Annotated in this window: 53 protein-coding genes; 25 read left to right on the top strand and 28 right to left on the bottom strand. The window is 70.7% G+C overall.

The window, feature by feature from the left end; all coding sequences use genetic code 11:
• Positions 1–101: 101 nt before the first annotated feature.
• Entirely contained in the window at positions 102–950 is an 849-nt protein-coding gene (locus AB0K00_RS01505) for a menaquinone biosynthesis protein (protein WP_363513510.1), read from the bottom strand.
• Between the two features lie 75 nt (positions 951–1025).
• Between AB0K00_RS01505 and AB0K00_RS01510 the strand changes: the two genes are divergently transcribed.
• On the top strand, positions 1026–1886 hold the full coding sequence (locus AB0K00_RS01510; RefSeq protein ID WP_363513513.1) for a hypothetical protein: 861 nt from the start codon (positions 1026–1028) through the stop codon (positions 1884–1886).
• Here AB0K00_RS01510 and AB0K00_RS01515 read toward each other — a convergent pair.
• Together AB0K00_RS01515 and AB0K00_RS01520 are read right to left on the bottom strand one after the other, a co-directional pair.
• Positions 1792–3039: an MFS transporter gene (locus tag AB0K00_RS01515; RefSeq protein WP_363513516.1), complete on the bottom strand. Its 1248-nt coding sequence runs from the start codon at positions 3037–3039 to the stop codon at positions 1792–1794. The two genes, AB0K00_RS01510 and AB0K00_RS01515, sit on opposite strands and share 95 nt — an antisense overlap.
• Before the next feature lie 45 nt (positions 3040–3084).
• Positions 3085–3675 (bottom strand): metalloregulator ArsR/SmtB family transcription factor, encoded by a 591-nt coding sequence (locus AB0K00_RS01520; RefSeq protein ID WP_363513519.1) that lies wholly within the window; start codon positions 3673–3675, stop codon positions 3085–3087.
• Positions 3676–3800: 125 nt separating this feature from the next.
• On the opposite strand from AB0K00_RS01520, the gene AB0K00_RS01525 reads away from it, so the two are divergent.
• Positions 3801–4574: a VOC family protein gene (locus AB0K00_RS01525; RefSeq protein WP_363513522.1), complete on the top strand. Its 774-nt coding sequence runs from the start codon at positions 3801–3803 to the stop codon at positions 4572–4574.
• A 10-nt stretch (positions 4575–4584) separates the two neighbouring features.
• On the opposite strand, the gene AB0K00_RS01530 is transcribed toward AB0K00_RS01525, so the two are convergent.
• Positions 4585–5073, bottom strand: coding sequence for a MarR family transcriptional regulator (locus AB0K00_RS01530; protein ID WP_363513525.1), 489 nt, complete (start codon positions 5071–5073; stop codon positions 4585–4587).
• 80 nt (positions 5074–5153) lie between these two features.
• Here AB0K00_RS01530 and AB0K00_RS01535 point away from each other — a divergent pair, with 80 nt between their 5' ends.
• The 6 genes from AB0K00_RS01535 (at position 5154) to AB0K00_RS01560 (ending at position 9033) form a co-directional block, all read left to right on the top strand.
• Positions 5154–6197 (top strand): LLM class flavin-dependent oxidoreductase, encoded by a 1044-nt coding sequence (locus tag AB0K00_RS01535; RefSeq protein WP_363513528.1) that lies wholly within the window; start codon positions 5154–5156, stop codon positions 6195–6197.
• Entirely contained in the window at positions 6190–7218 is a 1029-nt protein-coding gene (locus AB0K00_RS01540) for an LLM class flavin-dependent oxidoreductase (protein ID WP_363513531.1), read from the top strand. The genes AB0K00_RS01535 and AB0K00_RS01540 overlap by 8 nt, the downstream gene beginning before the upstream one ends.
• Complete coding sequence (locus AB0K00_RS01545) at positions 7215–7868, top strand: NADPH-dependent F420 reductase (RefSeq protein WP_363513534.1); 654 nt, start codon at positions 7215–7217, stop codon at positions 7866–7868. The genes AB0K00_RS01540 and AB0K00_RS01545 overlap by 4 nt, the downstream gene beginning before the upstream one ends.
• A gap of 117 nt (positions 7869–7985) precedes the next feature.
• A complete protein-coding gene (locus AB0K00_RS01550) occupies positions 7986–8345 on the top strand; it encodes a hypothetical protein (RefSeq protein WP_363513537.1) in 360 nt (119 codons plus the stop codon).
• 134 nt (positions 8346–8479) lie between these two features.
• Positions 8480–8767, top strand: a complete 288-nt coding sequence (locus AB0K00_RS01555; protein ID WP_363513540.1) for a GlsB/YeaQ/YmgE family stress response membrane protein — start codon at positions 8480–8482, stop codon at positions 8765–8767.
• Between the two features lie 83 nt (positions 8768–8850).
• Entirely contained in the window at positions 8851–9033 is a 183-nt protein-coding gene (locus AB0K00_RS01560) for an antitoxin (RefSeq protein ID WP_363513543.1), read from the top strand.
• Between the two features lie 85 nt (positions 9034–9118).
• Here the strand turns inward: AB0K00_RS01560 and AB0K00_RS01565 are convergent, their stop codons facing one another.
• Positions 9119–10228, bottom strand: a complete 1110-nt coding sequence (locus AB0K00_RS01565) for a hypothetical protein (protein WP_363513546.1) — start codon at positions 10226–10228, stop codon at positions 9119–9121.
• A gap of 431 nt (positions 10229–10659) precedes the next feature.
• Between AB0K00_RS01565 and AB0K00_RS01570 the strand changes: the two genes are divergently transcribed.
• From AB0K00_RS01570 to AB0K00_RS01595, 6 genes are all read left to right on the top strand, one after another.
• Positions 10660–11931: a glycosyltransferase family 2 protein gene (locus AB0K00_RS01570; protein WP_363513549.1), complete on the top strand. Its 1272-nt coding sequence runs from the start codon at positions 10660–10662 to the stop codon at positions 11929–11931.
• A gap of 333 nt (positions 11932–12264) precedes the next feature.
• Positions 12265–13272: a ricin-type beta-trefoil lectin domain protein gene (locus tag AB0K00_RS01575; protein ID WP_363513552.1), complete on the top strand. Its 1008-nt coding sequence runs from the start codon at positions 12265–12267 to the stop codon at positions 13270–13272.
• A 176-nt stretch (positions 13273–13448) separates the two neighbouring features.
• Entirely contained in the window at positions 13449–14375 is a 927-nt protein-coding gene (locus AB0K00_RS01580; RefSeq protein ID WP_363513555.1) for a hypothetical protein, read from the top strand.
• 43 nt (positions 14376–14418) lie between these two features.
• Positions 14419–14553, top strand: coding sequence for a hypothetical protein (locus AB0K00_RS01585; RefSeq protein ID WP_363513558.1), 135 nt, complete (start codon positions 14419–14421; stop codon positions 14551–14553).
• A gap of 238 nt (positions 14554–14791) precedes the next feature.
• On the top strand, positions 14792–16744 hold the full coding sequence (locus AB0K00_RS01590; protein WP_363514984.1) for an AAA family ATPase: 1953 nt from the start codon (positions 14792–14794) through the stop codon (positions 16742–16744).
• A 140-nt stretch (positions 16745–16884) separates the two neighbouring features.
• Positions 16885–17634, top strand: a complete 750-nt coding sequence (locus AB0K00_RS01595) for a VOC family protein (protein WP_363513561.1) — start codon at positions 16885–16887, stop codon at positions 17632–17634.
• On the opposite strand, the gene AB0K00_RS01600 is transcribed toward AB0K00_RS01595, so the two are convergent.
• The 3 genes from AB0K00_RS01600 to mqnE form a co-directional block, all read right to left on the bottom strand.
• Entirely contained in the window at positions 17631–19430 is a 1800-nt protein-coding gene (locus tag AB0K00_RS01600; RefSeq protein ID WP_363513564.1) for a M14 family zinc carboxypeptidase, read from the bottom strand. The two genes, AB0K00_RS01595 and AB0K00_RS01600, sit on opposite strands and share 4 nt — an antisense overlap.
• Positions 19431–19474: 44 nt before the next feature.
• Complete coding sequence (locus tag AB0K00_RS01605; protein WP_363513567.1) at positions 19475–19756, bottom strand: DUF4229 domain-containing protein; 282 nt, start codon at positions 19754–19756, stop codon at positions 19475–19477.
• A 79-nt stretch (positions 19757–19835) separates the two neighbouring features.
• Positions 19836–21005, bottom strand: coding sequence for an aminofutalosine synthase MqnE (mqnE, locus tag AB0K00_RS01610; RefSeq protein ID WP_363513570.1), 1170 nt, complete (start codon positions 21003–21005; stop codon positions 19836–19838).
• Between the two features lie 304 nt (positions 21006–21309).
• On the opposite strand from mqnE, the gene AB0K00_RS01615 reads away from it, so the two are divergent.
• Complete coding sequence (locus AB0K00_RS01615) at positions 21310–22815, top strand: C40 family peptidase (protein WP_363513573.1); 1506 nt, start codon at positions 21310–21312, stop codon at positions 22813–22815.
• A gap of 1150 nt (positions 22816–23965) precedes the next feature.
• On the opposite strand, the gene AB0K00_RS01620 is transcribed toward AB0K00_RS01615, so the two are convergent.
• Both AB0K00_RS01620 and AB0K00_RS01625 read right to left on the bottom strand, forming a co-directional pair.
• Positions 23966–24910 carry a hypothetical protein gene (locus AB0K00_RS01620; RefSeq protein ID WP_363513576.1) on the bottom strand — a complete coding sequence of 315 codons (945 nt, stop codon included), beginning with the start codon at positions 24908–24910 and terminating at the stop codon, positions 23966–23968.
• Between the two features lie 924 nt (positions 24911–25834).
• Positions 25835–26191: a hypothetical protein gene (locus AB0K00_RS01625; RefSeq protein ID WP_363513579.1), complete on the bottom strand. Its 357-nt coding sequence runs from the start codon at positions 26189–26191 to the stop codon at positions 25835–25837.
• 400 nt (positions 26192–26591) lie between these two features.
• Here AB0K00_RS01625 and AB0K00_RS01630 point away from each other — a divergent pair, with 400 nt between their 5' ends.
• The 3 genes from AB0K00_RS01630 (at position 26592) to AB0K00_RS01640 (ending at position 29339) form a co-directional block, all read left to right on the top strand.
• Entirely contained in the window at positions 26592–27203 is a 612-nt protein-coding gene (locus AB0K00_RS01630) for a hypothetical protein (protein WP_363513582.1), read from the top strand.
• A gap of 113 nt (positions 27204–27316) precedes the next feature.
• Complete coding sequence (locus AB0K00_RS01635) at positions 27317–28648, top strand: DEAD/DEAH box helicase (protein WP_363514987.1); 1332 nt, start codon at positions 27317–27319, stop codon at positions 28646–28648.
• A gap of 85 nt (positions 28649–28733) precedes the next feature.
• The gene (locus AB0K00_RS01640; RefSeq protein ID WP_363513585.1) at positions 28734–29339 is read left to right on the top strand and encodes a putative glycolipid-binding domain-containing protein; all 606 of its coding nucleotides are present in this window, start codon (positions 28734–28736) and stop codon (positions 29337–29339) included.
• Here the strand turns inward: AB0K00_RS01640 and AB0K00_RS01645 are convergent.
• Positions 29336–29782: an Lrp/AsnC family transcriptional regulator gene (locus AB0K00_RS01645; protein WP_363513588.1), complete on the bottom strand. Its 447-nt coding sequence runs from the start codon at positions 29780–29782 to the stop codon at positions 29336–29338. The genes AB0K00_RS01640 and AB0K00_RS01645 overlap by 4 nt on opposite strands.
• Before the next feature lie 187 nt (positions 29783–29969).
• On the opposite strand from AB0K00_RS01645, the gene AB0K00_RS01650 reads away from it, so the two are divergent.
• A complete protein-coding gene (locus tag AB0K00_RS01650; RefSeq protein WP_033363294.1) occupies positions 29970–30197 on the top strand; it encodes a BldC family transcriptional regulator in 228 nt (75 codons plus the stop codon).
• On the opposite strand, the gene AB0K00_RS01655 is transcribed toward AB0K00_RS01650, so the two are convergent.
• On the bottom strand, positions 30160–30789 hold the full coding sequence (locus AB0K00_RS01655; protein WP_363513592.1) for a UbiX family flavin prenyltransferase: 630 nt from the start codon (positions 30787–30789) through the stop codon (positions 30160–30162). The genes AB0K00_RS01650 and AB0K00_RS01655 overlap by 38 nt on opposite strands.
• Positions 30790–30858: 69 nt before the next feature.
• Here AB0K00_RS01655 and AB0K00_RS01660 point away from each other — a divergent pair, with 69 nt between their 5' ends.
• Positions 30859–32319 (top strand): menaquinone biosynthesis decarboxylase, encoded by a 1461-nt coding sequence (locus AB0K00_RS01660; protein ID WP_363513595.1) that lies wholly within the window; start codon positions 30859–30861, stop codon positions 32317–32319.
• A complete protein-coding gene (mqnP, locus tag AB0K00_RS01665) occupies positions 32295–33218 on the top strand; it encodes a menaquinone biosynthesis prenyltransferase MqnP (RefSeq protein ID WP_363514989.1) in 924 nt (307 codons plus the stop codon). Before AB0K00_RS01660 ends, mqnP begins: the two co-directional genes overlap by 25 nt.
• Positions 33219–34920: 1702 nt before the next feature.
• Here the strand turns inward: mqnP and ccsB are convergent.
• From ccsB to hemL, 6 genes are read right to left on the bottom strand one after another with little or no spacing between them, the layout of a single operon-like run.
• Positions 34921–35946, bottom strand: a complete 1026-nt coding sequence (ccsB, locus tag AB0K00_RS01670) for a c-type cytochrome biogenesis protein CcsB (protein WP_363513598.1) — start codon at positions 35944–35946, stop codon at positions 34921–34923.
• Complete coding sequence (locus AB0K00_RS01675) at positions 35946–37493, bottom strand: cytochrome c biogenesis protein ResB (RefSeq protein WP_363513601.1); 1548 nt, start codon at positions 37491–37493, stop codon at positions 35946–35948. Before AB0K00_RS01675 ends, ccsB begins: the two co-directional genes overlap by 1 nt.
• On the bottom strand, positions 37493–38245 hold the full coding sequence (locus tag AB0K00_RS01680) for a cytochrome c biogenesis protein CcdA (protein WP_363513604.1): 753 nt from the start codon (positions 38243–38245) through the stop codon (positions 37493–37495). The genes AB0K00_RS01675 and AB0K00_RS01680 overlap by 1 nt, the downstream gene beginning before the upstream one ends.
• Positions 38245–38781, bottom strand: a complete 537-nt coding sequence (locus AB0K00_RS01685) for a TlpA disulfide reductase family protein (RefSeq protein WP_363513607.1) — start codon at positions 38779–38781, stop codon at positions 38245–38247. The genes AB0K00_RS01680 and AB0K00_RS01685 overlap by 1 nt, the downstream gene beginning before the upstream one ends.
• Positions 38781–39431: a histidine phosphatase family protein gene (locus AB0K00_RS01690; RefSeq protein WP_363513610.1), complete on the bottom strand. Its 651-nt coding sequence runs from the start codon at positions 39429–39431 to the stop codon at positions 38781–38783. The genes AB0K00_RS01685 and AB0K00_RS01690 overlap by 1 nt, the downstream gene beginning before the upstream one ends.
• The gene (gene hemL, locus AB0K00_RS01695; RefSeq protein ID WP_363513613.1) at positions 39428–40768 is read right to left on the bottom strand and encodes a glutamate-1-semialdehyde 2,1-aminomutase; all 1341 of its coding nucleotides are present in this window, start codon (positions 40766–40768) and stop codon (positions 39428–39430) included. Before hemL ends, AB0K00_RS01690 begins: the two co-directional genes overlap by 4 nt.
• A 101-nt stretch (positions 40769–40869) precedes the next feature.
• Between hemL and AB0K00_RS01700 the strand changes: the two genes are divergently transcribed.
• Positions 40870–41202 (top strand): STAS domain-containing protein, encoded by a 333-nt coding sequence (locus tag AB0K00_RS01700; RefSeq protein WP_363513616.1) that lies wholly within the window; start codon positions 40870–40872, stop codon positions 41200–41202.
• On the opposite strand, the gene AB0K00_RS01705 is transcribed toward AB0K00_RS01700, so the two are convergent.
• Positions 41195–41767, bottom strand: a complete 573-nt coding sequence (locus AB0K00_RS01705; protein WP_363513619.1) for a response regulator — start codon at positions 41765–41767, stop codon at positions 41195–41197. The two genes, AB0K00_RS01700 and AB0K00_RS01705, sit on opposite strands and share 8 nt — an antisense overlap.
• A 33-nt stretch (positions 41768–41800) precedes the next feature.
• Positions 41801–46168, bottom strand: a complete 4368-nt coding sequence (locus AB0K00_RS01710; RefSeq protein ID WP_363513622.1) for a HAMP domain-containing protein — start codon at positions 46166–46168, stop codon at positions 41801–41803.
• Positions 46169–46343: 175 nt separating this feature from the next.
• Between AB0K00_RS01710 and AB0K00_RS01715 the strand changes: the two genes are divergently transcribed.
• A complete protein-coding gene (locus tag AB0K00_RS01715; RefSeq protein WP_363513625.1) occupies positions 46344–48230 on the top strand; it encodes a SpoIIE family protein phosphatase in 1887 nt (628 codons plus the stop codon).
• A gap of 84 nt (positions 48231–48314) precedes the next feature.
• On the opposite strand, the gene AB0K00_RS01720 is transcribed toward AB0K00_RS01715, so the two are convergent.
• From AB0K00_RS01720 to AB0K00_RS01755, 8 genes are all read right to left on the bottom strand, one after another.
• A complete protein-coding gene (locus tag AB0K00_RS01720) occupies positions 48315–48785 on the bottom strand; it encodes a PH domain-containing protein (protein ID WP_363513628.1) in 471 nt (156 codons plus the stop codon).
• Between the two features lie 14 nt (positions 48786–48799).
• A complete protein-coding gene (locus tag AB0K00_RS01725; RefSeq protein WP_363513631.1) occupies positions 48800–49480 on the bottom strand; it encodes a hypothetical protein in 681 nt (226 codons plus the stop codon).
• A 96-nt stretch (positions 49481–49576) separates the two neighbouring features.
• Positions 49577–50791, bottom strand: a complete 1215-nt coding sequence (locus tag AB0K00_RS01730; protein WP_363513634.1) for an ABC transporter permease — start codon at positions 50789–50791, stop codon at positions 49577–49579.
• Positions 50788–51510 carry an ABC transporter ATP-binding protein gene (locus AB0K00_RS01735; protein WP_363513637.1) on the bottom strand — a complete coding sequence of 241 codons (723 nt, stop codon included), beginning with the start codon at positions 51508–51510 and terminating at the stop codon, positions 50788–50790. Before AB0K00_RS01735 ends, AB0K00_RS01730 begins: the two co-directional genes overlap by 4 nt.
• A gap of 14 nt (positions 51511–51524) precedes the next feature.
• Positions 51525–52685: an efflux RND transporter periplasmic adaptor subunit gene (locus AB0K00_RS01740; RefSeq protein ID WP_363513640.1), complete on the bottom strand. Its 1161-nt coding sequence runs from the start codon at positions 52683–52685 to the stop codon at positions 51525–51527.
• 81 nt (positions 52686–52766) lie between these two features.
• The gene (locus AB0K00_RS01745) at positions 52767–54416 is read right to left on the bottom strand and encodes a HAMP domain-containing sensor histidine kinase (RefSeq protein WP_363513643.1); all 1650 of its coding nucleotides are present in this window, start codon (positions 54414–54416) and stop codon (positions 52767–52769) included.
• A complete protein-coding gene (locus AB0K00_RS01750) occupies positions 54406–55134 on the bottom strand; it encodes a response regulator transcription factor (RefSeq protein ID WP_363513646.1) in 729 nt (242 codons plus the stop codon). Before AB0K00_RS01750 ends, AB0K00_RS01745 begins: the two co-directional genes overlap by 11 nt.
• Before the next feature lie 11 nt (positions 55135–55145).
• The gene (locus AB0K00_RS01755; RefSeq protein WP_363513649.1) at positions 55146–56243 is read right to left on the bottom strand and encodes an HlyD family efflux transporter periplasmic adaptor subunit; all 1098 of its coding nucleotides are present in this window, start codon (positions 56241–56243) and stop codon (positions 55146–55148) included.
• A 121-nt stretch (positions 56244–56364) separates the two neighbouring features.
• On the opposite strand from AB0K00_RS01755, the gene AB0K00_RS01760 reads away from it, so the two are divergent.
• Together AB0K00_RS01760 and AB0K00_RS01765 are read left to right on the top strand one after the other, a co-directional pair.
• The gene (locus tag AB0K00_RS01760; RefSeq protein ID WP_363513651.1) at positions 56365–56940 is read left to right on the top strand and encodes a hypothetical protein; all 576 of its coding nucleotides are present in this window, start codon (positions 56365–56367) and stop codon (positions 56938–56940) included.
• Positions 56941–57130: 190 nt separating this feature from the next.
• Positions 57131–57628: a hypothetical protein gene (locus AB0K00_RS01765; protein WP_363513654.1), complete on the top strand. Its 498-nt coding sequence runs from the start codon at positions 57131–57133 to the stop codon at positions 57626–57628.
• The last annotated feature ends 43 nt before the right edge of the window (positions 57629–57671 follow it).

Here is a 57671-nt window from a genome sequence, read left to right on the forward strand (position 1 = left end):
GCCGCGCCCCCCCCCGGGGGGCTCCACCGGCCCCGGGCCCCCGGCCGGCCCCGGGTGGGGGGGGGGGGGGGGGGGGGGTGGGGGGGGGGGGCAGTCAGCTTTCAGCCGACGAAGAACTCGGGGCCGGTCGGCGGCAGCGCGGGGACGGCGCCCTGGGCGGCGGCCCGGCGGGCGAACTCGCGGATCCCCGCGACCTGCCGCTCGCCGAGTGAGAAGTCCAGCACCCGGAAGTAGTGCGCGAGGGTCGACGCCGACAGCGTCTCCCAGCGGGCCGCGGCCTCGGCGACCTCGTCCAGCTCCGTCAGGCAGAGGTCCTTGGACCGCAGGAACGCCTCATGGACGTCCTTGACCAGGCCGGGGTGGGCCTCGGCGAAGGACCGCCGGACACCCCACGCGGCGAAGACCATCGGCAGGCCGGTCCAGTCGCGCCAGGCCTGGCCGAGGTCGGTGACGATCCAGCCCTGCTGCGGTGCGTCGTGCAGAGCGCGCAGCGCCACGTCGCCGATGATGACGGCGGCGTCCGCCTCGTCAAGCATGCGGGCCAGGTCGGGCGGGCTCTGGAAGTAGGTGGGCGTGACGCCGACCTTCGTCTCCAGGTACATCTGAGCGAGCAGGACGCCGGTGCGCGACGTGGCGCCGAGCGCGACGCGACGCCCGGACAGCGACGACAGCGGCACGGTCGACACGAGGTTGACCGACAGGACCGGCCCGTCGCTGCCGACCGCGATGTCCGGAAGGAGCAGCAGGTCGTCGGCGTTGCGCAGGTATTCGACGAGGGAGATCGGCCCGACGTCGAGGTCGCCGGCGACCAGGGCGGCGTTGAGCCGTTCGGGGGAATCCTTGTGCAGGTCGACGTCGATCAACGCACCCGAGCGCATCAGGCCCCAGTAGAGCGGCAGGCAGTTCAGGAACTGGATATGGCCGACGCGGGGCCGCTGCAGTGCAGGCACACCGGCAATGGTGCCCCAGAGCGAGCCGTTCAAGCGGGCGGGGCGGCCATTGTCACAGCGCGTACCCTCGTGGGGGTGCGACGCCCCCTCGCAATGCTGGCCTGTGCCATCGTCTTGGCAGGATGCAGCACGCCCACCGGACAGAAGCCCCAAAACGCCCAGCAGCAGGCCGCGGCGACGGACGACGCCACGCAGAGCGCAGGCCCGAGCCCCAGCGCGAGTCCCAGCGCCGGCGGGCCGCTGTTCACGCCGACGCAGCCGGTGACGATGAACGTCAAGGGCTTCTGGTCGTGGGCGTTCTACGATCTGAAGGAAGACAAGTTGTACGGGTCGACGCCGTACACGACGAGCGACACCGCGAGCATGGCGAAGGCGTGGGTGGCCGCGGACTGGCTGCGGCGGCAGGGCGAGCAGAACAAGCAGCCCGCGGCCGCCGCGCTGACCGAGCTGTCACGGATGATCCGCGACTCCGAGACGGAGAACACGTTCAAGTACCACGTACAGAACGGCAACCTGACCTCGATCAAGCGGATGGTCACGACCTGCGGGCTCACCGAGACCAAGGGGACGCAGAACTCGTGGAGCCTGACGCAGATGTCGGCGCGGGACGTGGCGCGGCTGGCCAAGTGCATCGGGGACGGCCGGGCGGCGGGGCCGAAGTGGACCGGCTGGCTGCTCAACGAGATGCGCAACGTGCGCGGCCCGGGGCGGTTCGGGCCGATCGAGGTGCTGCCGGCGGACGTGCAGAAGACGACCGCGATCAAGAACGGCTGGCTGGCCCGCGACGACGGTCAGTGGCACATCGCGTGCATGGCCGTCGGCGACGGGTGGACGATCGGGATCATGGCGCACTACCCGAGCACGCTGGGGAAGGACTACGGGACGAAGACGTGCCGGGAAGTGACGAAGCAGCTGCTGACCCAGCCGCCGCACTGACCCGCCACATCCAGCCACCGAAGGCCGCCACGGCGACGAGCCCGGCGACGCCGCAACCGATGACGATGTGCCGCGGCTCGAACCGGCTGACCAGGACGCCACCGGCGGCGTAGCCGATCAGGTTGGCGGCGTTGACCACGGCGCCGAAGCGGGCGAAGAACGCTCCGCGGACCGCGGCCGGGACGCGCCTGGCGGCGATGACGCCGAGGAAGTTGTTCTCCGCACCGTTCACGGCGCCACCGAGCAGCCACAGCGGGTAGAGCAGCAGCACCGCGCCGACGAAGCCGGACGCCAGCACGACGAGCGCGGTCGCCAGGTGCATCAGGACCAGGGCGCGGCCGAGCGCGCCGTCGCCGCGGGCCCGGGCCGCCGCGAGCCATCCGCCGGCCAGCATGCCACCCGTCCACGCGGCCTCGACCAGCCCGAACTCGGCCGGGCTGCCGCCGAGCGTCTCCCGGATGTAGAAGACCCCAACGACCATGTCGACATTGATCGCGAGCACGATCGCCCCGACCAGGCACACCATCGCCAGCAGAAATCTGTCGTCGCGGATCTTCCACGGTGTACGAGCAGCGCCGGGCACCGCGACCGCCGCCTTCCGGCGGGTGTGCAGCAGCAGCCCCGCGGCGACCACGGCCAGGTAGGTGGCGGCGTCGATCAGCAGCGGGACCCGCAGCCCGAACGCGCCGACCAGCACGCCGGCGAGGGCCGGGCCGGTGAGCGAGCCGATGGAGTTGGCGGTCTGCCCGATCGCCATCGCCCGGCCGACGCCGTCGGGGCCGGCCATGTCGGGCAGCAGCGCGTTGAACGTGGGCGTCGTGATCGCCACCCCGGCGGCGAGCAGCCCGACCAGCAGGATCAGCAGCCAGGTGCTGGTGGTCAGTGCCATCGCGGCGCAGCAGGCGGCCTGCCCGAGCCCGACGGCGGTGAGCAGCACCCGGCTGTCGACGCGGTCGACGAGCCGCCCGACGAGCGGGGCGAGCGCGACGACCGGCACCACGGACGCGATGAGCACCGCGGCGATGGCCGGCCCGCCGGCCCCACGCTCCTGCAGCGCCAGCACGATCGCGGTCGCGGCCATGAAGTCCCCGAGGAACGAGACACCCCGCGCGACCGCGAGCAGGTACACATCACGAGCAGATGTGAAGGACATGCTTCGAAAATAATCCTTCACATCTACTGATCGCTAGAGGCTGCCCTAAGTGCGGGGAAAGGTCCGGTACGTCACGTTGACCTGGCGGGACCCCTCGGGCGGGTCGGGGCGGCGCGACCGTGCGTACCGGTCGAACAACGCGAGCACCTGGTCGTTGAGCTCCCGCAGCTCGTCCGCGGTGACCTGGATCTGCATGTCGGCCGAGGTCGCGGCCGTGTACCACTCGTAGGGCTCCGCGTCGCGACGGGCCAGCCACGACCGCGCCCGGGCGTCCTCGATCTCCAGGAACATCGTCGACAGCTCACGGTCCGCGGCCCGCTCCGCCGCCCCGCCGTCCGGGCCGCTCTCGATGTTGAGCCCCTGCAGCTGGCTGCGCCAGACCCGCTCCCGCCCGTCGCCGCGGCTCGGCGCCTGCTCGATGAGGTTGACCTTCGCCAGCTCCCGCAGGTGGTAGCTGGTCGCGCTGGGCGACAGCCCGCAGACCTCGGCGAGCTCGGTCGCCGTCGCGGGCTCGCCCCCGTCGAAGAGCCGATCGAGGATCGCGATCCTCGCCGGATGCGCCAGCGCGCGCATCGTCGCCGCGTCACGGATCTGCGCACGGTTCGGATCGAGCCGGACCGGGATCTCATCAGCCACGAGACCAGCGTATTCGGCACGCCCTTTCGACATCCGATCCGTGACCCTTCGGATGATCTAAGGTCAGACCTTTTTCCTTATGGTGAGTGATCATTTGCCTTGAGGCTCCGCGAGAGGAGCATTCGGTGCGAGTACGTGGCTACGCCCCCGCGACACCGTGCTGGACGGTGCTGACCAGCGGCGATCCCGGAACTTCCGCGGACTTCTACGGTGGCCTGTTCGGCTGGGCGACGGCCGCGGCCGACGACGGGACCACCACCTTCCTGCTGCGCGACCTGGCCGTCTCCGGGCTGGCCGCGGCACCCGGCCGCCCTTCGGCGTGGCTGACCTACGTGTCCACCGAGGACATCGAGGCGACCGCCGGCCGGGTCGGCGACGCCGGCGGCGCCGTGCTCCTCCCGCCGACGCCGGCCGGCACCCGCGGGCACACCGCCCTGTTCGCCGACGCCACGGGCGCGGTCTTCGGCGCGTGGCAGCGCGGCACGTTCGCCGGCACCCAGGTCGCCAACGAGGCGAACACGATCTGCTGGAGCGAGGTCGTCACCCCCGACGTCGCCGCCGCGGTGAGCTTCTACGGCAAGGTCTTCGGCTGGACCGAACGCGCCGGCTCGGCGGGCGCCCACCAGGAGTATCACGAGTGGGTCGCCACGAACCGGGTGGTCGGCGGCATGAGCCCGATGGGCGCGATGTATCCGCCCGGGACCCCCGCGCACTGGCGCACGATCATCCTGGTCGACGACTGCGCCGCGACCGCGGCCCGCGCGGCCGAGCTGGGCGGCCGGCTGGTCGCGGGTCCGGTCGACGCCGGCATCGGCCAGGGCGCGTTCCTGCTGGACCCGACCGGCGCCGCGTTCCTCGCCTTCGAACTGATCCCGGAGCTCCGCGACACGCTGGGCTGACCGCGCCGCGCTACCCGTCCGCCGCGGTGAGCCGGGCGCGGAGGGCGGCGGCGAGGTCTCCCGCGGCGGTGAGCTGGTCCGGGGTGAGTGCGTCGACGAACAGCTCACGGATGGCGCGCAGGTGCGGCACCGTGGCGCCGCGGAAGGCCGTGGCGCCGGCCTGGGCCAGCACGACGTCGGCTCCCCTGTTGTCGGTGGCGCACTCCTCACGGTGGATCAGGCCCCGCTTCTCCATGCGGGCGAGGTGGTGCGACAGGCGGCTGCGCTCCCAGCCGATGCCCGCGGCCAGCTCCGAGGAGCGCATCCGGCGGTCAGCGGCCTCGCTCAGCGCCAGCAGTACCGCATAATCGCCGGGCGACAGCGACGTCTCGCTCTGCAACCGGGACGTCAGCTCTGACCGGAGCGCGTCGGCGGTCTCGATGAAGTCGCGCCAGATCCGCAGCTCGTCGGCGGTCGGCAGCTGGCGCCCCCGCCGCGGCCGCGGTGTGTCCTCCGTCATCACGCCTCCAATTGACGTGTCAATCATACGGTGCACATAATTGACACGTCAATTACCGGGGATCCCGGGCAGGAGGAGACATGACGACCTTCCAGCTGGGTCTGAACTCGTTCGGCGAGGTGGCCACCGACGGTGACCGCGTCCTGAGCGACGCCGAGACCCTGCGACTGCTGGTCGAGGAGGCGCGGCTCGCGGAGTCGGTCGGCCTCGACGTGTTCAGCGTGGGCGAGCACTACCGTGCCGGCCACAACGACTCGGCGACGCCCGTGCTGCTCGCGGCGATCGCCACGGCGACCGAGCGGATCGGGCTCGGCACGTCGGTCACGGTGCTCAGCACCAATGACCCCGTGCGGCTCTACCACGAGTTCTCGACGCTGGACGCGGTGTCGACCGGGCGGGCGCAGCTCGTCCTCGGCCGCGCGTCGGCGACCGAGTCGTTCCCGCTGTTCGGCTACGACCTGGCCGACTACGAGCAGCTGTTCGAGGAGAAGCTCGACCTCTTCGTCCGGCTGCAGCGGGAGGACGCGGTCACCTGGTCGGGCACCGTCCGCGCCCCGCTCGTCGAGCAGCGGCTGCACCCCCGGATGCGACCGGGCGGCATCCCGACCTGGATCGGCGTCGGCGGCAGCCCGAACTCGGTGGTCCGCGCCGCCCGGTATGGCCTGCCGCTCATGCTCGCCATCATCGGCGGCCGGCCGCAGCGCTTCGCGGGCCACGTCGAGCTGTACCACCGCGCGCTGGAGCAGTTCGGGCACCCCGCCCTGCCGGTCGGGCAGCACTCCCTCGGCCTGGTCGCCGACACCGACGAGGAGGCCACGGAGATCTGGTGGCGGCACTGGCAGCCGGTGGTGGCCGCGCTCGCGCGCGAACGCGGTTTCTACGCGCCGACCCGGGAGCGGTACGAGGCGGAGATCGAGCACGGCGCGCTGTTCGTCGGTTCGCCCGAGACCGTCGCCCGCAAGATCGCCGCGACTGCCCGCGACCTGCACCTGGACCGCTTCGACCTCAAGTACGACGTCATGCACCTGCCCCGCCAGGCCCGCGCCCGCACGATCGAACTGCTCGGTCGCGAGGTCGCCCCGCGGGTCCGGGAACTGCTCACGATGGAGCCCAGCCATGTCTGATCTCGTGTTCGGCCTCGACACCTTCGGCGACGTGCCGTCGGACGACGCCGGCCAACCGGTCTCCTACGCCGCCGCGATCCGGCAGGTCGTGGACGAGGCGGTGCTGGCCGACCAGCTCGGCGTCGACGTCATCGCCCTCGGCGAGCACCATCGCCCGGAGTACTCCGTGTCGACGCCGGAGACCGTGCTCGCCGGCATCGCCACCCGGACGTCGCGCATCCGGCTCGCGTCCGGCGTGACCGTCCTCAGCTCGGACGACCCGGTCCGGGTGTTCCAGCGCTTCGCCACGGTCGACGCGCTGTCGCACGGCCGGGCCGAGGTCATCCTCGGGCGCGGCTCGTTCACCGAGTCGTTCCCGCTGTTCGGCTACGACCTGAGCGACTACGACGTGCTGTTCGAGGAGAAGATCGAGCTGTTCGCCAAGCTGCTCGAGGAACGCCCGGTCACCTGGAGCGGCACCGTGCGCCCCCCGCTCGTGGACGCCGATGTCTTCCCGAAGACCGAGTCGGGCCACCTCAGCACCTGGGTCGGCGTCGGCGGCTCGCCGCAGTCGGTCGTGCGCACCGCCCGGTACGGCCTGCCGCTCATGCTCGCCGTCATCGGCGGCCGGCCGGCGCGCTTCGGCCCGTACATCGACCTGTACCGGCGCGCCGCCGAGCAGCTGGGCACGACCGCGCATCCCGTCGGCATGCACTCGCCGGGCTTCGTCGCCGACACCGACGAGGAGGCGAAGGAGATCTTCTGGCCGCACTACCGGGTCATCCGCGACCGGATCGGCGCGCTGCGCGGCTGGCCACCGATCCGGCGCGAGGAGTTCGACGCCGAGGTCTCACATGGTTCCCTGTACATCGGCGCACCGGAGACCGTCGCCCGCAAGATCGCCCAGACGGCCGGCAGCCTCGACATCGGCCGCTTCGACCTCATCTACACCGCAGGCGCCCAGCCGATCAGCGCCCGGCTGCGCGCCGTCGAGCTCTACGGCTCGAAGGTCATCCCCATGGTGAAGGACCTGCTGTCATGACCGTCATCGGAATTCTCGGCGCGGGCAAGGTGGGCACGGTGCTCGCCCGGCTCGCCGTGGCCGCCGGCCACCGGGTGCTCATCGCCGGCTCCGGCGACCCGTCGGACATCGCGCTCACCGTCGAGGTGCTCACCCCCGGAGCGGTCGCCACCACCGCCCACGACGCCGCCACCCGCGCCGACGTGGTCATCCTCGCGCTGCCACTCGGCAAGTACCGCAGCATCCCGGCGGACGCGCTGCGCGGCAAACTCGTCATCGACGCCATGAACTACTGGTGGGAGGTCGACGGCACCCGCCCCGACCTCACCGACCCACGCACGTCCTCCAGCGAGATCGTCCAGGCGTTCCTGCCCGGGTCCCACCTGGTCAAGGCGTTCAACCACCTCGGCTATCACGACCTCGAAGAACGAGCCAAGCCGTCCGGTACCGCCGGGCGCACGGCCATCGTGATCGCCGGCGACGACGTCGACGACCTCGCGACCGTCTCCGCGCTCATCGACGCGCTCGGTTTCGATCCGGTCGTCGCCGGCCCGCTCGCCGAGGGCGTCCGCTTCGCACCGGGCGCCGAACTCTTCGGCGCCGCCGTCACCGCCACCGAGGTCCGCGCAATGCTCGCCCGCTACACGCCCGCGTTCAGCAGATCCACGTAGCCGCTGACCAGCTCCTTGCGGCAGGTCGGCGGCGGCTCATGACCGGGCGGGTGTGAGGGTGCGGTACGGGGTGAGGCGGCCTCAGCGGCTGAGTACGCGGATGAGCCATCGGGGTGCGTGTACGGCCATCCGGCCGGACCGCTGGGTTGCGCCGGCGCCGGCCTGCGAATCGAGCAGTTCACCAGCCGGCAGGGCGCGACCCGGCCCGGCTCGATCGAGACGCTGCTCGCCATCGAACTGCTGCCACTGGCCGACACGGTCACCCCGGAGCTCCACGACCGCATCACCGTGGACTGCCGCGACGCGCTGCGGCCCTTCACGGCGCCAGACGGGTCCGTGGCCGCACCTGTCGAGGTGCACCTCGTCGTCGCCCGCACGACCGTCCGGCCCGAACACGCAGCCTCAGGCCAGCACGCATACAGCCATCCGGGCTCATCGGACCGCGACGCGCCCGGCGGCGGTGGGTCGGGTGCATGAGGCCGGGCGGATCGCCATGGGTGCTGCGAAAAGTTCTGAAGACGAGGCGGACGTCCGGGACAGGTGATATGCGGGTGCCTGCGGGTAGGGACGGCTGGGCTGATGCGGGCGAGGTACACAGGAAGGGGGCCGACATGATCGGGACGATTTTGTGGGCCATTATCGGCGGCGCCATTATCGGGGTTCTTGCGCGACTGATCCTGCCCGGCAGGCAAAACATATCAGTCTTGCTGACCGTCGTGGTCGGCATTGTCGCTGCCCTGATCGGGGGGCTTATTGCCACCTGGCTCGGGGTCGGGAAGACCTCAGGCGTCGACTGGATCCGGCACGGCATCCAGATCGTGCTTGCGGTCATCGGTGTCTACATCGCCGCCCTGGCGACGAGTGGGCACGGGCGGTCTGCCGGCAGCAGTCGCATGTAACGAGGCATCGGTCAACAGCTGGCGTTCATCGGGTAGGTCTCGGGGAATGACATTCAGCCACCGACGACGAGAGGAATCCCGCCATGAGCAAAATTGTGGACAAGGCCAAGGAGCTGCTGGGCAAGCACGAAGACAAGGTCGACAGCGGGTTGGACAAGGCTGGTGAGCAGGCCGACCGGCGCACCGACCAGAAGTACACCGGGCACATCGACAAGGGTGTGCAGGCAGCGAAGGATCACACCGGGGAAGGCGAGACCAACAGGTAGCGCATCCCCAGCCTCGGAACTGGCTGTCCCGAGCAAGGCATCGACGCCCGCCATGAACGGTGGGCGTCGATGCTGATGCCGCGCGCTAATTGCCGTACGTGATGACCATCGGGGCCGGCTGGAGCGCCATGACCTGCTCCGGGGTCATCAGCTTGTGCTTGGACTCCAGCTGATAAAAGATCTTGAACCCGCCGTACCTGAAGTTCTGGAACCGCTGCATGCCCTGGGCGACCCATTTGGTGTACTGCTCGGTCTTCACCTCGATGTCGCCGGCCCAGCCGCCCACCGAGTCGACGTGGATCACCACGTCCACGCGGCTGTCGTTGAGCAGGTTGCGCTTGTCGGCGATGATTGCCGCGCCCGGGCTGAAGGGGTTGGCCAGGTCGTCGCCGTCCGGCCGGTACTGGTGGATCATGAACATCTTGCGCGGCACCTTGTATTCCGCCGGCATCTGCGCGACCGCGCTGATGAGCGGGTTGAGGTCGGCGGCGCGCACGTTGGACAGGTTGACGCCCGGCACGCCGTTGTGCCGCGGGAACATCCACTCCGGGTCGACGGCGACGTGCACGAACGGCAGCTTGAGGTAGGGCCGGAAGAAGTTCAGCTCGGTCATCGGGTCGGACCAGCCGAAGTTGAGGTCCAGAAACAGCACCAGGTTGTTCTTCCGGCAGAATTCGACGTACCTGTCGATCGTCGGCGCATCCACATGGTGGCTGTAGGTGCCGGCCGGCCCTGGCCTTCTGTCCGGCACGCTGACGACGAGATCGATCCCGGCCAGCACCGGGTGCGCCGGGTCGAGCTGCTGATATGCCGCCGCCTGCTGCTTGAGCCGGGCGAGCATCGGCTCGGTGAGCTCGTGCGCCGGACCGGTGACGGCCGCGTCGGGCACCGCGTAGAAGGCGACGATGCGGTTCTGTGGCAATGCCGCACCGGCGTCGGGATTGAAGGGCGGTGACGGTGACGCGGTGGGCGTGGGAACCGGCGCCGAGTTGGCCGGGGTCTTATCGGCATCGGCATTCATGACATAGCTGGTAATCGACACGATCATGACGAGCGCGAGCACTGCCGGCACAATCATGATCTGCCGGTACAGGCGGCGCCGCTTCGGCGCCTGGGTATGCGGTGGCGAATCGTTCATGGAACAGGTGTCCTTCGTTTCTGGAGTCGCACGCGGATCGCAGCCCTGCGAGTCCAACCGCGCGTCCGCTCCAGTCCGGCCGGCCCACCTGAGATGCAGGCGCCGACTCCCCGTTACGCACCGCACCAAACCACCGGCATACGGTGACCGTGGCTTCACCCTAAAACTGGGCGCCGTATGATTTCACGAGCGAGTCGGGTCGCCCGGTTTGTCGACGACCACCGCCGCGGTGTATTCCATGCTCCCGGAATACTTCACCCTGACGGGGGTGGGGGCGCGGGACGCGCATTTGCCCGTATCTCGCCATACCCCTCGGCGGCCGTTTGTTCATTCGACGGACTTCACCCGGGTGATAGGGCATTGAATGCCTTGCGACCTTGCGACCGCCTAAAGCAAAGTCGACCCCGCAACCATCATGCATTCGCGTCCGTCGTGCCGCCGTCCCGTCCTGGGTCGACGTTGAGCAGTCACGCGGACCAGCGGGCCCCTTGTACCTGAGGGTGTTGCCCGCACAAAACCCGGAAGGCAATCCAGTCGTGCGTTTCAGCCTGACTGACGAAATGATAGACGTCCATAGTGACGCACCCCAACCCGACCAGAAGATCGATGGCGAGCCCACTGCCGTCGTCCGCGCATTCCCGATGCAGCGCTCCCGCCACGACCGACCCACCGCGAAGATCGTCGCCCTGGTTCCCGCCTACAACGAATCCGCGACCATCGCCGACACCATCCGAGCGCTGCGACGGCAATGGTCCCCGCCGATCGACCGGATCGTTGTCGTGCCGAACAACTGCACCGACGACACCGCCCAGATCGCCGCCGCCGCGGGCGCCGACGTGCACGAGTTCCCCGGTCACAACCCCCACAGGAAGGCCGGCGCGCTGAACTGGGCCATCAGCAACCTGCTGCCCGGCCTCGCCGACGACGACTTCCTGCTCGTCACCGACGCGGACAGCGTCCTGCACCCGGACTTCACCCAGCACGCCGTCAGAGCACTGACCCGCCCCCGCGCCGGACACCGCTGGCGGCGACCCGTCGGCGCCGCCTGTGCCAGCTTCCACACGTCGCGCAGCGGCACCACCCTGCTCGATCGGTTGCAGCGCAACGAGTACGCCCGGTTCGCGCGGCAGGTTGCCCGGCGCATGGACAAGGCGCTCGTGCTGTCCGGTGTCGCCACCCTGATCCAGGTTCGCGTGATCCGGGACGTGCTCATCGCCCGCGGTCAGGGCCGGCTCCCCGGCTACCGCGGTGAGCTGTACCACCGCGACACCGCCACCGAGGACATCGAGTTGACGTTCGCGGTCCGGGCGCTCGGCTACCGACCGATGGCGCCGTCGAAGGCGACCGCGATCACCGAGTCGATGCCGACCTGGAAGGCGCTGAAGGATCAGCGGATCCGCTGGCAGCGGGGCATGCTCGACAGCCTCCGCCTGTACGGGATGAACCGGCGCACCTTCGGCACCTGGGCTCGCCAGGTCGCGATCTACACGGGGTCGCTGCTGGTGCCTGCGTATCTCGCGTTTCTGGCCTTGTTCCTCGCCGTGACGGGCAGCCTGCCGTTCGACGCGCGATGGCTGCCGTTGACGGGTCTTTTCTTTGTCGAGCGGGTCTGGACGGTCCGAACGGGTCGTCCCGGTGACATCGCGTTGGCGGCGTCGATGCTGCCCGAATGGCTGTTTGAACAATGGCGCGCCGGTGTGTATTGGCTGGCGGCGTGGAAGACGGTTCGCGGTGCTGACCGTGAATGGATCAATCACTGAGGAGGAGTGCACATGTACGGAGGAAGTGTTGCCGGTGGGGCCGGCGCCGGCGTTGCGACGCTGCCGGTGACCGGCCTGGCGATCGGTTGGCAGTTGGTGCTTGCCGCCACGTTGATCATGGGTGGATTTGCGCTGATCCGGTTGTCGCCCCGGGTCTGGCGGCATCGCTGAGGGTCGCTGTCGTCGGCGCGGGCAGGTGCTCGGTGCTCATGAACAACAACGGTGGTTGATCGGATACGTCGGTCAACCACCGTTGCGCCCAGGCCTCGTCACCCGTAGCGGGTGAGTTCGAGGGTGAATTCACACGTTCACCCTCTGCATTCTCATCACTACATGTTGATGGCCGTTACGTTCGGCGTCATGCGACCCGGGGTGGAGTGGACGGCCCGGCAAATGACCTGTCCCGATGCGGCGGATGCGGGCACGGTCGGGCCGGAGATCGACGAAGAGCCGCTCCTGATTCGTCCTTACGTCCGCCATCTCGAACACCAGCACGCACCGCGTGCGGCCGAAGAGCCCATGGGCGATGCACCGACCCCCGCCGGCCAATCCGAGTACGACGGCCGGCACGTGAGGACGCCCACCGATATCCGCCTGACCCACGCGGGCGCAGCAGTCGGCATGGCTTCCGCGCCGGCTACCCATCGGGTCAATCGTGTCCGATGGCACTTCCTTGCTGTCGGCTCGGCCGTGCTGGTGCTCACGCTGGGCGCCACCGCGCTTGCGCTGAGCGTCGGCGATCGACCTGCGGCTCCCGCTCCGGGCGCGGTCGGGACCACAACGCCGGGTGGTGGTCACTTCCGGACCGCTGCCGTGCCGGTCCCACCAGCGTCGCCGGCGTCGGACACGCCGCCAACGGCGGGAGCGTCGTCCGGCTCCGGGGAGCCGTCTCCGCCCGGGGCGTCAACCAACCCCCCACCGAGCGGTAGCACCGCGCTCATCGGCCAGCCCGCCCTGTCCCCTCCGAGTGAGGGTGGAGGCGGGTCCAGCACCGGCCGGATCACCAGCGTCTCCGGGCTGTGCCTTGATGGCAACGCGGGCCCGAACGGCGACGGGATCCGGAGGTGGGATTGCAACGGCACCTCCGGCCAGGCATGGACCGTGGCGGACGGCGGCACCATTCAGGCCCTTGGTCGATGCCTGCAAGCATCGGGTGACCAGGTCCGTCTGCAGAGCTGCGATGGCGGACCGGCCCAGCAGTGGCGGTCAGGACCCGCGGGCTCGCTGATCAGCCAGGCATCGGGGCTGTGTCTCGGCGGTCCGGGCGACGCGGACAGCAGGGCCCCGCAGCGGATGGCGGCCTGCAACCAGTCCGACGCGCAACGATGGATCTTGCTCTAACCGTACTACGTGTAACGCAGCGGGCACGTAGAGCGCTACTTCGGGAGTAGCACACTTCCGAAGTGGCATCGGCGTCGGCGCGAACAGCGCCGATTGGCGCTCCCGGCGACGTTGGGCGGACCCGATGGCATCTCGGCCGCCCTCGCCGTCCTAAACCCCGCCGATGAGGTGCACCGATGCGTACCGCATTAAGCCTGGCCTGCGAAACACCGCCCGATCTCGCGGCCACCATGCAACTGCAGCTCCCTGCCCTGGCCTGGAGCATGGCCGGGGCCGGCGTATGGCAACGCACCTTCCACCTGCACGGGCAGGGTATCCGGGTACAGGTCGAGGCCGACCGTGGCGGGCTGCAGTTCTCCTTCCGGACCAGCACGGAAGAAGACCTGTTGCGCGACCTGCTGACCGCCACGTTCCGAAACGGTGACCAGGTCGGTGCCATGGCCCTCACAGGTCACCCGGCATTGCGCACGCTGCGCCGGCACCACCAGGGCATGATCCTGATGGCCGGCTCGCCGTTCGAGACGCTCGTGCTGGCCGTCCTGGCCCAGACCCGACCCGCTGAGGCCGTACGGAAGGTGTTCCCCCGGCTCGCCGCCGAATGCGGTGGACTCACCCCTCGCCGGCTTTCCGCCCTGCCGTTGCCCAGACTGACCCAGTTGGTCAGACCGCTCGGCGCGGTCAAGGCCTCCCGCCTGCACGCCACCGCGGCGATCCTCACCAGGCGAGGCACGACGGCATTCGACCGGCTGATCGCCGGCTCCGACTCCCAGGCACTGAACTACCTGCTGCCGTCGTTGCCCGGGGTCGGCACGCACACCGCCGCCATCGTGATGACGATCGTCAACGACGTGCCGGACACGATGCCGATCGACCTGCACCTCATGCGGGTCGCCTACCGGCTCGGTCTCACCGACCACAACGGCGGCCTCACCAAAACGGGCTGCCGCCGGGTCGCCGCGGACCTGCTCGCCTACGGCCCGGACCTGGCGCGCGTTCACCCACTGATCCAGCAGGTCGCCCACGACACCTGCACCGCGGACGCCCCGGACTGCCGGCGCTGCTTCCTCGCCGAGTCCTGCCGCCACGCGGCCCGTACCGCGTGAGGCGACCGGGTACATCGGCAAGGCACCCTGGACGACGGTCCGCGTGGTCGAGACCAACCAGAGCTACGAGTTCAGCGCCACCATCCCGTCGGCGCAGTCCGGGTTCTGGCGGGCCAGCTTCACCAGCCGGCCCGACTTCTACCAGACCGCGGTGAGCACCAAGATCAAGGTCGTCTGACCAGCTCGACCCGGCCGGGCACCGGGAGCGCTGACCACGTTCCTGGTGCCTGGCTCTTCTTGATCCGCCCCCGCAACCCCACGGCGCGGGCCGAATTCGGTGGAGTCCGCCTGCGTCAGCGCGTAACGTGGTGGGCCGCTTGACGGCCGCGGTGAGGTAGGCACCGCAGCGGACGTCACTACGCGCCGGGTCAACCCGGATACGCGAGCGAGCAGCAGCTGAGATTCCCCTGAAGGAAATCAACGTGCCCGCACTGGAAGACGAGCTCGCCGCCGAGCGAGCGCATCTGGAAGCCTCACGCAAGGCGCTGCGCCGGATGAGAGAGCACGCCGAGGATCTGTTCTCCACCGGCGACCAGGTAGCCGGCGACCCGTTCGCCGCGGAGACGCTCGGCCGGCACCTGGCCCGGCGGATCGCCGAACTCGCCGACAACCCCGACACGCCGCTCTTCTTCGGCAAGCTGCACATCGAGGAGGACGAGCACGACGAAGGTGGCCGGTTCCACGTCGGCCGGCGGCACGTGACCGACGTGGCCGGGGAGCCCATGGTCCTGGACTGGCGGGCGCCGATCTCCCGGAAGTTCTACCAGGCCAGCGTCAAGGACCCCCAAGGCGTGGCGAACCGGCGCCGGTTCGGGTTCGTCAAGGGCGAGCTGACCAGCTTCGAAGACGAACACCTCCAGCAGGGCGAGGAGCTCGGCACCAGCCGGATCCTCCTCGAGGAGATCGAACGGCCGCGCGTCGGACCGATGCGCGACATCGTCGCCACCATCCAGCCCGAGCAGGACGAGCTCGTGCGCGCCGAGCTGGACGAGTCGATCTGCGTGCAGGGCGCGCCCGGCACCGGGAAGACCGCCGTGGGGCTGCACCGGGCGGCGTACCTGCTGTATCTGCACCGCGAGCGGCTGCGCCGTTCGGGAGTGCTGATCGTGGGGCCGAACAGCGCGTTCCTGAGCTACATCGCCAGCGTGCTGCCGGCGCTCGGCGAGATCGAGGTGCAGCAGTCCACGATCGACGGGCTGCTCGGTACCCCGGTGAAGGCCGTCGACACAGAGGCCGCGACCGAGGTGAAGCACGACCCGAGAATGGCGGCGGTGCTCGCGCGGCGGCTCAACGGCAAGATCCAGCGGCCGGAGGCGCCGCTGACCGTGTCCGACGGGTCCTACCGGTGGCGGGTGTCGACGGAGGCGCTGCGGCGGGTCGTCGACGACGTGCGGCGGGAGGCACCGCCGTACGGGCTGGGCCGGGAGCGGGTCCGGGCGCGGATCGTGTCGCTGCTGATGCGGCAGTCGGAGGCGCGGCGCGGTGACTCGCCGAGCGAGGGGTGGCAGCGGCGGATGGGCCGGTCGCAGCCGGTGCTCGAGGTGCTGGATCACGTGTGGCCGGCGGTCACCCCGGAGCAGCTGGTGTTCGAGGTGCTCAGCGACCCGGCCGACGAGCTGCTCGAGCCGCACGAGCAGGCGGCGATCGCCTGGGCGAAGCCGCCGAAGACCGCGAAGTCGGCCCGGTGGACCTTGGCGGATGCGGTGCTGATCGACGAGGCGGCCGGACTGATCGACCGGGCGCCGTCGTTCGGCCACGTGGTGCTGGACGAGGCGCAGGACCTGTCGCCGATGCAGGCGCGGGTGATCGCGCGCCGCTCCGAGCACGGCTCGATCACGCTGCTCGGCGACCTCGCGCAGGGCACGGCGCCGTGGGCGGCCCGGGAGTGGCGGACGCTGCTCGGGCACCTCGGCAAGCCCGCCGCGCGGGTGGTGCCGCTGACCGTCGGGTTCCGCGTGCCGGCCGCGGTCGTGGAGCTGGCCAACCGGCTGCTGCCCGCGCTGGGCGTCGACGTTCCGGAGGCACGGTCGTTGCGGACCGACGGGGCGCTGACGATCGGCGCCTTTTCGTTGGCGGATGCGGTACGGCGAGCGCTCGCATTCGAAGGTTCCATCGGCGTGATCGCGGCTGACGCGACGGTGCCGCTGATCGTCGCGGCCGGGATCGAGCACGAGCGGGTCACGGTGCTGCCGGCGAGCCTCGCCAAGGGCCTCGAGTACGACCACGTCATCGTCGTCGAGCCGGCCGACATTGTGGACGCCGAGCCGCGCGGACTCAATCGACTGTTCGTGGTTTTGACGCGGGCCGTCTCGCGGCTGGACGTCCTGCACGAACGTCCACTTCCCGCACCACTAGATAGGGTTTCGTGATCACTGTCCGGATGTCACTATCTCGAAACAGCTCGAGTGGGAGCGCAGCGAGCATGGGGGGTGTGGGGTGGGAACCCCCCACCGAACCGCAGGCAAAGCCGCCGGAGCTAGGAACAGTCTGACAACCGGAGGGACGCGGGATGCGAGTAAGGGGTTACGCACCGGGTACGCCGTGCTGGGCCGAGGTCGCTAGCCCCGACCCGGTGGCGGCGCGTGCGTTCTACGGCGGCCTCTTCGGCTGGCAGTTCAACGACGACGGGCACTTCACCCTCAACGGCCGCGCCGTGGCCGGCCTGCGCACCGCCGCCGCGGGTGGGCCGGCCGCCTGGCTGATCTCGATCGCCACCGACGATCCGGCCGGCACCGCGGAGGCGGTCCGGCGGGCCGGCGGGACCGTGAAAGTGCCCCCGACCAGCGTGCGGGACCTCGGCACCCTCTCGGTCGTCGCCGACGCCGGCGGCGCGGTCTTCGGCACCTGGCAGCGCAGCCGGTTCGGTGGCGCGCAGGTGTCGTTCGAGCCCGGTGCGATCTGCTGGTACGAGCTGGCGTCCCACGACCTGGCCCGCACCGGCGCCTTCTACGGCGAGGTGTTCGGCTGGCACCCCGTGGAGACGGAGAACATCGAGCCGTATTTCGAGCTGCACCACCACAACGACGCCGTCGGCGGGCTGCTGCCGATCGACGAGCGGTTCCCCGCCGGCCTGCCGGAGCACTGGACGGTGTGCTTCATGGTCGAGGACGCCGTCACGGCGTGTGAGCGGGTGGCAGAGCTGGGCGGCACGGTCGCGCGCAAACCGATGGCGTCATCGGCGGGTTGGTACGCCCGTGCCGCCGACCCGTCCGGTGCTCATTTCGCACTCATCGAGATTTCCGACGAATACGGCTTTTAAGACTTCGTGACCGTGACGTTGTCGACGGCGGCCTCGACCAGGCTGGCGCCGGCGGCGTCGGTCGCCTCGATCAGTAGTTGGATCGTCTTACCCGCGTAGGGCGTCAGGCTGGCGCTGGCCTCGGCCCAGGCGGCGTCGCGGTCGCTCGCGGCGCCGGCCTTGGTGAAGACCGCGGTCTTCACGCCGTCGTGCAGCACACTGACCTTGAACAGGTCATTGGCGGACGCGTTCGCCGCGTGCGCGAAGTACCAGGACCAGTCGAGGGTCAGCGTGCCGGCGGCCGGCAGCGGGATCGACGGTGACCGTATGCCGGTGGTGCCGCCGTCGACGTCGTAGGTGCCCGCGGCCGAGCCGGCCTTGCGGCCGGTGACCAGGTCGTTGTCGCCGTTGACGGCGGCGCCGAGCTGCTTCGGGCCGTTCTGGGTGGTCGCCTCCGGGTTGCCGCGCTCCCAGAGTCCGCTGGTCGCGGTGCCCTTCACGACCGTCCAACCCTTGGCGCTCTCGAAGTCGTCGGACCAGACCGTGCCGCCGGCGGCGGCCCCGCAGTACTGCGCCTGCTTGCCGATGATCCGGTACACGCAGTCGGCGAACTCGGCGAGTTGCAGGCTCGCCTCCTTGTTGCGGCTGGTCTGCGCCGTGATCACGCTCGCGGGCGGGTAGAAGCCGTTGCCGCTGGGGTTGGGGCCGGGGTACATCTCGAACGTGTAGGCGAAGATGCCCTGCGTCGCCCACAGCCAGTCGATGATCGAGCCGTCGGTGATGTACAGGTCGCTGGACTGCTCCGGGGTGTAGCCGTTGGAGTTCGCCATCCGGGTGCCGAGGCTCTTGAACGCCGCCTGCTGGTCGGCGTTCAGCCCGGTCGCGGTGTCGGCCGGCGTGTAGCCGAACGGCCAGAGGATCAGCTCCGAGAACGTGTGGAAGTCGATGCTGGCCTTGATCTGCTGCACGCCGTTGACGCGCCGGCTGAGCACGAAGTCCCGCAGGCGCTGGATCTCCGGCGCGGAGAACGCCGACGGGCCGTGGTAGGTCTCCGACGACGGGTTGTCCGACGAGCCGCCGCAGCAGGCGAACCGGAAGCTCCAGTTGCGGTTCAGGTCCGTGCCGACGCTGCTCGAGCCCGCGTTGGGCTGCCGGTTCTTCCGCCAGTTGCGGTACGAGCCGGTGGCCACGTCGTATTCGCCGCCGTCAGGGTTCAGGTCGGGCACGATCCACAGCTCACGGCCGTCGACCAGCTTCGTGATGCGGGAGTCCTTGCCGTAGCCGTCGGTGTAGAGCTTCACCAGGTACAGCGCCATCTCGACGGTGAGGTGCTCGCGGGCGTGCTGGTGGGCGCCGTAGAGGACTTCCGGCTCGTCCTCGTCCACCGCGACGTTGTCCGAGATCTTGATGAGCGGCAGGTCGCGGCCCTCATAGGATGTGCCGAGGCTGGTCTTGCGGATGATCGCCGGGTGGGCGGCGACCGCTTGGTCGAGCTCGGCGAGCATCTCCGCGTAGTTGTGGTAGCCCTTGTCGGCGGCCGGGAAGTCCTCGCTGCGCCGCTCGGCGACGAGGAAGCCCTGGTCGCGGAGCTTGCGCACCTCGGACGGCAGCGCGGTGATCTCGGCGCGGCTGTGCTCGATCGCGTCGATGGCGGCGCCGCTGCGGGCGAGCCGGTTGCGGTCGTCCAGGGTCCGCACGCCCTCGACCACATACTGGCCGGACCGCTCCGCGGGCGCGGCACCGGCCGGGTTGACCCCGACGAGCACCAGCAGTCCTACACCGGCGAGCGTGAGCGATACCGAAAGCCTGCGGCCCATCGAGCCTCCTTGGGTGGTCTGCACCATCCAAGGCTTAATTGCTATTAGTCCGCTTTGGTGGCGCTTTCACCCCCATCATCATCCCCGTTGAGCGCGGCGCGCAGTCGTTCGCGCTTTTCGGTGCGGCGCTGGGCGGCGCCGACCGCCTGCACGGAGGCCTCCTCGCGGAGCCCCCGCAACAGGAAGAAGGCCAGCGCGGCGGAGACCACCAAGGAGATCATCAGCTTGAGCAGCGGGCTGACGTCGAGGGGGACGGCGAGCATCGCCGCGGCCACGAGAACAAAGAGGCCCACCCGGGCAAGCGTGTACTTCAACAGCGCAGACATGGTCTGGCCAGGATATCTCCGCCCACGCCCAGCACGCACAGCCGCCCGCCGCTCGAGCTTTTCGGATCCCGCCGCCGGGCTACGCCCAGACCTGCTGCGGTTCGGCGCGGCGCTCGGCGAGCGGGGTGGGCCGGTCGTATTCGCGGACGACCTCGTAGCGGGTGTTGCGCTCGACGGGCTGGAAGCCGGCGTCCCAGATCAGGTGGAGCAGGTCCTCGCGGTGCATGGTGTTGGGCGTGCCGTAGCTGTCGGCGTCGTGGGTGATCTTGTACTCGACGACCGAGCCGTCGAGGTCGTCGACGCCGAAGTTGAGGGAGAGCTGGGCGACGGACAGGCCGTGCATGACCCAGAAGCACTTGACGTGGGGCACGTTGTCGAACATCAGCCGGGACACGGCGAAGGTCTTGAGCGACTCCGCGGGCGAGGCCATCTTCGTGCGGGCCTGCAGCCGGTTGCGGACCTTGCCGTCGGCGGAGTCGACGAAGTCGTGCTGGTAGCGCAGCGGGATGAAGACCGTGAAGCCGCCCGTCTCGTCCTGGAGCTCACGCAGGCGCATGACGTGGTCGACCCGGTGGCGGGGCTCCTCGATGTGGCCGTAGAGCATCGTCGACGGGGTGCGCAGGCCCTTGCTGTGGGCGAGGCGGTGGATCCGCGACCAGTCCTCCCAGTGGGTGGCGTGGTCGACGATGTGCTGGCGGACCTCCCAGTCGAAGATCTCCGCGCCGCCGCCGGTGAGGGACTCGAGGCCGGCGTCCATGAGCTCGTCGAAGATCTCGTCGGCGGGCAGGCCGCTGATCTTCTCGAACCACTGGATCTCGGTCGCGGTGAACGCCTTCAACTTGACGTTGGGCAGCGCGGCCTTCAGCTCGCGGAGTACCTTCGGGTAGTACTTCCACGGCAGCGTGGGGTGCAGGCCGTTGACGATGTGCAGCTCCGTGAGCTGCTCGTCTTCCATCTCCTTGGCCTTGGCGACCGCCTCGTGGATGCGCATCGTGTATGCGTCCTTCTCGCCGGGCTTGCGCTGAAATGAGCAATATGCGCAGCTGGCGGAACAGACGTTGGTGAGGTTGAGGTGCCGGTTGACGTTGAACATCACCCGATCGCCGTTGAGCTCGGTGCGCTTGTGGTGCGCCAGCTTGCCGAGCCAGACAAGGTCGTCACTCTCATACAGCGCGACGCCGTCTTCCCTGCTCAGCCGCTCGCCGGCGATGACCTTGGCCTCGAGTTCACGCTTCACACCTGCATCCACGTCGCCAGCGTACGTCGGCTCGGACCGGACCTCACCGGCCCCCGCGTTAGTGCGGCATTCATCTCTCCGGGAGCAGACTGACATTGATCAGCTCTCGCGCTGATTGCTTCCGTGAGGTAAACAAAAGTGGGCAGAAACACGGTCGGGCGGCAGACCGACTGATCGATCGAACTTGATCGACCATTGGCGGGGCTTACCGACTGGGGACGGTGGCATGGACGGACTGGTATTGAGGGCGGCGAGTTATCCCGGCGACAGCTGGGTCCCGCCTGCCGAAGCTGAGACATCCGCGCAGGTCGCGGCGATGATCCCGCGGCAGCGGGGCAAGCACAGGCGTGGGCCGATGTTCGTCGCGGCCGTCGTCTGCACGTTGTTGTGCTCGCTGATCCCGCGGCCGGCGTACGCCGATCCGGCCGGCACGATCCCCGACACCGGCTCGCGGCCGATCGCGTCCGGCACGCTGCTCATGCCCGGGCAGAGCGGCACGGCCGCACCGGCGGCCGTCGGCGGGAGCACCGCCACGCTGCGCGGCCCGCTCGCGACGCAGCTCGCCTCGCTCGAGGTCACCGTCAGCACATTGGGGCAGAAACGGCTCCAAGCGCAGATCAACCTGGAGACGGCGCAGGCCGCGGCCACCGACGCCCAGGACAAGCTGCGCGCCGCCACCGCCCAGGTCGCGGAGCTGCGCAGCCGGGCGGACTCGGCCGCCGCCGAGGCGTACAAGCGGGCGACCGGCCTCGGCCCGCTCGACGGGTATGCGCACGACCTGCACCAGTTCGGGCTGCTCGCGCCGGGCCTCGGTCAGCAGCCGGGCAGCCAGCAGGACGCCCGTGACCTGCTGCGCGCCGAGCAGGAGGAGACGGCCGCCAAGCAGCAGTATCAGCTGGCGCAGTCGGCGTACCTGAGCGCGCAGGGTGTCTATGCGCCGATCGACGCCGAGTTCCAGACGCAGAACGCGGCCTATGTGAAGCTCAAGGCCGACAACGAGCAGGCCGTGCTGCAGATCTCCGCGCAGGAGGAGGCGGCCGAGCAGAGCCGCGGCACCACGGTGGCCAATGTGCCGATCGACGGCATGGTGGCCAACCCGAAGGCCATCCAGGCGCTGAACTTCGCCCTCGGCAAGATCGGCAGCTGGTACGTGTGGGGCGATGAAGGCCCGAACACCTTCGACTGCTCAGGGCTGGCGTACTGGTCCTACGGGCAGGTCGGGGTTCGCGTGCCACGGGTCGCCAACGACATGTACCACGGCACCCCCGCGATCCAGGCGACCAAGGTCAGCCTCGGCGACCGGCTGCTCCCCGGCGACCTGGTGTTCTTCGCCAGCGACTCCAGCGACTGGCGTTCGATCTACCACATGGGCATCTACGTCGGCGGCGGCAAGATGGTCCACGCGCCGACCACCGGCGAGAAGGTGAAGATCGGGCAGGTCAAGTGGTCGCGCTTCTTCGGCGCGACGCGGATCTTCCCGGCCGTGGCGGCACCGGGCTCGACGGCAACGAGCTCCGCCCCGCCGTCGTCGTCCGCGCCGCCCTCGTCGTCGGCACCGCCGTCGTCGTCCGCGCCGCCGTCATCCTCTGCACCACCTTCTTCGTCCGCGCCGCCGTCATCTTCGGCACCACCGTCCTCGTCGGCACCGCCCTCCTCGTCGGCACCGCCTCCCGAGCCGGAGCCCACGGAGGAGGAGACGACGCAGGCGCCGCCGAGCAACCCGGCGAGCTCCGCGGCCGCACCGGACAAGTCGGCGGTCGTGAAGACGACCAGCGGCGCGAGCACCACGGCGCAGGCCACGGCGTCCGCGGCGGGCAACTGAACTTCGGCACCTCGGACCGGCTCACGGATCTCGTGGGCCGGTCCGCTTGTTTCCGGATGATCTTCGTCCGGTTCGTGATCCAAAACCCGACGCAGTCCGGTCCAGCGTTCCGTGACTCGATGTGGCACCGTGGAGCCGTGACTGGCGGAGGGGGCACGCCGGGAACGCGGTGACGCCCAGGCAGGGCACGGTCATGGAGGGCAGCAATGGACGAGCGGGAGACACGGGACGGCGCGCGTAACGAGGGGGTGCGGCCCGACTCCCCATTCGGGTTCTCACCCGGCGCGCAGCCGCAGGCGACCAGTCCGGAGCCCGACGCACTCGACGGTGACCTGCCGCCGCTGCCGCCACCGCCACCGGTCGGTGCCGAACTGCCCCCGGACACGCCCGAAGAGGTGGTGCCGGACGCGGCGTACGAGCTGCCGCCCACCCCCACCGACGGCGCCCTCTGGCCCGGCGGCGACCCGTTCGCGGACGCCGATGAAGAAGAGGAAGAAGACCCGGAGGTCGCGGCGATGGTCGCGGCGTTCAACTCGACGGACGCCGCGGTCGCACCCAGCGGCGTCTCGGCCGGCCTCGCCGAAGCCCCGGAGGCCCCGGAGGTCCCGGAGGTCCCGGAGCCGTCCTCGGGGCTGGAGGCTGGGGTGAGCGCCGCCGCCAGCAGCAGTTCCGGCGGGACCAGTGGGCTTTCCGCGGCCGGTGAACCTTCCGCGACGAGCGGGCTTTCCGAGGCCGGCGGGTCTTCCGCGACGAGCGAGCCTTTCGTGACAAGCGGGTCTTCCGCGACGAGTGGGCCTTCCGCGACGAGTGGGCTCAACGAGGCGCCTGAGCAGCCGGCTGCCGGGCCTGACGGGCCTGACGGGCCGCGGCGCAGGGCCGAGCCTGAGGCGGACGTCATCGCGGCCGCGCTGGCCAGCGAGCCACCGGCGTACCAGCTGCCCTCGTTCGACTCCGTCGCGGGGACGTATGGTCCTCCGCCCGGGGAGTCCACGCCTTACTCGGGCATTCACCCCGCGGAGCCGGTGTCCTCGGATGTGGCGGCGCCGCCGTTCGCGCCGATCCCGGTCTCGGGGTTCGGTGCGCCGGCCGCGTCCCTGGAGGAGCCGGTCTCTCCGGCGGCCCCGCCGGTTCCCGCAACTCCTTCGGCCGATCAGCCGCTGCCGCCGCTGCCGACCCGCACCAGGGCGCCCCGGCAGCTGCCGGAGTCGTCGTGGGACGCGTTCGCCCGGCCGTGGAGCGCACCGGAGACGCCGGCCGCGGACGTGGAGCCGGCTTCGTCGAGCTCGTCGGCGGCGCCGGCCTTCGAGCCACAGGCGGTCGAGCCCGCTTCGCCGGCGGTGGCGGAGCCTTCGCCAGCGGTTTCGGAGCCGCAGGTGGTGCACCCATTCGCGGTGCAGAGCCGGCCTGCCCCTGAGGCGGCTCCGCCCGCCGAGCCTGTGCTGGCGCCGATCGACCGGCCGGTCGTCGACGTGTCGGCGGAGCCCTTGATGGCACCCGCCGCGGCCGCGCCGCCGGTCGTCCTGCCGGTTGCCGGGGCGTTCGCCGCCGCCGTGGTCGCCGCCCGGGCGAGCGCTTCCGTGCCCGGCATCCACTCGGTGAGCGCCGAGGAGGCCGAGCAGGCGGCCCGCAGCACCGCGACCCCCACGGTGTACCGCACCTCCATGGCCCTGCCGCAGTCGATGGCCAGTGCCTCCGCGTCGGGCAGCATCCCGGCCGCCGGCACCTCCGGTGCTGCCGAGGACGTCGAGCCGGGGTCGGCCGCTCCCGTTGAGCCGTTCCCGAGCCCGGAGCCGTCGCCGTTCCCCAGCCCGGAGCCGGTGCCGTCGCCCGAGCCGGCGCCGTTCCCGCCGGCACCGGAGCCTGAGCCGATCCCGACGCCGTACCCGCCCGCTCCGACACCACCCGCGCCGGCGCCGCCCGCTCCCGTGCCGGACCCGGAGCCGCAGCCGCAGCCGTTCCCAGGGCCGGGGCCGGAACCGCAGCCGTTCCCAGGGCCGGGGCCGGAACCGCAGCCGTTCCCGGGGCCGCAGCCGCCTTTGCCGTTCCAGGCGCCGGCGCCGTACACGACGCCGTCGTCGCAGCACCCGTGGGGCACGGGCGACTCCGGCCAGGCCGCCGCCGCTGCCGCCGCGGGTGGTCCTGGTGCGGCACCCAGCTGGGCTCAGCCCGCCGCGCAAGGATGGGCGCAGCCGCCCGTTGGGGGGCCGCAGCCGGCACCGCCGCAGGCGCCGGTCGGGCAGCAGCCGCCCGCAGGGGCACCGCAACCGCCTACACCGCCGCAGCCGCCGGTCGGGCAGCCCTATGGCGCGCCGCAGCAGTGGCCGGCGGCCGGGCAACAGCCGGTGTCGACGCCCCCCGCGCAAGGATGGGCTCAGCCGCCGGCGCCGCAGCAGTGGCAGGCTCCCCCTGGGCAGCCGAACCCCACTCCCGGCGTGTACGGCACCCCCACCCAACAGCCGCCCGGCCAGTACGGCACGCCGGCCCAGCCCGCGCAGGGCCAGTACGGCACGCCCGCCCAGCCGGCACCGGGCCAGTACGGCACGCCGGGTCAGTACGGTCCGACCGGTCAGCAGCCGGGGCAGTACGGCGCGCCGGGTCAGCTGGCACCGGGCCAGTACGGCACTGCGCAGCCGGCCCCCGGGCAGTACGGCACGCCGCCTGGGCAGTACGGCACGCCGCAGGGCCAGACGCCCGGGCAATACGGCAACCCGCAAGGCCAGGCGCCCGGGCAGTACGGCAACCCTCAGGGGCAAACGCCTGGGCAGTACGGCACGCCGCAGGGTCAAGCGCCCGGGCAGTACGCGGCGCCAGGTCAGCCGGGCTGGGCCACGCCGCCTGGACAGGGTGGACCGGGGCAGGGTGCGCCTGGGCAGCAGGGCTGGGCGGCACCGCCCGGTCAGCCGGTGTCCACGCCGCCTGCACAGCAGGGTTGGGCCGCGCCGCCGACGCCCGCGCAGCCCAGCTGGCAGCAGCCGCCCGCCGCTCCGCAGGGTGAGCAGAGCTGGGCGACCCCGCCCGGTCAGGGTTGGACGCCGCCGCCCGCGTCCGCACCGCCCGCATCCGCACCGCCCGCATCGTCGCCGCCGGTCTCGGGCGGACCGGCGTTCGCACCGCCGGCGTCCTCGCCGCCGGCTTCGGGTGGGCCCGCGTTCGCACCGCCGGCATCGTCGCCGCCAGTTTCGGGAGGACCGGCGTTCGCGCCGCCCTCCTCAGCACCGCCGTTCGCGCCGCCCTCGACGCCGCCTCCGTTCGCACCGCCGTCCTCGGCACCGCCGGCGTTCGCACCGCCGTCCTCGGGACCGCTGGCGTTTGCGCCGCCGCCCTCGACGCCACCTGCGTTTGGGGCGCCGGGTGCGGGGCAGCCGTCGTACACCATGCCAAATGCGACACCATCGGAGTCGACGCCACCAGTGTCAGCGCCACCTGCCTTCTCGATCCCGTCGGCGAGTCCGTCCGAGTCGACGCCGCCGGTCTCGTCGCCTCCTGCGTTCGCGCCGCCGAGCTGGGCGCCTGCCGGGCAGGCGTCGTCTCCGCCCGCGTGGGCTCAGCCGGCCGAACAGCAGGCGTCCGCGCCGCCGGCGCCGAGTTGGGCCCAGCCTCCGCCGGCCGGTGAGTCGGTGTCAGCACCGTTCGCGCCGAGTTGGGCGGCCCCGGCTGCCGCGGATCCCGCTGCGCCTAGCTGGGCTCCCCCGGCTCCCGCAGCTCCCCCGGCTCCCACTGCTCCCGCAGCGGAGGAGCCGAGGTGGGCGCCGCCGCCTGCCGAGGGGCAGCAGCCGATGTACTCCGTGCCGAGCGCTCACTCGGACCTGCCGCCGCTGCAGCAGACGGGCTGGGGTGCGCCTGTCGCGCCGGCGTGGGGAACGCCTGAGCCGCCGTCGGCGGGTCCGGAGCGGGACGACCGGCCGGCCAGCGACCGGACGCCGGGGACGGTCTACCCGTCGAGTGGGGCGCCGGCCAACCCGGCCCCGCCGGCGCATCAGCAGCCGCCTGCGATCCCTCCGCCTGCGGCGGAAGAGGAAGACCAGGTGGTGAGCGAGGCGGACCCTTCGCCCGCGGCCGAAAGCTACGGAAAATGGGCACGGAACCAGCGCAGCTCTGCGGGCACAGTCTATGGCGGGCAACGCGTCACTCCGGTGGCGACGGCCTCGGCCGACGGCGGCAGCAGCCCTCTGGAGAACTCCGGCTCACTGACCGGGCACATCTTGAGTCAGGGCACACCCGAAGCAGACGAGGACGAGGACGACGACGAGCCGGCCAAGTCCAGCAACCTGAAAGTCATGATCATCATTGCGGTGATCGTGGTGGCGCTCGTGGCGGGCGGGTACCTCGCCGTTACGTTCTCCAAGTCGTTCATCGATGAGATGTTCAGCGGCGTACCAACGAAATAGTGAACCGCGACACCTCGGCGTGGGGTCAGCGAGCGAAATCGGATAGGCTGAAGGGTCTCCAATCGGAAGGTCCCAGCTCCTTGCTGCTCGCTGACCCCAGTTCGTACCCCTCCATCTTCGAAGCTAGTGACGATTTCGAAGCCGTAGAGGAAATCCAAGGGCCCGGTTTCTCCGGGCTCGGCCTGCCCAACAAGTTGGTGCGTGCACTGACCAACCAGGGCATCACCGATCCGTTCCCGATCCAGACCGCCACGATCCCCGACGTGCTCGCGGGCCGTGACGTGCTGGGCAGGGGGCAAACCGGCTCGGGCAAGACGCTGGCCTTCGGCCTGCCGATGCTTGCCCGGCTCGCGGCGAGCGGACGCTCCCGTCCGCACTCGCCCAAGGCCCTGATCCTCGTGCCGACGCGCGAGCTCGCCATGCAGGTCAACGACGCGTTGACCCCACTGGCGAAGACACTCGGCCTGTTCTGCAAGACCGCCGTCGGCGGTGTGCCGTATGACCGGCAGATCTGGTCGCTCGAGCGGGGGGTCGACGTGCTCGTCGCGACGCCCGGCCGCCTCGGTGACCTGATCAAGCGCGGCGTCTGCCGGCTCGACTCGGTGGAGATCACCGTGCTCGACGAGGCCGACCAGATGGCCGACATGGGCTTCCTCCCTGAGGTCACGGAGATCCTGCAGCAGACGCCGACCACCGGTCAGCGCCTGTTGTTCTCCGCGACCCTCGACAAGGACGTCGACTCGCTGGTCAAGCGGTTCCTGATCGACCCGTCGACGCACTCGATCGAGCCGGCGACGGCCTCGGTGGAGTCCATGGACCACCACATGTTGCTGGTCCCGCCGAATGACAAGTTCGCCATCGCGGCGTCGATCGCTGCCCGCAAGGGCCGCACGATCCTCTTCGTGAAGACGCAGCTGGCCGTCGACGAACTGGTCGACCAGTTCGCGGCCGTCGGTGTGCGGGCGGGTGCCCTGCACGGCGGCAAGACGCAGCGGGTGCGCACGCGCACGCTGGCCGAGTTCAAAGAGGGCACGTGTGACGTCCTGGTGGCGACCGATGTCGCCGCTCGTGGGATTCATATCGACGATGTGTCGCTGGTCGTACACGTCGATCTCCCGAGGGACCAGAAGGACTACCTGCACCGCGCCGGTCGGACCGCGCGGGCCGGGGCAGCGGGCACGGTCGTGACGTTGGTGCTGCCGCGGCAGCGTCGACGGGCGGCGGCACTGCTCGCGAAGGCCGGGGTCACCCCGACCGAGCTTCGGGTGCGGGCCGGTGACGCGGCGTTGGCCGAGGTCACTGGCGCTCGGCAGCCGAGTGGCGTGCCGGTGCGGATCCAGCGCAGCGCTCCCAGCGGGGGCTCTTCGCATCACGGTGGCTCGTCGAGCCACGGCCGCCCTGGCCGGCGGCCGCAGCACGAACATGATCGTCGTCCACGGCGTTAGGTGACGACAGGGCGGTCCGCCGAATGGTGCGGACCGCCTTTTTGTTGCCCTGATTTTTGTCGTACCTGTGGGCTAACTTCGATGCATGACGGTGCTTCCACGGGCGTTCGCCTGGCAGCGGACGGACACGACCGGCGGTGAGTTCGTCACCCTCGACGACCGCCGCGGACTGTATGCCAAAGGCACGGCGTTCGCCGCCGACAACGCGTTGTATACCTGCCGATATGACCTGCACACCGATGACGGCTGGGCGAGCACCCGGCTCGAGGTGACGGCCGAGGGTGCGGGCTGGCGGCGGACGCTGCGGATGGAGCGGGCAGCGGGGCGCTGGCGGGTCACCACCGGCGAGCAGGGCGACCTGGAGCGGGCGCTGCCGACGGCACCGTTCTCCGGCATCGAGGATCCCGACCGGCTGCACCGGGTCCTCGACGTCGATCTGTATAACTCGCCGCTGACCAACACGCTGCCGGTGCGCCGGCTCGGCCTGCACCGCGCGGAGCCCGGCCGGATCTCGACGATCGAGGCTGCCTGGGTGTTGCTGCCGAGCCTGGCCGTGCTGCCCCTCGAGCAGACCTATGAGGTGCTGCCGGGGCGGCAGGTCCGCTATTCGACGGAGAGCTTCACGGCGGTCCTGCAGCTCGACGCGGAGGGCTATGTCGTGGACTATCCGGGGCTGGCGACGCTGGCTTAGGACGCCGACTGCGAGCGGCCTTCCCACTTCGTGGAGAGGGCGATCGCGGTGCGGGTGCGGGCCACACCTTGGACCCGGTTCAGTTCGATGATGAGTCGTTCAAGGTCGCTGATGGTCTTCACCCGCGCCTTGCACAGAAACGATTCCTCGCCGGCCATGAAGTAGCACGACTCGATTTCTCGATGTTCGCGCAGGGCTTCAAGGATGCCGTCGGTGTCGCCGCTGCTGTCGTGCACGATGCCGATCACAGCGGTCAGCGGCAGCCCCACGGCCTCCGGGTGGATCTCTGCCCGGTAGCCCTGAATGACACCGGAGGACTCGAGCTTGCCGACGCGTTCATGCACGGCCGGGGCGGACAGGCCGACCTTCCGGGCCAGCTCGGCATATGGAAGGCGGGCGTTGTCTCGAAGCAGGTCGATAAGTTGTCGATCGATCGCATCCATCGCGTCCAGCCTAATGGTCGGCGTTTTAGCACAGCTAATTACCCAACACGTGCGATTTCCTCGTTTCCCGGACACGGCACGCTAGCGGTGCTGTAATGGGCGTACATCCCAGGATGACTCGTGCTTTCAGCTTGCCGCATGGGGGTGCGCGGGCCCGATCGAGCCACCCATGGGTTAAGGAGGGGCCGTGGAGACGGGAGATCGTCTGCTGACGCCCGGCGAGGTCGCTGCCTTGTTTCGTGTGGATCCGAAAACGGTGACACGCTGGGCGGCGGCCGGCCGGATCAGCAGCATCCGAACCCCGGGAGGACACCGGCGGTTCCGGGAATCCGAGGTGCGGGCGCTGCTCGAAGGAGACGACGCGCTCGACGACACCTCTAACGGGAATGGCCGAGTTCACCCGACCAACGAGTGAACAAGGTATGAGACACGCCGGCAGCGTCGAGGACCTTGCCGGCGATGAAGTCGACGAGTTGGGTGGCCGTGGCCGCCGCTCCGGCCGAGTAGAAGCCGGGGCTGGCGGGGAGGACCACGGCGCCGGCGTCGTGCAGGGCAATGAGGTGCTCCAGGTGGCTGCGGGTCACCGGGGTCTCCCGCGGGACGACGACGACCGGTCGGCGTTCCTTGAGGTTGACCTCGGCGGCACGCTGCAGCAGGTCCTTGGAGAGGCCGATCGCGATGCCCGCGCACGCCGCGGTGCTCGCCGGCACGACGAGCATGCCCTTGACCTGGTAAGAGCCGCTGCTCGGACCGGCGGCGAGATCACCGGCGGGCCAGTGGACGACATCCGCAATTTCCTGGCCGATCCATTGCGCCAGGTCGTCCTTCCAGTGCGCGTCGCGGAAGGGCGCGCCGGTCTCGTCGAGGATCGTGAGCCGGGCGGCGCGTGACACGACCAGGTCGACGGCCTCGCCCGCGTCGAACAGCGCCCGGATCACCGCGGCCGCATATGGCGTGCCGGACGCCCCGGACACTCCGACGACCCACGGCCTGCGCTGATCAACCACGCCGTCAACTCTGCCACAACTGACCGGCCCGCTCGGAAACTGTCGTACCGGGTTGGCAGGATGGTGTGCATGGCACGCGGCTTCCCATATGCGGATCTCAACGAATTCCTTGCCGCCCTGCAGCGGGCCGGTGAGCTGCATCGCGTGTCCGCACCCGTGGACCCGCACCTGGAGATCAGCGAAATCGTCACCCGGACCGTCCGGGCGGGCGGGCCGGCGCTCGTGTTCGACCGCCCGACCCGCGGCGACATGCCGGTCGCGATCAACCTGTTCGGCACCGAACGGCGCATGGCGATGGCGCTCGGCGTGTCCCACCTCGACGAGGTCGGCGAACGCATCGGGGCGCTGGTCAAGCCGGAGCTGCCGGTCGGCTGGGCCGGCATCCGCGACGGCATCGGCAAGCTGCTCCAGCTCAAGGCGGTGCCCCCGAAGCACGTGAAGACCGCGCCGTGCCAGGAGGTCGTCTACAAGGGCGACCAGGTAGACCTCAACCGGCTGCCGGGCCTGCAGATCTGGCCCGACGACGGCGGGATCTACCACAACTTCGGCCTGACCCACACCAAGCACCCCGAGACCGGCAAGCGCAACCTCGGGCTCTATCGCCTCCAGCAGCACAGCCACAACACGCTCGGCATGCACTGGCAGATCCACAAGGACTCGACCGCGCACCATGCCGTAGCCGAGCGGCTCGGGCAGCGCCTGCCGGTGGCGATCGCCATCGGCGCCGACCCGGTCGTGTCGTATTCGGCGAGCGCCCCGCTCCCCTCGGACATCGACGAATACCTGTTCGCCGGGTTCCTGCGCGGCGATCGGGTCGAGATGGTCGACTGCCTGACCGTGCCGCTGCAGGTGCCGGCGAGCGCGCAGATCGTCCTCGAGGGCTATCTGGAGCCCGGCGAGCGCCTGCCCGAGGGGCCGTTCGGCGACCACACCGGCTTCTACACGCCGGTCGAGGACTTCCCGGTGCTGCACGTGGAGTGCATGACCACCCGCAAGCAGCCGATCTACCACTCGATCATCACGTCGAAGCCGCCACAGGAGGACCTCGGCCTCGGCAAGGCGACCGAGCGGATCTTCCTGCCCCTGCTGAAGATCATGATCCCCGACATCGTCGACTACGACCTGCCGGCCGCCGGCGTGTTCCACAACTGCGTGATCGTGTCGATCCGCAAGCGCTATCCGAAGCACGCCCAGAAGGTGATGAGCGCCATCTGGGGCGCCCACCTGCTGTCGTTGTCGAAGCTCATCGTGGTCGTCGACGACGACTGCGACGTGCACGACTACGCCGAGGTCGCCTTCCGCGCCTTCGGCAACGTGGACTACAAGCACGACCTGCTGCTCACCGAGGGCCCGGTCGACCACCTCGACCACGCCTCCTATCAGCAGTTCTGGGGCGGCAAGGCCGGCCTCGACGCGACGCGCAAGGGCCCCACGGAGGGCTACCATCGCGGCTGGCCGGAAGAGATGGTCATGTCGCCCGAGGTCGTGGCGCGGGTCGACAAACGCTGGAGAGAGTATGGGTTCAAGTGACGCTCGTTGAGGCACCCCGGAGCCGGGTCAAGGCATTCCTGCGGCTCGTCGCGATCGAGCACTCGGTGTTCGCGCTGCCGTTCGCCTACCTGTCGGCGCTGACCGCGATGACCATTCACGGCGGCCGCGTCAACTGGACCGACCTGCTGCTGGTGACGGTGGCGATGGTCGGCGCCCGCACGTTCGCCATGGCCGCCAACCGGATCATCGACCGCCACATCGACGCCCGCAACCCGCGCACCTCCCAGCGCGAGCTCGTCACCGGCGCCGTCAGCGTCCGCACCGCGTGGACCGGTGCCACGGTCGCCCTCGTCGTGTTCCTCGGCGCCGCCGCCCTGCTCAACCCGCTCTGCCTGGCACTCGCCCCGCTCGCCGTGGTGCCGCTGGTGCTCTATCCGTATGGCAAGCGCTTCACCAACTGGCCGCATGCCCTGCTCGGCGTGGCGCAGATGGTCGGCCCGGTCGGCGCCTGGCTCGCCGTCACCGGTGACCTGCGCGGCTCCGGCGCCGCCTGGGTCCTCGGCGCCGCGGTCGGCCTGTGGATCGGCGGCTTCGACCTCATCTACGCCTGCCAGGACGCCACCGTCGACCGCGAGATCGGCGTGCACTCCGTCCCGTCCCGCTACGGCGTCCCGTTCGCCCTGCACCTGTCGACCGCCGCGCACGTGGTGACGTTCGGCCTGTTCGTGTGGTTCGGCCAGCTCGTCGACCTCGGCTGGCTGTGGTGGATCGGCCTCGTTGCCACGGCCGTCGCCTTCATTTACGAGCACGCCATCGTCCGGCCTGATGACTTGTCCCGCGTCAACCGCGCTTTCTTCACGGCGAACGGGTTCGTGGGGATCGCTTTGTTCGTCTTCGCACTGCTCGACCTGACCATCCTGGGCGGCCTGCGCCCCTGACCCTCCACGCCTGTGCGGCTGGCACGGCCTCGCGGGCAGCACGCGCCCCTGCGCTTGCGCGGCGTGCTGGCGGCATGGCCTCGCGAGCGGGCATGCCCCTGCGGTTGCGCGGTGAGCGGGCGACGCGGCGTGCGGTTGCGCGTCGAGTGGGCGGCACGTTGTGCAGACGGCACGGCGCCCGGACGGCACGGCGTGCGGTTACGCGGTGCACGGGCGGCACGGCCCTCCCGAGCGAGCCCGCCCCCCGCGGTTGCGCGACGCGCAGGCGACGCGGCGTGCGGACGGCGCGCTGAGTGGGCGGCACGGCGTGCAGTTGCGCAGTGCGCCGCCGGCACAGCCTCGCGAGCGGGCCCGCCCTTGCGGTTGCACGCTGAGTAGGCGACACGGCGTGCGGACGGCACCGCGTGCGGACGGCGCGGCGTGCGGTTACGCGGTGCACGGGCGGCACAGCCTCCCGAGCGAGCCCGCCCCCGCGGTTGCGCGCTGAGTGGGCGACACGGCGTGCGGACGGCGCGGCGTGCGGGCGGCGCGGCCTCCCGAGCGGGCCCGCCCCGCGGTTGCGCGACGCACGGGCGATGCGGCGTGCGGACGGCGCGCAGAGTGGGCGGCGCGGCGTGCGGACGGCGCGGCCTGCGGTTACGCGGTGCACGGGCGGCACAGCCTCCCGAGCGAGCCCGGCCCCGCGGTTGCGCGACGCGCAGGCGATGCGACGTGCGGACGGCGCGGCGTGCGGGCAGCACAGCCTCCCGAGCGAGCCCGCCCCCGCGGTTGCGCGACGCGCAGGCGATGCGGCGTGCGGACGACGCGGCGCTCGGAGGGCACGGCGTGCGGACGGCGCGGTGCTCAGACGGCACGGCGAACGAGTGGCACGGCGAACGACGCGCTCTGCAGTCGCGCGGTGCTCGGACGGCACGGCGAACGGGCGGCACGCTCTGCAGTCGCGTGAGGTGCGGTTGCATGGGCACTCCCTGCCAGGGGCTACGACCCCACGGGCGGCACCGTGCGCCGCAACTGGCACGGGCGACCCGTCGCATCCGCACGGCCGACGTGCACCACGGCCGACACGCACCACCGCTGACACGTCACCGCGGTTGCGCAGCTCATGAATGGCACGGCCGGCCCGTCACGCCGTTGCGGCCGGGCAAGCACCAGGCCGACCCGCACCACGTCGACCCGCACCACGGCTGCGCAGCTCACGGCCGTCGCTGCCCGCGGCCAGCATGCGACACGGCCGGGGCGCCTTATGGCTGCGCGCTCACGGTTGCATGGCGCCGCATTGCGAGGGGACGACTTGGCGGGTGGGCGTGGCGCGGAGCGGAGCGGTGTTCAAGCGTCACGTTCACAGCACTGGGGACAACAATGGCGGGGGTGGTGGGGAGGTCGCTTCCGTGTGGCTGTGGTTTGCGGCGGGGTCTCGGCTCTGGTTGCGGCGTTCGGTGGCTGGCGGCCTCGGCGGCGAGCCGAGCCGTGGTTGCTGAGATTCCGCGGTGCTTTTTCCAACAACCCGAAGGATCTGCGGTGCCCTGGCCCCTGGGATCCTTCGGGTTGTTCGGTGGCTGCGTGGTGGGCGCGGCGGGGCTGGCCGGTGCGAGCGGCGGCTAGGTGAACGGCCGCCACATACCGCGAAAGCGCAGCAGCCCCCAAGCGGCGGCGAAGGCGAGCGCAGGGCGGCGGAGACGAAGCGCGGGGTGGTGGGAGGTGGCTAGACGCCGGCGTAGGAGTGCAGGCCGTTGGCGACGAGGTTGACGCCGAACAGGTTGACCAGCATGGTTGCCCAGCCGACGACGGCAATCCAGGACGTGATGCGGCGGCTGACGCTCGGGGTGGAGCGGGCGTGCAGGTAGCAGGCGTAGACGACCCAGGCGATGAACGACCAGATCTCCTTGGGGTCCCAGTTCCAGTATCGGCCCCATGCGGCTTCGGCCCAGATCGCGCCGGCGATGACGCCGAAGGTCCAGATCGGGAAGGCGAAGGCGTGGACGCGGAACGTGACGCGCTCGAGCATGTCGGCCTGTGGGAGGCGTTCGCCGAGGCTGTAGGGGAAGTTGCGCTTGCCCTGGTCGTGGCCCAGGCGGATCAGGTGCATGGCGGCGGCGACGAAGCCGACGAGGAAGATGCCGGAGGCGATCGAGGCGGCGCCGACGTGGATGACCAGCCAGTAGGACTGCAGGGCCGGGACGAGCGGGCCGACCGGGACGTACAGCGTCATGCCGGCGATCGCGAGCAGGATCGACGCGACGAGGGTGACGAAGAGGCCCAGGTGCCGCAGGTTGCGCCACTTGGCGAGGACGACCAGCCAGGCGGAGACGCCGACGAGGGTGGCGGTCATGACGAACTCGTACATGTTGCCCCACGGCGCACGGTCGGCGGCGATGCCGCGGGTGACCAGAGCGCCGAGGTGGCCCAGGTAGCCGAGGATCGTCAGGCCGACAGCCGCGACACCCGCCCACCGCGCACCGGAGGCATCCGACGAAGGCGATTCATCGGAAAAATCCGAAATGTCGGGAGGGGAGGAGAGCGTGGAGGCGGAGGCGAGCGCGGAAGCCGAGGACGGCGCGCCGACCGAAGCGGTGGCGGCGGGAGCGAGAGCCGGACCGCCGGCGCCGACGAGCACCCGCTGGCCTACCAGGCTGCGGGCGCCGAAGGCGTATTCGACGGCGTACGCCAGCATCGCGAGCACGTAGCTGAAGATCGTGACGACCAGCAGCTGATTCGACAATCCACCCATCAAACGACCTCCTTGACGTCAGTCTGCGCCACCTGCTCGGGCACCTGCGCGGCAGGGGCCACCGCAGCGACGATGGATGCGAACTCCTCGGCGAAGCCCGGGTAGTCCCCGCGCGGCAGTCCGCCCGCCGACATGCCGGTCGGGGTGATGCGGAAGAACACCCTGCGGCGCTTGCCGATGAGCGAGCCGAGCAGCCCGACCAGCAGCGCGGACGCGCCGACCAGGACGACCGGCTGGCCGGGGTCGTGCCGGATCGAGACGCTGATCCACTGCAGCGTGCCGACGAACTCGACGGTCGTGCCGTCGGGCAGGGTGCCCTTGTCGCCGGGCTTGAGCATGAGCGGGTCGCCGAACTTGCTGAGGCGCTTGGCGTCGATCTGGCGCTGGTCGAGGGTGTACACCGACAGCGGCGCACCGGCGTCGAAGCCGAGGACCCCACGGTAGGGCTGGAGCATGAGGCGCGGGTCGTTCTCGGCCGGGAAGGCGGACCTGCCGAGCGACGGGTCCGACGGCAGGGTCGGCAGGTATACGCCCGAGAAGCCGATCTGGGACTTCTCGTCCCGGGTGCCGGTCGAGGGGTTGAGGTTGACGTCCGGGAAGGTCGCGACGCCGTCGCTGGTCAGCATCCCGTCCTTGGGCAGGAACGCCGACACGTTCTCGTGCGTCCGGCCGTACTTGTCGGTGTACCGCAGGATCGGCGCGTAGCCGTGGCCGAGCAGCGACACGTTGGCGCCGTCGAGCCGCAGCGGGTCGTTGACCTGCAGCAGGTGCGACGAGGAGCGGCCGTGCTGGGTGACCGTCACGTCGGCCTTGTAGGTGACCGGCTGGCCGTTGTCGAGGTAAGTCGCGGCGAACTTGTCCATGCGCACGCAGAAGCGGGGCAGGTCGCCCTCGCCGACCTGGGCGCCGAGGGCGTGCTCGTCGTAGTTGAGCAGGGTGTTGCAGAACGCGAAGTCGTCGCCCTGCACGAGCAGCCGGTTGCCGTGCCACCCGAACCACGACCCGAACGCGACGCCGAGCAGCAGCGTCAGCAGCGCGAAGTGGAAGACGAGGTTGCCAGTCTCCTTCAGGTACCCCTTCTCCGCGCTGATCTCGGTGACGTCGCCAGTGGTGCGCACGACGGTGCGGAAGCGCCGGCGCCGCAGCACCGAAAGCACCTCGGCGGCGGGCACGACCGACAGATCCGAGGAGTGCGCGGGCAACCGGGAGAACCGCGCGGGCGCCGGCGGCGGCTTGCGCAGCATCGCCACGAAGTGGGCCCGGAAGCGGGGCACCAGGCAGCCGACCAGGGACGTGAACAGGAGCAGGTAGATCGCGGAGAACCAGGGCGAGCCGTACACGTCGAAGAAGAAGAACCGGTCGAGGGTGGGGCCCCACTCGGTGTTGTCCTGCAGGTATTGGCGGACCTTCTCCGGCGACACGTTGCGCTGCGGCAGCACGGAGCCGGGGATCGCGGCCACGGCGAGCAGGAACAGCAGCACCAGCGCGGTGCGCATCGAGGTGAGCTGCCGCCAGGCACGCCGGCACACGGAGACGATCCAGCGCATCAGATCGGCACCGATCCGGTTCCGACGTTGGTGGTGATGGCGATCATGAGGTCACTCCAGACGCCGGTGACGAGCGCGAGCCCGACGAGGACGAGCAGCGCGCCGCCGATGCGGGTCACCCATTGGCTGTTGCGCCGGATGAACTTGATGACCCCGATGAGCCGCTGGAAGCCCAGGCCGACGGCGATGAACGGCAGCCCGATGCCGAGGGAGTACGCAATGGCGAGGGTCACCGCCCTGGCCTGGGAGCCGCTGGTGGAGCCGAGCGCGATCATGGCGGCGAGCGTCGGGCCGGTGCACGGCGCCCACGACAGCGCGAAGACGACGCCGAACACGGGGGCACCGATGAGCCCGGCGGCGGGCAGCTTCTGCACCCGCCACTGCCGCTCCAGCCCTGGCACGAGGCCGATGAAGGCCAGGCCGAGGACGATGACGATCACGCCCGCGACGATCTCGATCATCCGCCGGTGGACCATGAGCTGCATCGCGGCGCTGGTGGCGAGCACGATCAGGGTGACAAAGACGGCCGTGAACCCGGCGATGAAGAGCGAGATGCCGGCGATGACCCGGCCGCGGCGGTGCCCGGAGTCGAGGTCGGCGCCCGCCAGGCCGGTGACGTAGGAGAGGTAGCCGGGCACGAGCGGCAGGATGCACGGTGACAGGAAGCTGGCGAGGCCGGCGAGGACGGCGACGGCGACCGCACCGAGCAGCGGGCCGCTGGTGGCGTAGTCGAAAGGCCCGGCGAGGAGCATCAGGCCTGCTCGGCGACCAGGTCGCGCACGATCGGCTCGAGGAGCTTCTGGTCGATCTGGGAGCGCAGCACCGCAGCGATGCGGCCCTTGCGGTCGATGACCAGGGTCGCCGGGATCGAGTTGGGCGGGACCGCGAAGTCCAGTGCGAGCGCCGCGGACGGGTCGAAGATGCTGCCGTAGCTCGGCTTGACGTCGGCGAGGAACGCCTTGGCCGGGTCCCGCTGGTCGTGGACGTTGATCCCGACGAAGGCGACCCCGTCGGCGCGGGTGGCGGCGTACACCTTCTCCAGCTCGGGCGCCTCGGTGCGGCACGGCGCGCAGTACGACGCCCAGAAGTTGATCACGACGACGTCGCCCTTGCGCTGAGCGAGGTCGAACGAGCCGCTGGCGTCCATGTAGTCGCCGCGCATCGCGGGCGCGGCGACCCGGTCGGAAACGGAGATCTTGCGGCTGCCGAGGGCGTTCTGCGGGGTGGTGCTGTCGCAGGCGGCCAGCAGGGCGAACGCGACGAGGACTCCTACAACCCGGTGCAACATCAGGCGCCCTTGGCGTTGCGGGCACCCGGCGACATGGCGACCAGGTGCGCGGCCGGTTCGCTGTACGCCACGCCGACGATCTTCGTGTCCTCGAAGTGGAAGCTGGTGTAGCTGGCGAGGTTGCACTCGCGCTTGCGGGGGTCGTGCCACAGGCGCTTGCGCTCGACGTGCCGGCGCAGCGTCCAGATCGGCAGCTGGTGCGAGACGCAGACGGCCTCGTGGCCCTCGGCGGCCTCCCGGGCGGCGAGCAGCGCGGCGAACATGCGCGCCGCGATCGCCGTGTAGGGCTCGCCCCACGACGGGGTCACCGGGTCCCGGAGCACCCACCAGTTGCGCGGGTCGCGCAGCGCGCCGTCGCCGGCGCCGACCCGCTTGCCCTCGAAGAAGTTGCCGCTCTCGATGAGCCGCTCGTCGACGGCGATCGGCAGGCCGAACTGGTCGGCGATCGGCGCGGCGGTCTGCTGCGCGCGCTCGAGCGGGCTGGCCACCACGTAGGTGATGTCCTTCTCGGCGACGGCCTGCGCGGCGGCCTTGGCCATCTGCACGCCGAGCTCGGAGAGGCGGTAGCCGGGCAGGCGGCCGTAGAGCACCTTCTCCGGGTTGTGCACCTCGCCGTGCCGCAGCACGTGCACGATCGTCTTGATGGTCATGACAGTCCGGCCGAGGCAACGGCCGCGGCGCGCGCGGCGTGCGGCAGGGCGGCGGAGATGACGTCCAGCGCCTCGGCGTTGATCGCGGTGGAGACGAACCACGACTCATAGGCGCTGGGCGGCAGGTAGACGCCGCGGGACAGCATGCTGTGGAAGAACGCCTTGAACGCCGCGACGTCCTGGGTGCGCGCGGCGTCGTAGTCGTGCACCGGCTGCGCGGTGAAGAAGATCGAGAACATGCTGCCGGCGGTGGCCAGCGTGTGCGGTACCCCCGCGGCGGCCAACGCGTCCGAGGACAACTTGCCGATCGTGGCCGCGGTCGCGTCCAGCTGCGCATAGACGTCGGGGGTCGCCAGGCGCAGGGTCGCGAGGCCGGCCGCGCAGGCGAGCGGATTGCCCGACAGCGTGCCGGCCTGATAGACCGGGCCGGCCGGGGCCAGCTGCGCCATGATCTCGGTGCGACCGCCGAACGCGGCGGCGGGCAGGCCGCCACCCATCACCTTGCCGAAGGTCCACAGGTCGGCGTCGACGGGCTCGAGGCCCGCCCAGCCGGCGCTGCTGACCCGGAACCCGGTCATGACCTCGTCGAGGATGAGCAGCGCGCCGTGCCGGTGGGCGATCTCGGCGAGCTTGGCGTTGAACCCGTCGCGGGGTGCGACGACGCCCATGTTGCCGCAGGCGGCCTCGGTGATGACGGCGGCGATCCGCGGGCCCTCGGCGGCGAAGGCCGCTTCGACGGCGGCGACGTCGTTGTACGGCAGGACGATCGTGTCACCCGCGGCCGCTCCGGTGACCCCGGGCGAGTCGGGCAGCGCGAGCGTCGCGACCCCGGACCCGGCGGCGGCGAGGAGCGCGTCGACGTGACCGTGGTAGCAGCCGGCGAACTTGACCACCTTGGGCCGGCCGGTGAAGCCACGGGCGAGCCGCAGCGCGCTCATCGTGGCCTCGGTGCCGGAGTTGACCAGGCGGACCTGCTCGACCGGGGTGCGCGCGACGATCTCCTCGCCGAGTGCCACCTCGCCCGGTGTCGGGGTGCCGAAGCTGGTGCCGTGCGCGGCCGCGGCGGTGATCGCACCGATCACCTCGGGATGCGCGTGGCCGAGGATCAGCGGGCCCCACGAGCAGACGAGGTCGACATAGCGTCGCCCGTCGGCGTCGGTGAGCCAGCAGCCCTCGCCACTGACCATGAACCGGGGGGTGCCACCGACCGCGCGGAACGCACGGACAGGTGAATTCACCCCACCCGGCACGATGGCCTGAGCGCGGTCGAACAGTGCCTGCGAAGCCGGAGCGTCACCCGCATAGGGGCCGAGGCCGGCGGAGTCAATAGCTGTCACAGCCTGCCCATTCTGACAGCCCGCCCGGGGCGGCGCCGAGCGCCCCCGGACCGCCTGTGCCCGACGCCACTACGGACGCTGATCCACGTTAGGCTGTGCGGGTGGATCGACCGGATCTTTCCGTCACCGTGCGCCGCGCCCCGACCGAGACCGTGGTGGCGCTCGCCGGCGAGATCGACATGTCCACGGTCCAACGGCTGGCGACGGCCGTCGATGAGATCCTCGGCGGCGACACCCCGACGCGGGTCGTCCTCGACATGGGCGGCGTGACGTTCTGTGACTCGCAGGGGCTCGGCACGCTGGTCGTGCTCAGTCGCAAGGCGACCATGGCACAGAGCTACCTGGTGCTGGTCAACGTCGGCGCGTTCCTGATCCGCGTCCTGGACATCACCGGCCTCAGGGGCGCGCTGATGATCCAGGAAACCGCTACTTGAGCAGCCTGGTCAACACGGAGATCGCCTTCTCCACCTGAGAGCGGCCGACCTCACCGCCCGCGGCGAGTCCCGCCTTGAGCAGCGCGGTGGCCTCGTCGACGGCGACGCCCACCGCCCGCATCTCGCCCTCCCGGACCTTGACCAGGTCCGACTGCGCCGCGAGCTGCTGCGTCTTCGTCCACAGCTCGACGAACACCGACACCTTGGCCCGCAGCACCCACGGGTCGAACGGCTTCGTGAGGTAGTCGACGGCACCGGCCGCGTAGCCGCGCAGCGCCAGGTGCGAGTCCCGGTCCGCCGCGGTGAGGAAGATGATCGGCACGTGCCGGGTCCGCTCGCGGCGCTTGATGTGCCGGGCGGTCTCGAAACCGTCCATCGTCGGCATCTGCGCGTCGAGCAGGATGAGGGCGAAGTCGTCCACCAGCAGGTGCTTGAGGGCGTCCTCGCCGCTGTCGGCGCCGACGGTCTGGACCGGCAGCCCCTGCAGGATGGCCTCCAGCGCGAGGAGGTTGTCCCTTCGGTCGTCGACGAGCAGCACCTTCGCCGGCCGGTCCGGTCCAGTCAAGGATGCGGCCCCTTTCTGACGTCATCGATCAACTTACACCGCACGACCTTCCCCGTTTACCCAGGCGGCCATCACGTCAAGCAGTTCGTCGAGATCAACCGGCTTGGTGATGTAGTCGCTGGCCCCGGCGGCCAGGGACGACTCGCGGTCGCCGGGCATCGCCTTGGCGGTCAGGAACACCACCGGCAGGTTCGCGAAGCGCCGGTTGCGCCGGATCGTGCGGGTCGTCTCGTTGCCGTCCTGGTCGGGCATCATCGCGTCCATCAGCACGATGTCGACGCCGGGGTGCTCCGACAGCACGCGGACCCCGTCGATGCCGTTGTCGGCGTACAGGACCGTCATGCCGTGCAGCTCCAGCGCGCTGGTGAGGGCGAAGACGTTGCGCACGTCGTCGTCGACGATGAGCACGGTCGCGCCGTCGAGCTGGTGCGCGGCCGCGGTCGGGCGGCGCTCCGGGGTGGGTAGCGCCCGCAGCATCGCCGGGCCCGGCGGCAGGCTGCGGACCGGCGGCAGCGGCTGCGCCGGGACCGCGTGCACGGTCTGGGTGACCTCGGTCGCGATGACGTCCGGCAGGTACAGGGTGAACGTGGCACCCCGGCCGACCTCGGAGGTGACCCCGATCGCGCCGCCGAGCAGCCGGGCGAGCTCGCGGCTGATCGACAGGCCGAGGCCGGTGCCGCCGTACTTGCGGCTGGTCGTGCCGTCGGCCTGCTGGAACGCCTCGAAGATCAGGGCGACCTTGTCGTCGGAGATGCCGATGCCCGTGTCGTGGACCGCGAACGCGATCACCCGCCGCGCGCCGGCGAGGGTCGGCGAGGTGAACTGCAGATCGGGTGTGGCGACGCTGATGGACAGCGTGACCGCGCCCTTCTCGGTGAACTTCACCGCGTTGGAGATCAGGTTGCGCAGGATCTGCTGGAGGCGCTGCGGGTCGGTGACGATCGCCGGCGGCAGCTCGACGGCGGTGCCGACCGTGAAGTCCAGCCCCTTGTCCTCGGCCTGCGGCGCGAACGCCTGCTCGACGTAGGAGCGGATCTCGTCGAAGGAGACCTCGCCGGGCTCCACGTCCATGCGGCCGGCCTCGATCTTCGACAGGTCGAGGATGTCGTCGATCAGTGCGAGGAGGTCGGAGCCCGCGTTGTGGATCGTCGCGGCGAACTCGATCTGCTTCGAGGTGAGGTTGGTGTCGGGGTTGTCGGCGAGCAGCCGCGACAGCAGGAGCATCGAGTTGAGCGGGGTGCGCAGCTCGTGGCTCATGTTGGCGAGGAACTCCGACTTGTACTGCGACGCCTGCGCCAGCTGCTGCGCCTTCTCCTCGAGGCCGAGCCGGGCCATCTCGATCTCGCGGTTCTGCTTCTCGATGTTGCCCTTCTGCTCCGACAGCAGCGTCGCCTTCTCCTCCAGCTCGGCGTTGGTGCGCTGCAGCTCGGCCGACTGGTCCTGCAACTCCAGGGCGAGGCGCTGCGACTGCGACAGCAGCTCCTCGGTCCGCCGGTTGGCGAGGATCGTCTTCAGCGCGACGCCGATGGTGACCACCAGCCGGTCGAGGAACGCCAGGTGCAGCTCGGAGAACGAGGCGACGCCGGCGAACTCGATGACGCCGAGCGGCTCGCCCTCGAACAGCACCGGAAGCACGACGAGGTCGGCCGGGGCTGTCGCGGCGAGGCCGGAGCGGACCTGCAGCCGGCCGTCCTGTGGGGCGGTGACCCGGATCGCGCGCCGCGACAGCGACGCCTGCCCGATCAGCCCTTCGCCGGGCGCGAAGCTGATCTCGGTGCCGGGCGGCATGTATCCGTAGGACGCCTCCAGCCGCAGCCGCAGGCCGGCCCCGGCGTCGGTGCCGGCCAGGAAGAACGCGCCGATCTGCGCGTCGACCAGCGGCGTCACCTCGGCCATGATCATGCGGCAGACCTCGCCGAGGTCGCGCTGGCCCTGCAGGAGGCCGCCGACACGGGCCAGGTTGGAGTCGAGCCAGCCCTGCTCGGCGTTCTTCTTCGTCGTCTCGCGCAGCGTGACGATCATCTGGTTGATGTTGTCCTTGAGCTCGGCGACCTCGCCGAGCGCCTCGACCGCGATGCGCTGGGTCAGGTCGCCGCGGGTCACGGCGGTGGACACCTGCGAGATGGCGCGCAGCTGGGTGGTCAGCGTCGAGGCGAGCTGGTTGACGTTCTCGGTGAGGTCCCGCCAGGTGCCGGAGACGCCCCGCACCTGGGCCTGGCCACCCAGCTTGCCCTCGGAGCCGACCTCACGGGCAACCCGGGTGACCTCGTCGGCGAACGACGACAGCTGATCCACCATCGTGTTGACCGTCGACTTCAGCTCCAGGATCTCCCCGTGCGCGTCGACGGTGATCTTCTGCGACAGGTCACCCCGCGCCACGGCGGTGGTGACCTGGGCGATGTTGCGGACCTGGGACGTCAGGTTGGAGGCCATCGAGTTGACGTTGTCGGTGAGGTCCCGCCAGGTGCCGGAGATGCCCTTCACCTGGGCCTGACCGCCGAGCTTGCCCTCGGTGCCGACCTCGCGGGCGACACGCGTGACCTCGTCGGCGAACGACGACAGCTGATCCACCATCGTGTTGACCGTCGACTTGAGGGCCAGGATCTCGCCCTGGGCATCGACGGTGATCTTCTGCGACAGGTCACCACGGGCCACCGCCGTCGCCACCTGCGCGATGTTGCGGACCTGGGCGGTGAGGTTCGAGGCCATGAAGTTGACGTTGTCGGTGAGGTCGCGCCACGTGCCAGCAACGCCACGCACCTGGGCCTGGCCACCCAGCTTGCCCTCGGTGCCGACCTCACGGGCGACACGGGTGACCTCATCGGCGAACGACGACAGCTGATCCACCATCGTGTTGACCGTCGACTTCAACTCCAGGATCTCGCCCCGAGCATCAACCGTGATCTTCTGCGACAGGTCACCCCGCGCCACCGCCGTCGCCACCTGCGCGATGTTGCGGACCTGCGACGTCAGGTTCGACGCCATGAAGTTCACGTTGTCCGTCAAATCCCGCCACGTACCGGCAACGCCGGTCACCTGCGCCTGACCACCCAGCTTGCCCTCAGTACCGACCTCACGGGCCACACGCGTGACCTCATCGGCGAACGACGACAGCTGATCCACCATCGTGTTGACCGTCGACTTCAACTCCAGGATCTCGCCCCGAGCATCAACCGTGATCTTCTGCGACAGGTCACCCCGCGCCACCGCCGTCGCCACCTGCGCGATGTTGCGGACCTGCGACGTCAGGTTCGACGCCATGAAGTTCACGTTGTCCGTCAAATCCCGCCACGTACCGGCAACGCCGGTCACCTGCGCCTGGCCACCCAGCTTGCCCTCAGTACCGACCTCACGGGCGACACGGGTGACCTCGTCGGCGAACGACGACAGCTGGTCCACCATCGTGTTGACGGTGTCCTTCAGCTCCAGGATCTCGCCCTGCGCGACAACGGTGATCTTCTGCGACAGGTCGCCACGGGCCACGGCGGTCGCGACCTGGGCGATGTTGCGGACCTGGCCGGTCAGGTTGGACGCCATCGAGTTGACGTTGTCGGTGAGGTCCTTCCAGGTGCCGGCCACGCCGGGCACGTCAGCCTGGCCGCCGAGCTTGCCCTCGGTGCCGACCTCGCGGGCCACGCGGGTCACCTGCTCGGCGAAGACCCGCAGCGTGTCGACGAGCGAGTTGATCGTCTCGGCGAGCTCGGCGACCTCACCTTTCGCCGCGACGGTGATCTTCTGCGACAGGTCGCCACGGGCCACGGCGGTCGCGGCGGTGGAGATCGAGCGGACCTGGCCGGTGAGGTTCGCGGCCATCGAGTTGACCGAGTCGGTCAGGTCCCGCCACGTGCCGGCGACACCGGTGACCTGCGCCTGGCCACCCAGCTTGCCCTCAGTACCAACTTCCCGGGCGACACGGGTGACCTCGTCGGCGAACGACGACAGCTGGTCGACCATCGTGTTGACCGTGCGGCCGATGGTGAGGAACTCGCCGCGCAGCGGGCGGCCGTCGATCTCCAGCGCCAGCTGCTGCGTCAGGTCCCCCTCGGCGACCGCCACGATCACGCGGGCGATCTCCGTCGTGGGGCGGCCCAGGTCGTCGATGAGGGAGTTGACCGCGTGGATGCGGTCCAGCCACGCCCCTTCGAAGCCCTCCTCGTCCAGGCGCTCGGTCATGCGGCCCTCACGGCCGACGACGCGGCTGATGCGCAGCAGGTCGCGGGTGTGCCGCAGCTTGAGCTCGGCCAGCCGGTTGAACCGCTCGACCACCTCGCCCGGCAACCCGTCCCGCCGGTTGAGACGGTGCTTCAGATCACCGGACGCCAGCCGGTCCAGCCCGGCGGACAGCTCCTCGAGCAACAGCGTCTCAGGACTCTTCTGGGTGACTTCTTCGACTGTGGTCATGGCGTCTCCACCGGTCTCGGGGGCAGGCGGCGTCCACCCATCGTCGTCTCCAGGTTGGATTGTTACCACCGTTCGGTAGAGACTGCGAGGTGTGAACGCCCCGACCGTCCGGAGGATCCGACTCCCGGCCGACCATAGCTCTCCTGGTCTGGCGCGCGAAGCGATCCGGACGATCGTGCACGAACGGGACCTGGGCGGGATCCTCGACGAGGCGCTACTGCTGGTCACGGAGCTGACGACCAACAGCGTCGTGCACGCCGGCACCGAGGTCGACGTCGAGATCACCGCCGCCGATGCCTCGCTCACCGTCACGGTGCTCGACTTCCGGCCCGGCACCGTCGTGCCCAACATCCCGGCGCCCGGCCTCACCACCGCGGACCTTGACGAGCGCGGGCGTGGCCTGCTTCTTGTCGACCAGCTTGCCTCATCGTGGGGCACGCTGCACTTCGGCGGCGGCAAGGGCGTGTGGTTCCGGCTCGACAAGCCGGGTTCGACCGGCGCACGAAACGACATCACGCCACCCGGCTTCGAGATCCCTCTCGCCCCGGCGCCCGAGGCGCTCAGCGCGCTGGGCTGGTCGGGCACCGGCACCTCGCTGACCGAGGTCGCGGAGGAGCTGCTGCAGCGGCTCGTCGGCGTGATCGGCGCGGCCGGCGCCGCCCTGACCCTGGACGAGGGCGACGGCCCGCACACGATCGCGGCCGTCGGCCGGCTCACCGGATCGGTCGACAGCGGCCGGCGGGTGCCGCTGCGGGTCACCAAGCCGTGGCGGGCCGAGCTGCTCGTCGCCGGCGGTGGCGGCAACCCGTATGCGCGACCGCTGACATCCCTCGCCGCCGACCGGCTGATGCTGCTGGTCGAGAACCACCGGCTGCGCCGCGCCGACTCGGAGCGGCGCACCTGGCTGACGTTCCTCGCCGACGCCAGCGAGCTGCTCGCCCAGTCGCTCGACGTCGAGCTGACCCTGGCGCTCATCCCGCGGCTGGTGGTGCCCCGCCTCGGCACCTGGTGCGCGATCCACGCCGCGGACGCCGGCGGGGAGCTGCGGCTGGCCGCGGCCGCGCACGCCGACGAGTCGATGCTCACGGACCTGCTGGACGCGCTCGGGCAGGCGGCGCCGCAGCTGAAGGAGGCGATGGGCACCGACGCCGTCGTCCCGCTCGGCCCGCCGCTGGAGGGCTACGTGGTCGCCCTGATCGCCCGCGGGCAGCACCTGGGCACGCTGACTGTCGGCGGTGGCCGGGACACCTGGCAGCGCAGCGAGGAGGTCGCCGTCGTCGAGGACGTGGCCCGGCGCGCCGCGCTCGCGATCGACAACGCCAACATCCACGCGGAGCGGCGCAGCATCGCCCACGCCCTGCAGCGCTCGCTGCTGCCGCCGCAGCTGCCGAAGGCCGAGGGCGTCGAGTTCGGCGCCGAATACGTGCCGACCGGCGAAGGGGTCGACGTCGGCGGGGACTTCTACGACGTGGTGCCGCTCTCCGGCCGGCGCTGGCTGGTCGTCGTCGGCGACGTGTCGGGCAAGGGCGTCCAGGCGGCGACGGTCACCGGTCTGGTACGGGATGTGACCCGCGTCCTCGTCCGCGACGGCAGGCCGCTGCCGGAGACGCTGAAGCGGATCAACGAGACGCTGCTGGAGCGGGGCGCCGGCCGCTTCTGCACGCTGTGTCTCGCCGAGATCATGCGCCGGCCCGACGGCACCCTGGACGTGGCGCTGCACCTGGCCGGGCACGACCAGCCGGTGCTGCTGCGCGCCGACGGGCGCACCGAGATGGCGGGCCAGTGCGGCACCGCCCTCGGCCTGCTCGACACGATCAACACCCCGCGCACGCAGATCACCCTGTATCCGGGCGACACGCTGATCTTCTACACCGACGGCGTCACCGAGCGCCGCCGCGGCACGGAGCTGTTCGGCGTCGACCGGCTGCGCGAGGAGGCGGGCCTGCTGGCCGGCTTCCCCGCCGACGTCGTGGTCGCCCGCCTGCGCGCGACGACGCTCAACTTCTCCCCCGAGTCACCCCGCGACGACATTGCCATCTTCGCGGTCAGAAATGACGCTTAGAAATCAGCTTGCGTGCGCAGCGCAGCGGAGCATGGGGGTGTGGGGTGGGAACCCCCCACGGAACCGCTGGCGAAGCCGACGGAGCTAGAAACCGCGGAGCCGCAGGAGTTCTTCGTAGGCGTCGGCCGGGTGGGCGTTGAGGTCGTAGCGGCTGAGCAGGAACAGGTGCTCGCCGGCGTCGATCTCGAGCAGTTCGCTGCGCATGCCGCCGCGTGAGCGGGCGTCGACCCGCATCCGCTCGACCTGCGCCCAGGCGACGTGCTGGCGTCCCGCGTATCCACTGACGACGGTGACCCCGTCGAGGTCGGCGGCGAGGCGGACCGGCGCGACGATGTCCCGCAGCGCGTAGACGCCCAGGATGGCCGCGGCGACCAGCGCGGCGGTGAGCATCCGGTTGTCCGCGGCGGCGAAGACGCCGGCCAGCACGAGGCCGATCGCCGCACCGCATTTGAGCACCGTGAACGCCGTCGACACGCGCCAGCGCAGGCTGGTCGGCGCGGGCGTCAGGTCCGTGGCGGACGGCTCCGATGATGGGGTCCCGCTGCGGATGTCCATCCCAACAGCATGCGCTATTTCGTCTTCGTGATCGAGGTGGCGGTGACCGTTCCGTCGGCGTTCTGACCGACGACCGTCACGCTGGACCCGGCGGTGAGGTCCTTCAGCGCGCCGGGCGCGGAGACGGTGGTCGTGCCGCTGGTCTTCACGATCAGCGTCTGACCGTCGGCGGTCTCCACATAGACGGTGGTGCCGTCGACGAGCTTGACGGTGCCGGTGATCCCGCCGCGGGTCCCGGTCTGACCGCCGGTGCCGGTGTTGCCGCCTGGGAGGCCACCCTGCCCGCCGCGGCCGGCGAACTGGCTCGCGAGCGCGGCCGGGTTCACGCCCGGTGCGCCCGTGGCGGCCGGTGCGGTGCCGTAGCTCTTCTGCACCTGGGCGCCGCCGACGAAGCCGGCCACCAGCAGGGCCAGCGCGGCCAGGACATACGTGGCGCGGTTGGCCAGGCGGCGCGGTGCCGCCTTCGAGATCCGCTCGTTCAGGTCGTCGTCGAGCGGCTGGGCCAGCAGGTCGTCCGGCTCCTCGACGAAGGCGAGGTCCGCCGGCACCGGCTCGAGGACCTCGGTGTCCGAATTGTCAACCCTATCCAAGTCGGCCCTATCCAAGTCGGCATTGTCGAACTCGGTCTTGTCGAAGTCGACCTTCTCGACGTCGACCGACGTGGACGCGGACGGTCGGCGAAAGGCGTGGCTCACAGAAATCTCCTCGTCGACTGCCGTGCGGGATGGACCAGGTTGCGGTGCCCGCGGGGGGATCGGCACCGCAACCTGGACCGGCCCGCACGGTCGGACCTACTCATAACGCAGCGCTTCGATGGGGCGCAGCCCGGCGGCGCGGCTGGCCGGGTAGCTGCCGAAGAACAGCCCGATCGCGACCGAGAACCCCAGGGCCAGGAAGACCGAGCTGGGCACGATGACGGGTTTGATGCTGACGATGGTGAAGCGGCTGCCGATGACCGCGGCGGCCACCCCGAGCAGTCCGCCGATCAGGCTCAGCACGGTCGCCTCGACCAGGAACTGGGTGAGGATCGTGCGCTTCGGCGCGCCGAGGGCCTTGCGGATGCCGATCTCGCGGGTCCGCTCGGTGACCGTGACCATCATGATGTTGGTGATGCCGATCCCGCCGACCAGCAGGCTGATCCCGGCGACCGCGCCGAGCAGCAGGGTGAAGGTCTCGGCGGTGTTCGCGCGGGTCTCCAGCAGCTGCGAGGCGTTCTGGATGCGGTACGCGGTGGTGCTCGACCCGGTGATGTTGAGCTTGGCGTTGAGGATCGCGGTCACCTCGCTCTGCGCGTCGGTGACGTCCTCCGGCGACGTGGCCTGGATGAGCAGCTGGTTGAGCGATCCGTAGCCGGTCAGCGACTCCTGCACCGCGGTGACGGGTGCGACGGCGACGTCGTTGGGGTCGGTGAAGCCGGTGCCGCCCTTGTCGGCGAGCACGCCGACGACCGTGAAGAGCTTGCCCGCGACGTTGATCTGCTTCGACAGCGGATCGACGCTGCCGAACAGCTCCTCGGCGACGGTCTTGCCGATCACGACGACCTTGCGGGAGTCGGTGACGTCCTCGGCGGTGAAGAGGGCGCCCTTGTCGACCTTGAAGTTCGAGGCCGCGACCCACCCCGGGTACGTGCCGACGAACTGCGCGATCGTGTGGTTGGTGCCCTCGTAGGTGGTCGCCTGCGACCCGGTGACGACCGGCGAGACGCTGCGCACGTGCGGCGCCTCGTTCTTGTCCTCCAGCGCCGGCACCAGATCCATGTTGAGCGCGGTGCTCGTCGTGGCCGCCGCGCCCCGGGCGCCGCCGCCACCGCCGGCGGTCACCGTCAGCGTGTTGGTGCCCAGCGCCTCGATCTGCTTCTGCACCGCCTGCGCCGAGCCGTTGCCGACCGCGACGAGGAGGATGACCGCGGCCACGCCGATGAGGATGCCCAGCACGGTGAGGCTGGAGCGCAGCTTGTTGGCGGTGATCGCGCGCAGCGCGAAGCGGATGGTTTCGAAGAGGTTCACTTCAGCCGCTCATCCTGGACGATGTGTCCGTCGACGAGCCGGATCAGTCGCTTCGCCCGCTCGGCGACGTCCGGCTCGTGGGTGATCAGCACGATCGTCCGGCCCGACGCGCTGAGCCGGTCGAAGACGGCGAGGACGTCGTTGGTGGACTGCGTGTCGAGGTTGCCGGTCGGCTCGTCGGCGAGGACGAGGGCCGGCGCGGTGACCAGCGCCCGGGCGACCGCGACCCGCTGCTGCTGGCCGCCGGAGAGCTGGTTGGGCTCGTGGTCGGCGCGGTCGGCGAGGCCGACCATCGCCAGCGCCAGGTTCGCCCGGCGGCGGCGCTCGGCGCCCTTGACCCCGGCGTAGGCGAGCGGGAGCTCGACGTTGGCCCGCGCGCTGGTGCGTGCGATGAGGTTGAACGCCTGGAACACGAAGCCGATCCGCCGGTTGCGGACCAGCGCCAGCTGCCGGTCGTTGAGGCGGCTCACGTCGACGCCGTCGAGGAGGTACCGGCCGGTGGTCGGAATGTCGAGGCAGCCGAGGATGTTCATCAGGGTCGACTTGCCGGAGCCCGACGAGCCCATGATGGCCACGAAGTCGCCGCGCTCGACGGTGAGGGACACCCCGCGCAGGGCCTGGACCTCGGTCTCGCCCTGCCCGTAGATCTTCCTGACGTTCCGCACATCCAGCACCATGCTGCGGGTCTCGGTCGCCGCGGTGTACGCCGGAGCGCTCATGTCGATGCCCCCCATCAGTTGCCCGGGCGGGCGCCGCCGCCACCGCCGGTGAAGCCGCCGCCGCCACCCGTGAAGCCGCCACCGCCGCCGGGGAACTGGTTGGTGTTGCCGGTCGTCGAGTTCGTCGTGGTCGTGGTGATCACGACCTGCTCGCCGGCCTTGAGCCCGGACTTGATCTCGACGAACGAGCCGCCGGAGATGCCGACCTCGACGGTGCGGGTCTCCACCTGGCCGTTGACCTGCACCTGGACGGTGCGCTGGCCGCCGGCGGTGCGCAGGGCCGCGCTCGGGATGCGCAGGGCGTTCTGCGCCTCGGCGATCGTCACGACCGCGGTGGTGCTCTGCCCGAGCCGCACCCCTTCCGGCAGCGTGTCCAGGCCGATGACCACCGCGTAGGAGTTGACGTTGTTGGTGGTCGTCGCGGTCGGCGAGATCGTGCTGACCTTGCCCGTGGCGCGGGTGCCGCTCAGCGCGCTCCAGCTGACCTCGGCCGCCTGGCCCGCCTTGAGCTTCGTCGCGTCGGCCTCGGCGAAGTTCGCGTTGATCTGCAGCTTCGTGAGGTCGGCGAGCTGGATGAAGCCGGAGGAGGTGCTGCTGCCGGTCGAGCCGGTGGCGCCGGTGCTGCCGTTGCCGCTGGATGAGGACCCGGCGGACGACGAGCCGACGGCGCCGTTCACGGCGGTGACCGTGCCGGCGATCGGGGCGGTGAGGACCGTGCCGTTGACCGTCGTCTGCGCCGCCGTGACGCTGGCCTGCGCCGTGGCGACCTGCGCCTCGGCCGAGGCGATCGTGGCGTCGTCGGCGCTGTTGTTCTCCGACCGGGTGAGCGACGCCTTCGCCGCGGTCAGGTTGGCCTTCGCCGTGTTCAGCGACGCCTGCGCGGCGGTCGGGTCGACCTTTGCCAGGACCTGCCCCTTGGTGACCACGTCGCCGACCTTCACGTCGACCTCGGTGACGGTGCCCGAGGTGGTGAAGTTGGCGTTGGCCGTCGCGGAGCTGGCCACGGAGCCCGACGCGGACACCGTCTGCGACACCGTGCCCTGGGTGACCGCGACGGCCCGGGTACGGGTGTTGGTCTGCGAGGCCTCAGCGGCGGCCGGCCCGGAGACGATCTGGTAGGCCCAGAGCCCACCGCCGACCGCGGCGACCGCGAGCGCGGCGTTGATCAGGCCCACGGAGTTCAGCTGTGGTCGGCGTAGAGACGGCAGCGACAAACGCATGAGGGGAATCGTGCTGGGTGCCGCTCGGAGCGACCCTCAGCTTCCCTCGGAGTTACCTCGGAATCCGGGTTCATCGGATTCGTCCTCAAAATCGGGCTCGGGCATCGCCGGCAGCAGGACCCGGAACCGCGCGCCCTGGCCCGGTCCGGTCCACAGCTCGACCCGCCCGCCGTGCGCCTGCACGATCGCGGCCACGATGGCCAGGCCGAGCCCCGCGCCACCGTGCCGGCGGGACCGGGAGCCCTCGGCGCGGTACAGCCGCTCGAACACCCGGACGGCGTCGCCGGGCTTCATGCCGGGCCCGGTGTCGGCGACCTCGATCGCAGCGAGGGGCACCCCACCGGGCAGCGGCTCGCCGATGACCGCGGTCGGCGGCGGCCCGTCGTCGGTGGCCCGGCCGACCCGCACGACCACGCGGGTGTCCTCCGGCGTGTGCTGCAGCGCGTTGCTGACCAGGTTCGCGACGACCTGCCGGATGCGGGCCTCGTCGCCCTCGACGGTCACCGGCTCGAACGTCACCGACCGCTCGTCCAGCGCCGACAGCTGCACGAACCGCGTCGGCACCCGCACGTGGGCGTCGCGCACCGAGTCGGCGGCGACCGCGAGCAGGTCCACGGGGGCCAGTTGCAGCGGCCGCTCCTCGTCCATGCGGGCGAGCGTGAGCAGGTCGTTGACGAGCAGCCGCATCCGGCTGACCTCGGCCTCGATGCACTCCATCGCCTCGTCCAGGGCCGGTCCGGGTGGCGCGCCGCCGCGCCGGTAGAGCTCGGCGAAGCCCTGCACGGAGGTCAGCGGGGTGCGCAGCTCGTGTGCGGCGTCGGCGAGGAACTGCCGCAGCCGCTGCTCGGACTCGGCGCTGTCGTCGACGGCCTCCTCGATGCGGGTGAGCATCGTGTTCAGCGCGATGCCGAGGCGCCCTGACTCGGTGTGCGGGTCGGCGTCGACGATCCGGCGGGACAGATTGCCGCCGGCGATCTCGACCGCGGCCTCCTCCATCCGGGTCAGCGGGCTGAGCCCGAGCCGCACCAGCGTCGCGGTCGCCAGTCCCACGAACCCGAGCAGCACCAGGCTGACCAGCAGAGAGTACTGCAGCATCCGGTCCCGGGTGTCCGTGATGTCGACGAGCGAGACCGCGTTGGCCCCGTACGCCGCACCCGTCTGGACCGGCAGCGGGAACACGATCACCCGCCAGTCCTCGCCGTTGGGTGTGGTGACCGTGAACGGCTTCGGCTGCTCGGCCCGCTGCCGGATGTCCCCGAACAGGGTGGGGTCCAGGACGACCGACAGTGGCTCCTTCAGCTTGCCCGTGCTGTCGAAGCGGTAGATCTGGTACAGCGGCCCGGGGGCGAACTCGCCGTTGTACCTGTCGCGCCGGGTGCCGCTCACCGACGCGCTCGGGTTCGGGACGGGCTCCACGTTCGGGCTGACACCCGGATTCGGACTCGCGCCCGGATTCGGGCTGACACCCGGATTCGGGGTTGCACCCTGGTTGGGGTTGCGGCCGCCGAACGCCCCGGGCGGGCGCACCGAGTGCTCCAGCTGGTCGTCGATGCGCTGCATCAGGTACCAGTTGAGCAGCCCGACGCCGATCGCGTTCGCGGCGATGAGCGCGACCCCGGCAAGGGTCACCACGGAGACGACGATCCTGGCCCGGACCGTCCAGTGGCGCCAGGGCCTAGGTCTCACTTCTGGGCAGCCTCAGCGCGTAGCCGACCCCTCTGACGGTGTGGATCAGCGGCGGGTCCCACTTGTCGACCTTGCGGCGCAGGTAGTAGACGTAGGACTCGACGATCCTGCCGTCGCCGCCGAAGTCGTAGTTCCACACCCGGTCCAGGATCTGCGCCTTGCTCACCACCCGGCCGGCGTTGGTCAGCAGGTATCGCAGCAGGTTGAACTCGGTCGGCGACAGGTCGACCCGGTGGCCGCCGCGGCGCACCTCGTGCGCGTCCTCGTCCATCTCCAGGTCCGCGTAGCGCAGCACCCCGCCGTCGACGAGCTGCTGCTGGTCGCCGAGGCTGCGCCGCAGGATCGCCCGGATCCGCAGCACGACCTCCTCGAGGCTGAACGGCTTGGCCACGTAGTCGTCGGCGCCCACTGTCAGCCCGGAGATGCGGTCCTCGACCGAGTCGCGGGCCGTCAGGAACAGCACCGGCACCGGCCGGCCGCTGGTCCGCAGCCGCTGCGCCACCTCGAAGCCGTCCAGGTCCGGCATCATCACGTCGAGCACGACCAGGTCCGGCGCGAACTCGGCGGCGGCGCTGAGCGCCTCCCGCCCGCCCCCGGCGACCTTGACGTCAAACCCGGTCAGCCGCAGTGTCGCCGACAGCAGGGCACGGATGCTCGCCTCGTCGTCCACGACGAGGACCTTCGGCTGCGGCTGGCCACTTGCGACATGTCCGGTCATCGGCTCCATCGTCACCGACCTGCCGTCAGGATCTCGTCGCCTTCGGCAAGTCCGCTCTTGATCTCGGTGTTGACGTCGCCGCGCAGGCCCGTCTCGACGCTGCGCTCCTCGTCCCTGCCGTTGACCCGCACCACGACCTTGCCGTCGTGTACGGCGGTGGAGGGCACCGAGAGCACGTCGTCCACGGACGCGGTGACCACTGCGACAGTAGCGCTCTGCCCGTACAGCAGCGTGTCGGGCACCTTGTCGAACGAGACCAGCGCCGCGTAGCGCACCAGCCGGTTCGATACCGTGCCGGCCGGGTCGATCTGGATGACCTTGCCGTCGTACTTGGCGCTCGCGTTGTCCGGCAGCGTGATCCTCGCGACCTGGTCGAGCTTCAGGTGCGCCACCTCGGCCTCCGTGAACTGCGCCTTCACCACCACGTCACCGGTGCCGGCGAGCGTGATGACACTCGAACCGGCGTTGGATCCGACGGTGCCGTTGACCGCGAGCACCTTGCCGGCGACCGGCGCGGTGATCACGGTGCCGGCCAGCTTCGCGTTGGCCTGGACGAGGGTGAGCTTGGCGTTGTTGAGCCGCTGCTGCGCGGAGAGCAGGTTGTCGCTGGCGTTCTGGACGCTGTTGCCGTTCGCGCCCGTGTTCGCGCCGGGGTTGGCACCGCCCTGCCCACCGGTCTGGGTGCCGGTCTGTGTTCCGGTGCCGGCCGACCTGGTGGGGGTGGCCGTCGGGGTGCTGGTCGCGGCGGCCTGGGCGGTCTCGGCGCGGTCCAGGGCGTCCTGGGCACTGTCGACGCTCTCCGTGGCGGCGGTCACCGAGTCCTGCGCGGCGGTCGCGTCGATCCTGGCCAGCACCATGCCCGCGGCGACCACGTCGCCGGGCTTCACGTTGAGCTCGGTCAGCGTGCCGCTGCTGGCGAACCCGAGCGTGCGGCTCTGCTGCGCCTGCACTGTCCCCGACGCCGAGATCGTCGTCGCGACGGACCCGCGGGTCACCTTCACCGTGGCGGCCTTCGCCGGCGCGACCGTGTCGCCACCTGTCAACATGACACCCACGACGACCGCGACCGCGAGTACGGCAGCACCTCCGGCCAGCCACCAGACCTTCATGCCTGCAAGTGGACCGGTCCCGGCTCCCCGTCAGCTCGACCGGACCTCAAAGTTCCCTGGGAAGGCGTTATTACCGAATTTTGAGGTTCACCCCACGGGGCGTCGAGGTTGGCGACGTTCCATGACGCGAGTGATGAACAAGCGGATCGGTGGCGCCGCGCTCGCGTTCGCCGCGGTGGCAATCTTCGCCACAGCCTGCGGATCGTCGGACCCCTCGGCGCCGACCACGGCCGCCGGTGCCTCCGGCGGCACCGACTACGCGTCGTGCCTGCGCGACAACGGCGTCAACCTGCCGCAGATGAACGGGTCGGGCCGGCCCACGAACCGCCCGACCGCGTTCCCCTCGGGTCGCCCGACCGCGTTCCCGTCGGGCCAGCCGCGCCCGTCCGGCAGCGGCGGCTTCCGTGGCAACGGCGGTGGTGGTTTCTTCGGCACCGCGGCGCCCGACGGCGTCGACCAGCAGACGTGGGAGAAGGCGCAGAAGGCGTGCGCGTCGCTGCGCCCGACCGCGTTCCCCAACGGCGGCGGCGGCAACGGTGGGGGCGGTCGCGACGCCGCGTACCGCAACTGCCTCACGGAGCACGGCGTGACCGTCAGCGGCCCGGTCGACCAGCTCGACACCGCGGACGCGAAGGTCGCCGCCGCCGTGACCGCCTGCGCTCCCCTCAAGCCCAGCCCTCGCCCTTCCGCGTCCTGACCGGCCGGCCGACCGGCTTCCGGCCGGTTTTCGGCGGACCGGCCTCTCCGGCGACGCACAGGGTGTGCGCCGATCTTGCCGGCGTGGTGGTGGCAAAAGGGACGCCGTGGGAGCGTCCTGGCACTACGCCCGCAAGGTCGGCGCACGAAAGCAAAAAAGTGCGTGTCGCTGAGCAATACCCGTCGTTGGCTTGAGTATGGAGACGCTGGACACCTTCTCGTGCACCTTCCTGCCGGCCACGGCGTTGGCGAAGCTGTCCACCGCAACCATCCACCGCCACGTGCAGGTCCTGCGCGGCTGCGCCGGCGACCGCGACACCGTGGCCGTCGTCGCCCGCTGCACGTCCCGCGCTTCCCGCCGCAGCGTGCTGATGCTGACCCGCAACCGCCTGGTGATCACCACCGAGTCGCCACTGTTGCGCCGCGTCTCCCTGCACCTCAACGCCGACCTGCACCAGCTCGCCGACGTCACCTGGACCCCGGAGCCGGGACGCACCGGCCTCCAGCTCGGCGTGACCGCGATCGACGGCGTCCGCGAGAACCTGTGGGTACGCCTGCCGAACAAGACCGAGATGTGGCGCCTCGACGAGGCCCTCAAGCAGGCCTTCCGCACCCCCTGGGGCGTGATCGCCGCCGCGTCCAGCCCGGCCATCCCCAGGCTCGCGAAGGCAGTGCTGCGTTTCGCCTAGCGGGAGCACGGCAACCGGTCCACCCCGCGCGGGCGCTGGCAAG

The sequence above is a fragment of the Dactylosporangium sp. NPDC049525 genome (genome assembly GCF_040676755.1).
Taxonomy (GTDB): Bacteria; Actinomycetota; Actinomycetes; order Mycobacteriales; family Micromonosporaceae; genus Dactylosporangium.

Bases quoted from the DNA above. Each gene is read 5' to 3' on its own strand.
- AB0K00_RS01515 (WP_363513516.1), bottom strand. From the start codon at position 3,039: ATGTCCTTCACATCTGCTCGTGATGTGTACCTGCTCGCGGTCGCGCGG.
- AB0K00_RS01530 (WP_363513525.1), bottom strand. From the start codon at position 5,073: ATGACGGAGGACACACCGCGGCCGCGGCGGGGGCGCCAGCTGCCGACC.
- AB0K00_RS01535 (WP_363513528.1), top strand. From the start codon at position 5,154: ATGACGACCTTCCAGCTGGGTCTGAACTCGTTCGGCGAGGTGGCCACC.
- AB0K00_RS01540 (WP_363513531.1), top strand. From the start codon at position 6,190: ATGTCTGATCTCGTGTTCGGCCTCGACACCTTCGGCGACGTGCCGTCG.
- AB0K00_RS01545 (WP_363513534.1), top strand. From the start codon at position 7,215: ATGACCGTCATCGGAATTCTCGGCGCGGGCAAGGTGGGCACGGTGCTC.
- AB0K00_RS01555 (WP_363513540.1), top strand. From the start codon at position 8,480: ATGATCGGGACGATTTTGTGGGCCATTATCGGCGGCGCCATTATCGGG.
- AB0K00_RS01560 (WP_363513543.1), top strand. From the start codon at position 8,851: ATGAGCAAAATTGTGGACAAGGCCAAGGAGCTGCTGGGCAAGCACGAA.
- AB0K00_RS01575 (WP_363513552.1), top strand. From the start codon at position 12,265: ATGTTGATGGCCGTTACGTTCGGCGTCATGCGACCCGGGGTGGAGTGG.
- AB0K00_RS01580 (WP_363513555.1), top strand. From the start codon at position 13,449: ATGCGTACCGCATTAAGCCTGGCCTGCGAAACACCGCCCGATCTCGCG.
- AB0K00_RS01595 (WP_363513561.1), top strand. From the start codon at position 16,885: ATGCGAGTAAGGGGTTACGCACCGGGTACGCCGTGCTGGGCCGAGGTC.
- AB0K00_RS01600 (WP_363513564.1), bottom strand. From the start codon at position 19,430: ATGGGCCGCAGGCTTTCGGTATCGCTCACGCTCGCCGGTGTAGGACTG.
- AB0K00_RS01605 (WP_363513567.1), bottom strand. From the start codon at position 19,756: ATGTCTGCGCTGTTGAAGTACACGCTTGCCCGGGTGGGCCTCTTTGTT.
- AB0K00_RS01615 (WP_363513573.1), top strand. From the start codon at position 21,310: ATGATCCCGCGGCAGCGGGGCAAGCACAGGCGTGGGCCGATGTTCGTC.
- AB0K00_RS01625 (WP_363513579.1), bottom strand. From the start codon at position 26,191: ATGGTGTACGACGGCTGCCCCGCACCCGGCGCCCCAAACGCAGGTGGC.
- AB0K00_RS01630 (WP_363513582.1), top strand. From the start codon at position 26,592: ATGTACTCCGTGCCGAGCGCTCACTCGGACCTGCCGCCGCTGCAGCAG.
- AB0K00_RS01640 (WP_363513585.1), top strand. From the start codon at position 28,734: ATGACGGTGCTTCCACGGGCGTTCGCCTGGCAGCGGACGGACACGACC.
- AB0K00_RS01645 (WP_363513588.1), bottom strand. From the start codon at position 29,782: ATGGATGCGATCGATCGACAACTTATCGACCTGCTTCGAGACAACGCC.
- AB0K00_RS01660 (WP_363513595.1), top strand. From the start codon at position 30,859: ATGGCACGCGGCTTCCCATATGCGGATCTCAACGAATTCCTTGCCGCC.
- ccsB (WP_363513598.1), bottom strand. From the start codon at position 35,946: ATGGGTGGATTGTCGAATCAGCTGCTGGTCGTCACGATCTTCAGCTAC.
- AB0K00_RS01675 (WP_363513601.1), bottom strand. From the start codon at position 37,493: ATGCGCTGGATCGTCTCCGTGTGCCGGCGTGCCTGGCGGCAGCTCACC.
- AB0K00_RS01680 (WP_363513604.1), bottom strand. From the start codon at position 38,245: ATGCTCCTCGCCGGGCCTTTCGACTACGCCACCAGCGGCCCGCTGCTC.
- AB0K00_RS01685 (WP_363513607.1), bottom strand. From the start codon at position 38,781: ATGTTGCACCGGGTTGTAGGAGTCCTCGTCGCGTTCGCCCTGCTGGCC.
- AB0K00_RS01690 (WP_363513610.1), bottom strand. From the start codon at position 39,431: ATGACCATCAAGACGATCGTGCACGTGCTGCGGCACGGCGAGGTGCAC.
- AB0K00_RS01710 (WP_363513622.1), bottom strand. From the start codon at position 46,168: ATGACCACAGTCGAAGAAGTCACCCAGAAGAGTCCTGAGACGCTGTTG.
- AB0K00_RS01720 (WP_363513628.1), bottom strand. From the start codon at position 48,785: ATGGACATCCGCAGCGGGACCCCATCATCGGAGCCGTCCGCCACGGAC.
- AB0K00_RS01735 (WP_363513637.1), bottom strand. From the start codon at position 51,510: ATGAGCGCTCCGGCGTACACCGCGGCGACCGAGACCCGCAGCATGGTG.
- AB0K00_RS01750 (WP_363513646.1), bottom strand. From the start codon at position 55,134: ATGACCGGACATGTCGCAAGTGGCCAGCCGCAGCCGAAGGTCCTCGTC.
- AB0K00_RS01755 (WP_363513649.1), bottom strand. From the start codon at position 56,243: ATGAAGGTCTGGTGGCTGGCCGGAGGTGCTGCCGTACTCGCGGTCGCG.
- AB0K00_RS01760 (WP_363513651.1), top strand. From the start codon at position 56,365: ATGACGCGAGTGATGAACAAGCGGATCGGTGGCGCCGCGCTCGCGTTC.